The organism is Salinimicrobium xinjiangense DSM 19287 (genome assembly GCF_000423585.1).
Taxonomy (GTDB): domain Bacteria; phylum Bacteroidota; class Bacteroidia; order Flavobacteriales; family Flavobacteriaceae; genus Salinimicrobium; species Salinimicrobium xinjiangense.
On record NZ_KE384055.1, the window covers coordinates 1 to 57671 of the forward strand.

Annotated in this window: 44 protein-coding genes, 1 tRNA gene and 1 pseudogene (1 of these 46 running past the window's edge); 25 read left to right on the forward strand and 21 right to left on the reverse strand. The window is 42.2% G+C overall.

Annotated elements, in window-relative coordinates:
* The 3 genes from G564_RS0114390 to G564_RS0114405 all read right to left on the reverse strand — a co-directional run.
* Nucleotides 1–421 (reverse strand): IS110 family transposase (locus G564_RS0114390; protein WP_037374123.1); only part of this gene is annotated, 421 nt, incomplete at its 3' end.
* A gap of 454 nt (nt 422–875) precedes the next feature.
* Nucleotides 876–1484, reverse strand: coding sequence for a ribosome biogenesis GTP-binding protein YihA/YsxC (gene yihA / locus G564_RS0114400; RefSeq protein ID WP_029038276.1), 609 nt, complete (start codon nt 1482–1484; stop codon nt 876–878).
* Between the two features lie 9 nt (nt 1485–1493).
* Nucleotides 1494–2258, reverse strand: a complete 765-nt coding sequence (locus G564_RS0114405) for an alpha/beta fold hydrolase (RefSeq protein ID WP_029038277.1) — start codon at nt 2256–2258, stop codon at nt 1494–1496.
* Between the two features lie 286 nt (nt 2259–2544).
* On the opposite strand from G564_RS0114405, the gene G564_RS0114410 reads away from it, so the two are divergent.
* The 15 genes from G564_RS0114410 to G564_RS20005 all read left to right on the forward strand — a co-directional run bounded on the left by G564_RS0114410 (nt 2545) and on the right by G564_RS20005 (nt 19271).
* On the forward strand, nt 2545–3015 hold the full coding sequence (locus G564_RS0114410) for a division/cell wall cluster transcriptional repressor MraZ (RefSeq protein WP_029038278.1): 471 nt from the start codon (nt 2545–2547) through the stop codon (nt 3013–3015).
* Nucleotides 3002–3901, forward strand: a complete 900-nt coding sequence (gene rsmH / locus G564_RS0114415) for a 16S rRNA (cytosine(1402)-N(4))-methyltransferase RsmH (protein WP_029038279.1) — start codon at nt 3002–3004, stop codon at nt 3899–3901. Before G564_RS0114410 ends, rsmH begins: the two co-directional genes overlap by 14 nt.
* Nucleotides 3902–4219 (forward strand): FtsL-like putative cell division protein, encoded by a 318-nt coding sequence (locus G564_RS0114420; RefSeq protein WP_029038280.1) that lies wholly within the window; start codon nt 3902–3904, stop codon nt 4217–4219.
* 5 nt (nt 4220–4224) lie between these two features.
* Nucleotides 4225–6231: a penicillin-binding protein gene (locus G564_RS0114425; RefSeq protein WP_029038281.1), complete on the forward strand. Its 2007-nt coding sequence runs from the start codon at nt 4225–4227 to the stop codon at nt 6229–6231.
* Nucleotides 6228–7691: a UDP-N-acetylmuramoyl-L-alanyl-D-glutamate--2,6-diaminopimelate ligase gene (locus G564_RS0114430; RefSeq protein ID WP_029038282.1), complete on the forward strand. Its 1464-nt coding sequence runs from the start codon at nt 6228–6230 to the stop codon at nt 7689–7691. Before G564_RS0114425 ends, G564_RS0114430 begins: the two co-directional genes overlap by 4 nt.
* 26 nt (nt 7692–7717) lie before the next feature.
* Nucleotides 7718–8959, forward strand: a complete 1242-nt coding sequence (mraY, locus tag G564_RS0114435; RefSeq protein WP_029038283.1) for a phospho-N-acetylmuramoyl-pentapeptide-transferase — start codon at nt 7718–7720, stop codon at nt 8957–8959.
* Complete coding sequence (gene murD / locus G564_RS0114440) at nt 8959–10320, forward strand: UDP-N-acetylmuramoyl-L-alanine--D-glutamate ligase (RefSeq protein ID WP_051205507.1); 1362 nt, start codon at nt 8959–8961, stop codon at nt 10318–10320. The genes mraY and murD overlap by 1 nt, the downstream gene beginning before the upstream one ends.
* Before the next feature lie 27 nt (nt 10321–10347).
* On the forward strand, nt 10348–11556 hold the full coding sequence (locus G564_RS0114445) for an FtsW/RodA/SpoVE family cell cycle protein (RefSeq protein WP_029038285.1): 1209 nt from the start codon (nt 10348–10350) through the stop codon (nt 11554–11556).
* Nucleotides 11553–12656, forward strand: coding sequence for an undecaprenyldiphospho-muramoylpentapeptide beta-N-acetylglucosaminyltransferase (murG, locus tag G564_RS0114450; RefSeq protein WP_029038286.1), 1104 nt, complete (start codon nt 11553–11555; stop codon nt 12654–12656). Before G564_RS0114445 ends, murG begins: the two co-directional genes overlap by 4 nt.
* Nucleotide 12657: 1 nt before the next feature.
* Entirely contained in the window at nt 12658–14013 is a 1356-nt protein-coding gene (murC, locus tag G564_RS0114455; RefSeq protein ID WP_029038287.1) for a UDP-N-acetylmuramate--L-alanine ligase, read from the forward strand.
* Nucleotides 14014–14038: 25 nt separating this feature from the next.
* The gene (locus tag G564_RS0114460; protein ID WP_245583699.1) at nt 14039–14719 is read left to right on the forward strand and encodes a cell division protein FtsQ/DivIB; all 681 of its coding nucleotides are present in this window, start codon (nt 14039–14041) and stop codon (nt 14717–14719) included.
* 3 nt (nt 14720–14722) lie between these two features.
* A complete protein-coding gene (gene ftsA, locus G564_RS0114465; RefSeq protein WP_029038289.1) occupies nt 14723–16060 on the forward strand; it encodes a cell division protein FtsA in 1338 nt (445 codons plus the stop codon).
* Nucleotides 16061–16129: 69 nt separating this feature from the next.
* Nucleotides 16130–18103 (forward strand): cell division protein FtsZ, encoded by a 1974-nt coding sequence (gene ftsZ, locus G564_RS0114470; protein WP_029038290.1) that lies wholly within the window; start codon nt 16130–16132, stop codon nt 18101–18103.
* A gap of 124 nt (nt 18104–18227) precedes the next feature.
* On the forward strand, nt 18228–18677 hold the full coding sequence (locus G564_RS0114475) for a GatB/YqeY domain-containing protein (RefSeq protein WP_029038291.1): 450 nt from the start codon (nt 18228–18230) through the stop codon (nt 18675–18677).
* A 171-nt stretch (nt 18678–18848) separates the two neighbouring features.
* The gene (locus G564_RS20005; RefSeq protein WP_156879258.1) at nt 18849–19271 is read left to right on the forward strand and encodes a hypothetical protein; all 423 of its coding nucleotides are present in this window, start codon (nt 18849–18851) and stop codon (nt 19269–19271) included.
* Nucleotides 19272–19347: 76 nt separating this feature from the next.
* Here the strand turns inward: G564_RS20005 and G564_RS20010 are convergent, their stop codons facing one another.
* Nucleotides 19348–21420: a S8 family serine peptidase gene (locus G564_RS20010; RefSeq protein ID WP_051205511.1), complete on the reverse strand. Its 2073-nt coding sequence runs from the start codon at nt 21418–21420 to the stop codon at nt 19348–19350.
* Between the two features lie 250 nt (nt 21421–21670).
* Between G564_RS20010 and G564_RS0114490 the strand changes: the two genes are divergently transcribed.
* From G564_RS0114490 to G564_RS20805, 4 genes and pseudogenes are all read left to right on the forward strand, one after another.
* Nucleotides 21671–22510 (forward strand): helix-turn-helix domain-containing protein, encoded by an 840-nt coding sequence (locus tag G564_RS0114490; protein WP_029038292.1) that lies wholly within the window; start codon nt 21671–21673, stop codon nt 22508–22510.
* Between the two features lie 263 nt (nt 22511–22773).
* Nucleotides 22774–22935 (forward strand): chemotaxis protein CheB, encoded by a 162-nt coding sequence (locus tag G564_RS20800; protein WP_156879259.1) that lies wholly within the window; start codon nt 22774–22776, stop codon nt 22933–22935.
* Nucleotides 22932–23207 (forward strand): chemotaxis protein CheB, encoded by a 276-nt coding sequence (locus G564_RS20905; protein WP_394330247.1) that lies wholly within the window; start codon nt 22932–22934, stop codon nt 23205–23207. Before G564_RS20800 ends, G564_RS20905 begins: the two co-directional genes overlap by 4 nt.
* A pseudogene (locus tag G564_RS20805) lies at nt 23189–23803 on the forward strand (chemotaxis protein CheB); the annotation flags it as partial. The gene G564_RS20905 and the pseudogene G564_RS20805, both read left to right, overlap by 19 nt.
* Before the next feature lie 23 nt (nt 23804–23826).
* On the opposite strand, the gene G564_RS0114505 reads toward G564_RS20805, so the two are convergent.
* The 3 genes from G564_RS0114505 to G564_RS0114520 form a co-directional block, all read right to left on the reverse strand.
* A complete protein-coding gene (locus G564_RS0114505) occupies nt 23827–24216 on the reverse strand; it encodes a response regulator (RefSeq protein WP_029038294.1) in 390 nt (129 codons plus the stop codon).
* A gap of 1 nt (nt 24217) precedes the next feature.
* The gene (locus G564_RS0114510; RefSeq protein ID WP_029038295.1) at nt 24218–28255 is read right to left on the reverse strand and encodes a chemotaxis protein CheB; all 4038 of its coding nucleotides are present in this window, start codon (nt 28253–28255) and stop codon (nt 24218–24220) included.
* Nucleotides 28256–28767: 512 nt separating this feature from the next.
* A complete protein-coding gene (locus G564_RS0114520; protein ID WP_029038297.1) occupies nt 28768–29145 on the reverse strand; it encodes a response regulator in 378 nt (125 codons plus the stop codon).
* A 258-nt stretch (nt 29146–29403) separates the two neighbouring features.
* On the opposite strand from G564_RS0114520, the gene G564_RS19400 reads away from it, so the two are divergent.
* The 3 genes from G564_RS19400 (at nt 29404) to G564_RS20365 (ending at nt 36071) form a co-directional block, all read left to right on the forward strand.
* Nucleotides 29404–35343, forward strand: coding sequence for a HAMP domain-containing protein (locus G564_RS19400; RefSeq protein ID WP_084625653.1), 5940 nt, complete (start codon nt 29404–29406; stop codon nt 35341–35343).
* Between the two features lie 268 nt (nt 35344–35611).
* Nucleotides 35612–35685 (forward strand) — tRNA-Arg (locus G564_RS0114535).
* A gap of 62 nt (nt 35686–35747) precedes the next feature.
* Nucleotides 35748–36071, forward strand: coding sequence for a hypothetical protein (locus G564_RS20365; RefSeq protein WP_156879260.1), 324 nt, complete (start codon nt 35748–35750; stop codon nt 36069–36071).
* A gap of 699 nt (nt 36072–36770) precedes the next feature.
* Here the strand turns inward: G564_RS20365 and G564_RS20810 are convergent.
* Nucleotides 36771–36896 (reverse strand): hypothetical protein, encoded by a 126-nt coding sequence (locus G564_RS20810; RefSeq protein ID WP_262504846.1) that lies wholly within the window; start codon nt 36894–36896, stop codon nt 36771–36773.
* A 185-nt stretch (nt 36897–37081) separates the two neighbouring features.
* Entirely contained in the window at nt 37082–38635 is a 1554-nt protein-coding gene (locus tag G564_RS0114550; protein ID WP_029038300.1) for a protein adenylyltransferase SelO, read from the reverse strand.
* A 212-nt stretch (nt 38636–38847) separates the two neighbouring features.
* On the opposite strand from G564_RS0114550, the gene G564_RS19405 reads away from it, so the two are divergent.
* Together G564_RS19405 and G564_RS0114565 are read left to right on the forward strand one after the other, a co-directional pair.
* Entirely contained in the window at nt 38848–39210 is a 363-nt protein-coding gene (locus G564_RS19405; RefSeq protein ID WP_051205513.1) for a hypothetical protein, read from the forward strand.
* A 108-nt stretch (nt 39211–39318) separates the two neighbouring features.
* Nucleotides 39319–41445 carry a Tex family protein gene (locus G564_RS0114565; protein WP_029038301.1) on the forward strand — a complete coding sequence of 709 codons (2127 nt, stop codon included), beginning with the start codon at nt 39319–39321 and terminating at the stop codon, nt 41443–41445.
* A gap of 396 nt (nt 41446–41841) precedes the next feature.
* Here G564_RS0114565 and G564_RS0114570 read toward each other — a convergent pair whose 3' ends face one another.
* From G564_RS0114570 to tamL, 10 genes are all read right to left on the reverse strand, one after another.
* The gene (locus tag G564_RS0114570; protein WP_029038302.1) at nt 41842–42834 is read right to left on the reverse strand and encodes a YpdA family putative bacillithiol disulfide reductase; all 993 of its coding nucleotides are present in this window, start codon (nt 42832–42834) and stop codon (nt 41842–41844) included.
* On the reverse strand, nt 42821–43483 hold the full coding sequence (rpe, locus tag G564_RS0114575) for a ribulose-phosphate 3-epimerase (RefSeq protein WP_029038303.1): 663 nt from the start codon (nt 43481–43483) through the stop codon (nt 42821–42823). Before rpe ends, G564_RS0114570 begins: the two co-directional genes overlap by 14 nt.
* 392 nt (nt 43484–43875) lie before the next feature.
* Nucleotides 43876–44739, reverse strand: a complete 864-nt coding sequence (locus G564_RS0114585; RefSeq protein ID WP_029035204.1) for a sigma-70 family RNA polymerase sigma factor — start codon at nt 44737–44739, stop codon at nt 43876–43878.
* A gap of 78 nt (nt 44740–44817) precedes the next feature.
* Nucleotides 44818–45888, reverse strand: coding sequence for a PepSY-associated TM helix domain-containing protein (locus tag G564_RS0114590; RefSeq protein WP_029038304.1), 1071 nt, complete (start codon nt 45886–45888; stop codon nt 44818–44820).
* Between the two features lie 47 nt (nt 45889–45935).
* Nucleotides 45936–48278 carry a TonB-dependent receptor gene (locus G564_RS0114595; RefSeq protein WP_029038305.1) on the reverse strand — a complete coding sequence of 781 codons (2343 nt, stop codon included), beginning with the start codon at nt 48276–48278 and terminating at the stop codon, nt 45936–45938.
* 169 nt (nt 48279–48447) lie between these two features.
* Nucleotides 48448–50682 carry a polyribonucleotide nucleotidyltransferase gene (locus tag G564_RS0114600; RefSeq protein WP_029038306.1) on the reverse strand — a complete coding sequence of 745 codons (2235 nt, stop codon included), beginning with the start codon at nt 50680–50682 and terminating at the stop codon, nt 48448–48450.
* A gap of 310 nt (nt 50683–50992) precedes the next feature.
* Entirely contained in the window at nt 50993–51262 is a 270-nt protein-coding gene (gene rpsO, locus G564_RS0114605; RefSeq protein ID WP_029038307.1) for a 30S ribosomal protein S15, read from the reverse strand.
* A 126-nt stretch (nt 51263–51388) separates the two neighbouring features.
* Nucleotides 51389–52246, reverse strand: coding sequence for an acetyl-CoA carboxylase, carboxyltransferase subunit beta (gene accD, locus G564_RS0114610; RefSeq protein ID WP_029038308.1), 858 nt, complete (start codon nt 52244–52246; stop codon nt 51389–51391).
* 65 nt (nt 52247–52311) lie between these two features.
* On the reverse strand, nt 52312–53379 hold the full coding sequence (fbaA, locus tag G564_RS0114615) for a class II fructose-bisphosphate aldolase (RefSeq protein ID WP_029038309.1): 1068 nt from the start codon (nt 53377–53379) through the stop codon (nt 52312–52314).
* Nucleotides 53380–53422: 43 nt separating this feature from the next.
* Nucleotides 53423–55987 (reverse strand): translocation and assembly module lipoprotein TamL, encoded by a 2565-nt coding sequence (tamL, locus tag G564_RS0114620; RefSeq protein WP_029038310.1) that lies wholly within the window; start codon nt 55985–55987, stop codon nt 53423–53425.
* 37 nt (nt 55988–56024) lie between these two features.
* On the opposite strand from tamL, the gene G564_RS0114625 reads away from it, so the two are divergent.
* Nucleotides 56025–56768 carry a TrmH family RNA methyltransferase gene (locus G564_RS0114625; RefSeq protein ID WP_029038311.1) on the forward strand — a complete coding sequence of 248 codons (744 nt, stop codon included), beginning with the start codon at nt 56025–56027 and terminating at the stop codon, nt 56766–56768.
* Here the strand turns inward: G564_RS0114625 and porT are convergent.
* Both porT and ubiE read right to left on the reverse strand, forming a co-directional pair.
* Entirely contained in the window at nt 56755–57462 is a 708-nt protein-coding gene (porT, locus tag G564_RS0114630) for a type IX secretion/gliding motility protein PorT/SprT (protein ID WP_029038312.1), read from the reverse strand. The genes G564_RS0114625 and porT overlap by 14 nt on opposite strands.
* 4 nt (nt 57463–57466) lie before the next feature.
* Nucleotides 57467–57671: the 3' end of a bifunctional demethylmenaquinone methyltransferase/2-methoxy-6-polyprenyl-1,4-benzoquinol methylase UbiE gene (gene ubiE / locus G564_RS0114635; RefSeq protein WP_029038313.1), read on the reverse strand. 524 nt of this gene lie beyond the right edge of the window; the window shows 205 of its 729 coding nt (coding positions 525–729); its start codon lies beyond the right edge, outside the window; it ends in the stop codon at nt 57467–57469.

The window sequence follows — 57671 nt, forward strand, 5'->3', positions numbered from 1 at the left end:
ACAAATCTCTCAAAGTTTTATACATTGGAGACATAGGCTCCCAGTTCTCCAATTCTCTTTCTATTCCAAAACTGGCAATGGTCTTTGCATCTACCTTATCTGTTTTGGTTTTCACATTCAGACTTTTAATGTAGTTTTTTATTTTATTAGCTAACACCACTGACACCTTCTGGTTCTGAGAATGAAGATAGTAAGCAAGGTTTTCGTAATATACTCCTGTTGCTTCCATTACAAATCTTACCGACCACTCATCATCTTTTTTTTGTTTTAAAGACCAGGATAAGAAATTTTCAAATCCCTGATCTGTATTTTCAAAGGAACGAGTTCCTTTTATCTTAATACTGTTATCTTCTGTTCTTACTTTAATACAGGCATAGAAGTCATTCATCGAAATGTCAATACCAATAATTAGTTTACTCATAATATGTTTAAAGTTTAAGGAATATCTTCTTTTATCTTTCCTCGTGTTTATACGGAATACAAACAACATGGCCTGTTTCCTAGATACTATTCAGATTTTAAGAAGAAAAGAAACAAGTGCAAAGTCTCTGGGTCGATATACAAAATTTGTTATCTGGGGCGATGTTGCTATTCCTGTTTCTTCCTATTATTAATTTTGAGGATTCAAGTAACTAAGATTATATATTTTAAAGTATTTATAGTGAACAAAATTCCTATTTTTCAAACATACGAGGGGCGAAATATTGGTAGCCCGGGGTGTAAACCCCGGGTTGTATATACAACCTAAGCATACCGTTCATAGGAGCGACCGAGGTAGTCATATGATAGTGGTGAGAGGACAGTAGTCGGTTGTCAGGTCACGGTGGTTTTTAGAAAACTTTAAACCTTGAATCTTGAACTTTGAATCTTGAATTCTATTTCTGCGGAAGAAGGTTTTCGTTGATGTTTTGGATATAAGCCAATACCTCTTCACTTCCCATTCCATTTGCAGATGAGGTGACGAAATACTGCGGCATTTCGGTCCAGGTTTGCAGCATCTCTGCCTGGTAGTCATTGATATTCCTTTCCAGAGCCTTTGGTTTCATTTTGTCGGCTTTCGTAAAGATGATACAGAAGGGCACCTGATGCTCTCCCAACCAGGTCATGAATTCCATGTCTATAGGTTGAGGTTTATGGCGACTGTCGATAAGGACAAAAGCACAGAGCATCTGCTCCCGTTTTTCAAAATACTGGGTGATGAACTTCTGAAAGGTCTTTTTGGCCGACTTGGAAACGCGCGCATAACCATATCCCGGCAGGTCAACCAGAAACCAGCTTTTATTGATCAAAAAGTGGTTGATCAACTGGGTCTTTCCGGGCCGGCCTGATGTTTTTGCAAGGTCCTTCCGGTTAGTGAGAGCATTAATAAGAGAAGACTTCCCGACATTACTCCGGCCAATAAAAGCATATTCCGGCAATTTTGTATCCGGACATTTGGATACATCAGAATTGCTGATCACAAATTCGGCCGACTTAATTTTCATGGCGTGGTTTTATAACTTCCGGGCGGTCAACCACCTGTAGAGGATCTCATTAAAAGCATCAGGGTGTTCCATCATGGCGGCATGACCACATTTTTCGATCCAGTAAAGGTTGGAATCGGGCAGAAGGCGGTGGAAATCTTCGGCTACCTCGGGAGGGGTAACGTTGTCATTTCTTCCCCAGATTATACAGGTGGGGGTAAACATCTTTGGAAGATCTTTTGACATATTGTGCCTTATTGCACTCTTTGCAATAGCCAAAGTTTTGATGAGTTTGTTTCGGTCATTAACTGTCTCAAAAACGTCGTCAACAATTTCCTTGGTTGCTATGTTTGGATCGTAAAAAACATTTTCTGCCTTTTTTCGAATGTATTCGTAATCCCCTCGCTTAGGATAACTTTCGCCCATTGCACTTTCATATAACCCGGAGCTTCCGGTGATGACCAGAGCCTTTATGCTTTCAGGATAGAGTTTTGTGCACAACAAAGCAATGTGTCCCCCAAGGGAATTCCCCAGGAGTATCGCTTGCTCATATTTTTTATGATCGATAAATTCTTTCAGAAATTTCGCGAAAGTCGCGACACTTGTCTTTAAAAGAGAAAGTTCGTAGAGTGGTAATTTTAATAAAACGACTTTATATCCATTTGCCGGGAAAAAATTCAGTACCCCTTCAAAATTACTTAAACCTCCCATCAACCCGTGCAGGATAATAATAGGTGTTCCTTCACCTTCCTCTACATACTTGAATTTTCCTTCTTCCCTTAAATTATTTTCCATTGATGCCTTTGCTGTTAGCTTCGCAAATATAGTGATTTCCCTACAAGTATATAGATTTTACAGAAGCTGCCATAATTTTTATAGCTGCAATTTTCACATTTCCTGACTTAGGGCCAATGAAAAAGTTTAATTTTTTTTAACAAATTTCTTTCACAACTAAAAGGGCTTCAAGTAGTTGGTTTAAGGGGTGCTTAAAGGGTATGAAGTGGAAAATTTATCAACAATGTGGTAAAAAGTGGTAAAATGTGGTTTAAATTTCAATATATTTGAAACGTAAACTATTAGGGTGGTAAATCTCATTGGCACATATGAATGTAAGGTAGACGCAAAGGGGCGGCTCATGGTTCCTGCGCCTATGAAGAAGCAGTTAGTGCCTATTATCCAGGACGGTTTTGTGCTTAAACGCTCCTTGTTTGGCAACTGTCTGGAGCTTTATCCTATGGTTCGCTGGAATGAAGTCATGCAGGAAGTGGGAAAGCTCAACAGGTTTGTGAAGGAGAACATGGACTTTATAAGAAAATTTACAGCAGGTGTTAAAATTGTGGAGGTGGATGCTAATGGCCGTCTGTTAATTCCTAAAGACCTCATACGGGTTGCTGGTATTAATAAGGAGGTAGTTATCGCTTCTCCTATTGATATCATTGAAATTTGGGATAAAGAAGGATACGAAAAGGCAATAGATACTCCCCCGGAAGAATTTGCCGAACTGGCAGAACGTGTAATGGGTAATAAAAACGGAGCCAATGAGCTATCATAAACCGGTATTACTGGAAGAATCTGTAGATGGGTTGAATATTCAGCCTTCCGGTATCTATGTTGACGTCACCTTTGGTGGTGGCGGGCATTCCCGGGAGATTCTCAGCCGATTGGGGCCGCAAGGAAAGCTGTTCGCTTTTGATCAGGATAAAGATGCTCTTGTAAATAAAATTGACGACGAAAGATTTACTCTCATCAATGAGAACTTCAGGTTCATTAAAAGATTTCTAAGGTTCTATGGAGTAAAAAAAGTTGATGGGATCCTTGGGGACTTTGGAGTCTCTTCTCACCAGTTTGATGTGGCAGAACGCGGATTTTCAACACGATTTGAATCTAAGCTGGATATGAGGATGAATCAGCAAAGCAGCCTAAGTGCTTTTGAGGTGGTGAATAATTATGAGGAGAAGCAGTTGAAAGCAGTGCTTTTTAATTATGGGGAATTGAGAAATGCTCCAAAGATCGCCCGCACCATTGTCACCGCCCGCAAAGAGGGTGAGATTGCTACCAGTGAAAGGTTAAAGGAGATCCTGCAGCCTTTTCTGCCAATGGGAAAGGAGCACAAGATCCTCGCGCAGATCTATCAGGCCATTCGGATCGAGGTGAATCAGGAGATCGAGGCTTTAAAAGAATTTTTGTTGCAGACGGAAGGTCTGCTTAAACCGGGAGGGCGATTAAGCCTTATTTCTTATCATTCCCTTGAAGACCGTTTGGTAAAGAGATATATAAGGAGTGGTCTGTTTGAAGGAGAGCCTGAAAAAGATTTCTACGGAAATATTTCAGTTCCCTTTCAAAAAGTCGGAAAAATGATCGTGCCTTCTTCCGAAGAAATAAAGAGAAATAACCGCGCCCGAAGTGCAAGACTAAGAATAGCCGAGAGGTTAGCCTAAATGAAGGAAAGTTTATACGACATATTAAAAGGTAAGTTTCTAATAAGCAACGACGCTTTTAACAACTGGCGTTTTATCCTGTTTTGCACCTTGCTTGCCATTTTTATGATTGGCAGCTCTCACAGTGCAGAACAAAAGGTACATGAAATAGCAAAGCTCAATGATGAGGTGCTGGAGTTGAGGACGCAGTTCCTTGACGGAAGATCCAATCTCATGAAGCTCAAAATGGAATCGACCATTACCAGAAGGATGGTGACCCGGGGGATCAAACCTTCAGATGTGCCACCAACCAAGATTGTAGTTAAAGAAAAAAAATAAGCCAAATGGCAACCACCGAAAAGCACATATTGTACCGCATCTATTTTGTGGCAGCCTGCATGTTCTTGTTCGCGATTGCGGTGGGTGTGAAGCTGCTTAATATCCAGATCGTGGAGGGGGAAAATTACCGGGAGATCGCCGAGCAGCGTACCTACCGGAATTTTGTTATTCCGGCAAACCGGGGGAATCTTTATGATACCAATGGAAATCTTCTTGCTACTTCCATTCCTAAGTACGACATCAGGTTTGATGCGGTGACCGTATCAGAAAAACACTTTCAGGAAAATGTAGGGCCATTATCAGAAGAGCTTTCGGAGATGTTCGGGAAATCTTCTTCTCACTGGGCTCAAAAACTTAGAACTGCAAGGGCCAATAAACACAGATACCTTCTTATTGCCCGTAATCTTGGCTACTCAGAATATATTAGGGTAAAGAAGTTCCCTATGTTTAAGCTGGGTTCCAATCGCGGCGGAATTATCGTGGAGCAGAGGACGGTACGCGAACATCCCCTCGGTACTATGGCTGAAAGGACCGTAGGCTATGAGCGGCAGGATGACAGTGGATACTTTACCCGTGTAGGCCTGGAAGGAGCTTTTGGACCTTATTTAAGAGGGAAAGAAGGTAAGCGTCTTAAACAGCGGATCGCTAAAGGCCAGTGGAAACCTATTAGTGATAATAATGAAGTCGAACCAAAAGACGGTTACGATCTGATCTCAACGATTGATGTAAAGATCCAGGACATTGCGCATCACGCCTTGCTGCAGCAGCTGGAAAAGTATGAAGCCGATCATGGCTCGGTGGTGGTTATGGAAACCTCCACGGGAGAAATAAAAGCTATTTCAAATCTTGGCCGTACCTCGAAAGGAACTTATTTCGAAAAGCTCAACTATGCAGTGGGCGAAGCTCATGAGCCGGGTTCTACGTTTAAATTAATGGCCATGGTTGTAGCTTTGGAAGACAAGGTGATCGATACCAGCACAGTTGTAGATACAGAAAAAGGGATCATGGTGATACACCGTCGTAGAGTGCGGGATTCCAAGCACGGAGGTTATGGAAAGATCACTGCAGGAAAAGCATTTGAGGTGTCTTCCAACGTCGGAATTGTGAAACTGATCTACGATAATTACAAAGACCAGCCAAAGAAATTCGTTGACGGCCTCAACACAATGCATCTAAACGAAAGCCTCGGTTTGGCTATCAAAGGGGAAGGTACTCCTTATATACCCTATCCGGGGGATAAAACCTGGTCGGGTCTTTCTTTGCCGTGGATGGCTTATGGCTACGGAAGTATCCAGCTCACTCCGCTGCAAACCCTCACTTTTTACAACGCGATTGCCAATGGCGGTGAGATGGTAAAGCCGCGTTTCATAAAAGAAGTCAAGGAATGGGACAAGACCATTGAAAAATTTGAAAAGAAAGTGATCGATCCGCAGATATGCAGTCCCGAAACTGTGGCTAAAGTGACAGACATGCTGAAGAACGTGGTGGAACGTGGAACCGGAAAGAGTTTATATGAGCCTAATTTTTCAATGGCCGGCAAAACGGGAACTGCTCAAACAGAATACTGGAAAGAGGGCTGGGCCCAGAATCCCCAGTACATCTCTTCATTTGTTGGATTTTTCCCTGTTGAAAATCCGAAGTATTCCTGCATCGTGGTGATCCATAAACCAAATAATAAGACAGGATATTATGGGGCCGACGTAAGCGGGCCGGTTTTTAAAAGGATTGCGCAAAAGATCTTTACAGATACACCGGTGCTGGATGAGTTTGAGAGTCTTGAGGCGACCAAACCTGAAATTGAAAAGAATTTTGAAAAATATTTTGCCACAGCGCGAAACCTGAATGAGGTAATGCCCGATCTAACCGGAATGCCCGCTATGGATGCTGTTTCCCTTTTGGAAAACCTGGGAGTGAAATATGAACTTTCCGGAAATGGAGAGGTAAGTCAGCAATCTGTACAGCCGGGAACGAAGATCGGAAAAGACCAGGTAATAAAATTAAAATTAAGTTGATCTATTTAAAAGACATATTATACAGGGTTTCCCTGGAGGCGGTTATTGGAAACACCAACATTGCTGTTAATGATATTCATTTCGATTCCCGAAAAGTCGGGTTCAATGATGTGTTTGTGGCAATAAGAGGTACGCAAACAGATGGTCACACTTATATTGACAAGGCTGTGGAGCAGGGTGCCCTTGCGATTATTTGCGAGGAGATGCCTAAAGCTACTGTGAACGGAATTACTTACGTGAAAGTGAAAAATTCACAGCAGGCATTGGCGTATATAGCCGATAATTTCTACGGAAATCCTTCCGGAAACCTGAAACTTGTTGGTGTTACCGGTACCAACGGCAAAACCACTGTTGCTTCCCTGCTCTACCAACTCTTTACAAAAGCCGGATTTAAAGTGGGATTACTTTCTACCGTTAAAGTGAGGGTAGCAGGGGAAACTTTCCCAGCCACACATACCACACCGGATTCTCTTACCATTAACTCCTACCTCAGGAAGATGAATGAAGCCGGTGTTGAGTATTGTTTCATGGAAGTGAGTTCACACGGGATCGCTCAACACCGCACCACCGGATTAAATTTCGCGGGTGGGATCTTTACCAATCTTACTCACGAGCACCTCGATTATCACAACAGCTTCGCAGAATACAGGGATGTCAAAAAAGCCTTTTTTGACCAGCTTCCTGCTTCAGCTTTCGCTTTGACCAACAGTGATGATAAGAATGGAAAGGTGATGCTTCAGAATACCAGGGCCAAAAAATATAGTTACGGGCTCAAGTCTGTAGCCGATTATAAGGCACAGATCCTGGAAAATGGTTTCGGCGGAATGCTGCTTAAGATCAACGAACAGGAAGTCTGGACCAAATTAATCGGAAATTTCAATGCCTATAACATTCTGGCGATCTATGCCGCTTCAGAATTACTCGGACTAACAACTCTTGAGAGTCTCAAATACATCAGTGAACTTGATGCTGTAAGCGGAAGGTTTCAGTACCATATTTCCGAAGGAAAGATCACTGCAATTGTAGATTATGCCCACACCCCCGATGCACTTCAGAATGTGCTCGAAACCGTCAATAGCATACGCACAAAGAATGAGGAATTGATCACTGTAGTAGGATGCGGCGGAGATCGTGACCGCTCAAAAAGGCCAAAAATGGGGCACATTGCTTCGGCACTTAGTACAAAAGTGATCTTTACCAGCGACAATCCACGAACAGAAGATCCCGATAAGATCATTGAAGAAGTGGAAGCGGGTGTGGAGCCTCAGAATTTTAAGAAAGTAATGTCGGTTACAAACAGGTTACAGGCAATAAAAACTGCCTGCCAGCTGGCAAATCCCAATGATATCATCCTTATCGCCGGGAAAGGCCATGAAACTTATCAGGAGATCAATGGCGTAAGAAAGGATTTTGATGATTTCAAGATCGTAAGTGAAACCTTAAAAGAATTAAACAAATAATTTCTCCCGGAGAAGAACTAAAACATATGTTATACCATCTGTTCGAATATCTTGAAGAAGCCTATACCTTTCCGGGGGAGAGACTATACCAGTATATCTCCTTTAGATCGGCAGTGGCTATTATCCTGTCTTTGGGGATTTCGACCATTTACGGAAAAAGGATCATCAATTTTCTTCAGAAAAAACAGATTGGAGAGAGCGTAAGGGACCTTGGACTTGAAGGCCAGACACAAAAAGCGGGAACTCCTACAATGGGTGGAATCATCATCATCATTGCCACTCTTATTCCCGTATTGCTGCTTGCGAAACTCGATAACATTTATGTGATCCTCTTGATCGTGACCACCCTTTGGATGGGGGCGATTGGATTTCTGGATGATTATATCAAGACCTTCAGAAAAGACAAAGAAGGTTTAAAAGGTATTTTTAAGGTGATAGGCCAGGTAGGGCTTGGGATCATTGTTGGAGCTACAATTTATTTTCACCCGGATATTACCATTAATGAGAATCCGCAGCTGCCGGGAGTGAATCAGCAGGTGGAGCTGATCTCTTCAGCTGAAAATCCCGTACCGACTTCTGCGGAAGAAAAATCGACCAAAACGACAATTCCATTTGTAAAGGACAATGAATTCGACTATGCAAGTCTTATAACCTGGATTAATCCAGCGTATGCTCAATATGCCTGGCTGATCTTTATTCCAATAGTGATCTTTATTGTAACCGCAGTTTCCAACGGCGCTAATCTCACCGACGGCATTGACGGCCTCGCAGCGGGAACTTCGACGATAATTGTGCTTACCCTGGGGATCTTCGCCTGGGTATCGGGTAACATCATATTTTCAGATTACCTGAATGTGATGTACATACCAAGAACGGGGGAGATGACGATCTATATTTCAGCCTTTGCGGGAGCATTGGTTGGATTTCTTTGGTATAACACTTTCCCCGCCCAGGTTTTTATGGGGGATACGGGAAGTCTTACCATTGGGGGAATCATTGCTGTACTTGCACTTGCCACCAGGAAAGAATTATTGATCCCAATTCTCTGCGGCGTGTTTTTAATTGAGAACCTGTCTGTAGTGATGCAGGTAGGCTGGTTCAAATATACCCGGAGAAAATACGGGGAAGGAAGAAGGATCTTCCTGATGTCGCCTTTACACCATCATTTTCAAAAGGCAGGATTTCATGAAAGTAAGATCGTAGTAAGATTTTGGATCATTGGGATCTTCCTGGCCATCGTAACCATAGTAACACTGAAGATTAGATAATGCCAACAGAAACAAAAAATAAAGACCGCAATTTCCTCGTCATTCTTGGCGGAGGGGAGAGCGGTGTGGGTACAGCCATCCTGGGCAAAAAGGAAGGTTTCCGCACATTTGTTTCAGACAAAGGAAAGATAAAAGATCAATTCAAGGCTCGGCTTAATGAACATGAAATAGACTGGGAAGAGGAGCAACATTCCGAAGAAAAGATCTTCAAAGCCGACCTGGTAATGAAAAGTCCGGGGATACCTGACGATGCCCCCCTCGTCAGTCGGCTAAGAGGAAAGGGAATTCCGGTGATCTCAGAGATCGAATTTGCCTACAGCTTTACCAATGCAGTTTTGGTAGGTATTACCGGGAGCAATGGAAAAACGACCACCACCATGCTCACACACCACCTGTTGAAAGACGGCGGACTAAACGTGGGGATGGCCGGCAATGTGGGCCAAAGTTTTGCCAAACAGGTCGCCGAAACCAATGCAGATCATTATGTGCTGGAGCTTAGCAGTTTTCAGCTGGATGGCATAGAGGAATTCCGTCCGCATATTGCAGTATTAACAAACATAACCCCGGACCATCTGGACAGGTACCGGCATGATTTCAACCAGTACATCGCCAGTAAATTCAGAATTGTAAAGAATCAGACAAAAGAAGATTATTTCATTTATGATGCAGATGATCCTGTGATCATGAAATGGCTTAGAGAGAACCCAATACAATCCCAAAAATTGCCTTTTTCACTCCTGGAGGAATTTGAAAAAGGAGCTTTTATAAAAGACCAACAACTTATTATTCGCACAGATAACTCAGAATTGACCATGTCTACATCCAATTTAACCTTAGAAGGAAAACACAACGCCAAAAATGCGATGGCCGCAGCTACTGTTGCACAATTATTACGCATTAGAAAAGAAACGATCAGGCAAAGTATGGAAAGCTTTCAGGGGGTGGAACACCGTCTTGAAAAGGTGCTAAAGATCAACAATGTCCAGTATATCAATGATTCCAAAGCAACAAATGTTAATGCTACTTACTATGCTTTGGAAAGTATGGAGTCTGAAACCGTTTGGATAGTAGGCGGCGTAGATAAAGGCAATGAATATGCAGATCTATTGCCGCTGGTCAATGAAAAGGTCAAGGCAATAGTTTGTCTTGGAGTAAATAATGAACCAATTCTAAGTGCTTTCGGAAAATGTGTCGATGTGATCGTAGAGACCCGCTCGATGGAAGAGGCAGTGCAACAGGCATACAGTCTTGCCGAAAGAGGAGATACGGTATTGCTGTCTCCGGCTTGTGCAAGTTTTGATCTATTCCAAAACTATGAGGACAGGGGAAGGCAATTCAAAGAGGCGGTAAGAAACCTGTAAAACAATAAGTATCAAAAAAGGAAATTAATGACAGGACTTTTTTCAAGGATAAAAGGTGATAAAACTATCTGGGCTTCGGCCGGATTGCTGGCGATATTTTCGTTCCTTCCGGTTTACAGCTCCAGTAGTAACCTGGCGTACCTGTACGGGGACGGAAGTACTTTCCCGTACCTGGTAAACCATTTCATCTACCTCTTCCTTGGCTTTGTGATCATGTTCTTTGTACATAAAGTTCCCTATCATTATTTTGTGGGACTTTCTATCCTGGTACTCCCCATTCTTATACTGCTGCTGGCCTTTACGGTCTCGCAGGGAATGGTCATAGACGGGGCAAATGCCAGCCGCTGGGTCACCATTCCATTTTTAAATAAGACATTCCAGACCTCCACGCTGGCCTCGGTAGTCCTACTAACCTACGTGGCGAGGTATATGGCAAAAATGAAAGATCAAACTTTCACTTTTAAGAAATCTATTTTACCGCTTTGGGTACCGGTTGCATTGGTGTTAGGATTGATCCTGCCGGCCAATTTTTCAACTACAGCCATTTTATTTGCCATGGTACTTCTGGTGGTGTTTATTGGAGGTTATCCTTTGAAATACATAGGAGCCATTCTTGGCGCCGGCATCATTTTCCTGTCAATTTTCATGTTGTCAGCAAAGGCATTTCCGGGATTATTTCCGCATAGGGTGGATACCTGGATTAGCCGGGTCGAGAATTTTACGAATGATGAAGTGACTGAAGCCGATTACCAGATCGAAAAGGCAAAGATCGCCATCGCCAGTGGTGGAATTGCCGGCCAGGGAATAGGAAAAAGTGTGCAGCGGAATTTCCTGCCGCAGTCCTCTTCAGATTTTATTTACGCCATTATAGTTGAGGAAATGGGGCTCATTGGAGGAATAGGAGTGATGTTAGCCTACCTCATGCTGTTTTTTAGAATAATTATTGTGGCTACAAAAGCCAATTCGGTTTTTGGGAAATTACTGGTCATTGGCGTGGGCCTGCCTATAGTTTTTCAGGCGCTGGTGAACATGGCCGTGGCAGTGGAGTTGTTTCCGGTTACGGGGCAGAACCTGCCATTGATCAGTAGCGGGGGATCGTCCATCTGGATGACCTGTCTTGCTCTGGGAATGGTTTTGAGTGTTAGTGCCAAACGCGAGGAAGAACTGCAGCAGGAAAAAGACGAAAGACCGGCAGATGAAGATAATCCATTGGAAATTTTAAGCGAGGCAATATGACAAATCAGTTACGGGTTATAATATCAGGTGGCGGCACGGGAGGACATATCTTTCCGGCAATTTCTATTGCCAATGAATTAAAGTTGCGCTATCCCACCTGCGAGATCCTGTTTGTAGGAGCCGAAGACAGGATGGAAATGCAAAAAGTCCCTGAGGCTGGCTATAAAATAGAAGGATTGTGGATTAGCGGAATTCAGCGCAGGCTTACTGCCAAAAATCTGCTGTTCCCGGTAAAGCTTGTGAAAAGCTTGTGGAAGGCACGAGATATTATAAAGAAATTTCAGCCAGATGTGGTGATTGGTACCGGCGGATTCGCCAGCGGACCTCTATTGCAAATGGCTAACAGGGAGAATATCCCCACTTTGATCCAGGAGCAGAATTCCTATCCCGGGATCACCAATAAATTGCTTGCGAAAGGGGCAAATACTATTTGTGTTGCTTATCCAGATATGCACAGGTTTTTCCCTGCGGAAAAGATCGTACTTACAGGTAACCCGGTAAGACAGGATCTTTTGGATGTGACTTCAAAACGTGAAGAGGCGCAAAAATTCTTCGGAATTGATCCTTCAAAGAAGACAGTACTTGTTCTTGGCGGGAGTCTTGGAGCCAGGAAGATCAATCAATTGATCGAAGACAACCTGAAGGAGTTTGAGAAACACAATTTGCAGGTGCTATGGCAAACCGGAAGTCTTTACTACGATGAATACAGTAAATATGCTGAAAAAGAACATATCCAGACTTTCGCATTTTTGAAGAGGATGGATCTTGCATATTCCGCGGCAGATATTATTATTTCGCGTGCGGGTGCAGGGACAGTCTCAGAATTGTGCATTGTTGGAAAGCCGGTGGTTTTCATTCCGTCGCCTAATGTGGCCGAAGATCACCAGACAAAGAATGCCATGGCCGTGGCCGAAAAGGACGCTGCCGTAATACTTTCAGAAAGTCATTTGGAGCAGGGCTTCAGGTCAATTTTCTTTCCGCTTGTAGAATCGGAAGAGAAAATGAAGAGTCTGGGCAAAAACATCAAAGCTCTGGAGAAGCCTTTTGCTACAGGAAACATTGTGAATGAAGTGGAAAAATTATTGAAGACCAGAAGATAATATGGGATACTACGATAACATAAAGAACATTTATTTCATAGGGATTGGAGGCATAGGCATGAGTGCCCTTGCCCGCTATTTTCATTCCGATGGAAAAAATGTTTCGGGTTATGACCGTGTCCATTCTGAGATTACGCGCGAACTTCAAAAAGAAGGAATACAAGTGATCACGTCAAGCGCAGTCGAAGATCTGCCAGAAGCGATCTTACAAGACCGCGAATCCCTGGTAGTTTACACTCCTGCCATCCCCCAGGATCACCCACAATATGTGCATTTTACAGCCGATAGCTATACCATGGAGAAACGTGCGGGGGTGCTTGGAAATCTTACCGCCGGTCATCTTACGCTTGCAGTCGCGGGAACTCATGGAAAAACCACCACCAGTACTATGCTGGCACATTTGCTCAAGGAAACAGGCAATAAAATAACTGCATTTTTGGGAGGTATATCAGAGAATTACGCATCTAATCTTATACTAGGTGGTGATGAGGCTATGGTGGTCGAAGCAGATGAATTTGATCGTTCCTTTTTAAAGCTTTCACCCAATCTGGCAGCCATTACTTCTATGGACGCCGATCATCTCGACATTTACGGGGATGATATCCAGATCAAAGAATCTTTCAGGGCATTTGCAGCCCTGGTACCGGAGGACGGAAAACTGTTTTTTGCAAACGGGCTTCCGCTTGAGGGGATATCTGTAGGAGTGGACGATGATGCCGACATAGCTGCGGTTAACATAAGTGTCAAAAATGGCAGTTATCACTTCAATTTAAGAACTAAAGAAAAAACATATAAAGGCTTCGAATTGAGCCTTCCGGGAAAACATAATTTACAGAATGCAGTCACAGCTTTGGCAATGGCAATTGAATTCGGTGCCCCCCCCGAAGCACTTGCCAAAGCTTTGGCTTCATTTAAAGGTGTGCAGCGAAGGTTTTCCTATCGCATACAGCAGGAAAATCTGGTATTAATTGACGATTACGCCCATCATCCTGCCGAGATTTCGGCGGTGCATCAGGCGGTTCGGGAAATGCATCCGGGGAAGAAGGTTTTGGCAGTTTTTCAACCGCATCTCTTCAGTCGCACACGGGATTTTGCTGAAGGCTTTGCGGAAAGCCTGGGAATGTTTGATGAGTTATTGCTGCTGGATATTTATCCGGCGCGGGAAAAGCCAATTGAGGGAATTACTTCAGAATGGCTTCTGAAGCTGGTCAAAAATGATAAAAAACAGCTCGTTTCAAAAGAAGAGCTTTCCGAAGCAATAAAATGTAAAAATGCTGAGGTAGTGGTGCTTATGGGCGCCGGGGATATTGGAGAAGAAGTAGAAAAAATAAGAAAGAAACTGGCAGGTGAAAATTAACTGGAATTACATAAAAACCTTCTTGGTGATTGGCGTTGCGTTCTTTTTATTTGCATTCGCCGAAAAGCGCAATCACGCCCGGATTCTTTCCGAAGTAAATCTGCAATTTACCAATGATGAAAACCTGTATCTCACTGAAGAAGCGGTTAATAAATTGTTAATACAAAATGAGATAAGGGTTAAGAGTATAGGTAAAGAAACTTTAGATTTGAATAGGGTGGAAAGCCTTCTGGAATCACATGAGATGGTCGAAAATGCTGAAGTTTTTCTTAGTGTTGACGGAAAGATGGGAGCAAAGATCACCCAGAGAAAACCTTTGGGTAGAGTGATGGCAAGTGCACCTTTTTACCTTGACAGACAGGGCTTTAAAATGCCTCTTTCAGAGTATTATTCGGCAAGAGTGCCTGTGTTGACGGGCGTTAGGGAAGAGCACCTAAAGGAAGTTTTCCCGCTGGTGGACTATATCACAAAGGATGAATTTCTCACCAGGCATGTAACAGAACTACAACGCAGGAGAGATGGGAAGTACGAAATATCACTGAGAAAGCTGGATTTTGTGCTGGTGTTTGGAGAAGTAAAAGACATCGAATTAAAGTTTAAAAATTTTAAAGCTTTTTATCAGAAGGCACTGAAAGATAAAAAGCTTGACGCATATCAAAAAGTGGATCTGCAATTTGGTGACCAGGTTGTATGCACTAAAAAGTAAAGTATGGAACAGAACGACATCGCAGTAGGATTAGATATTGGAACTACTAAGATCGTAGCCATGATCGGCCGTAAGAATGATTACGGAAAAATGGAGATCATTGGAATAGGAAAGGCCAAGAGCCTTGGGGTGCACCGTGGAGTGGTAAACAATATTACCCAGACGATACAGTCCATCCAGCAGGCGATACAGGAGGCAGAGGCCGATAGCGGAATGAAGATCAAAGATGTGGTGGTAGGTATAGCCGGTCAGCACATTCGCAGTTTACAGCACAGTGATTATATCACGCGTCCTAACCCGGATGAGGTTATCGATGCCAGTGACATTGAAACCCTTTGTAACCAGGTACACAAGCTGGTGATGCTTCCGGGAGAGGAGATCATCCATGTTTTACCTCAGGAATTCAAGGTTGACGGGCAGGCTGAAATTAAAGAGCCTATCGGGATGTACGGCGGAAGGCTTGAAGCCAATTTTCATGTGGTAGTTGGACAGGTTTCTTCTATTAGAAATGTTGGAAGATGTGTGAAGAGCTCAGGATTGGAACTTTCGGCAGTCACCTTAGAACCACTGGCATCTGCAAATGCGGTTCTAAGTCAGGAAGAAAAAGAAGCCGGAGTGGCGTTGGTTGATATTGGTGGTGGTACTACAGATCTTGCCATCTTCAAAGATGGGATTATTCGTCACACAGCAGTAATTCCATTTGGTGGCGGTGTGATCACAGAAGATATCAAGGAAGGCTGTTCGATCATTGAAAAGCAGGCAGAGTTGCTAAAAGTGAAATTTGGATCGGCCTGGCCGGGAGAGAACAAGGACAATGAAATTGTTTCAATTCCCGGACTTCGAGGTAGAGAGCCAAAAGAAATAACACTAAAAAATCTGTCCAAGATCATCCACGCCAGAGTTGTGGAGATCATTGAGCAGGTTTACCTCGAGATCAAGAATTACGGTCACGAAGAGCAAAAGAAAAAATTAATTGCCGGTATCGTATTGACCGGAGGTGGTGCACAATTAAAGCACATCAAGCAGCTGGTGGAATATATCACCGGAATGGATACCAGGATTGGATATCCTAATGAACATTTGGCCGGGGACAGTGATTCTGAAACTACGAGCCCGGTATTTGCCACCGCAGTTGGGCTTGTGTTGAACAGCCTTGAGATCAACAGCAAGCATCCTCATAAGGAGGAAGAAGAAGAGACAGTAGCGGCAGGCACTACTCCCACAGCTGTTCCAACAGAGGAAGAGGAGCGGGAAGAGCCAACTACTATTAGTCAGCCACGCAGAACAATATTTGAGAAATGGTTTGAAAAATTCAAAGATTTTTTAGACAACGCCGAGTAGGAAAGTCGGCATAAGAATTACTATGAAAAAGAAAGATAAAAGAAGTACAAAACCAGTAAAACAGAATTTATGAGCAGCACAGAATTCGGAAACATTACATTCGATCTCCCCAAGAATCAATCGAACGTTATAAAAGTTATTGGTGTAGGTGGAGGCGGTAGTAACGCGATCAATCACATGTTCCAGCAAGGGATAAAAGGGGTGGATTTCGTTATTTGCAACACCGATGCACAAGCCCTTGAAAACAGTCCCGTTCCCAATAAAATCCAGCTTGGAGTTAGAGAAACGGAAGGACTGGGTGCAGGCGCCGATCCTGAAGTCGGTCGCAAGGCAGCAGAAGAAAGTTTTGATGAGATACGGGCTCTTTTGGACACCAATACCAAGATGGTATTTATCACTGCCGGAATGGGTGGTGGTACAGGAACAGGAGCTGCGCCAATAATTGCCAAACAAGCTAAGGACATGGGGATACTCACGGTGGGGATCGTGACTATTCCATTTCAGTTTGAAGGGAAAACTAGGTGTGAACAGGCACAACACGGAGTAGAAAACCTGCGTTCGCACGTGGATTCTCTTATTGTGATCAACAATAATAAGCTGCGGGAGGTTTATGGAAATCTTGGTTTCAAAGCCGGATTTTCCAAGGCAGATGAAGTACTTGCCACTGCTTCAAGAGGTATAGCCGAAGTAATTACCCATCACTATACGCAGAACATTGACTTGCGGGACGCCAAGACCGTTCTTAGTAACAGTGGTACCGCTATAATGGGATCTGCACAGGCATCAGGTGGAAACCGTGCGCAGGATGCTATATGCAAGGCTTTGGATTCTCCGCTGCTTAACGATAATAAGATCACAGGTGCCAAAAATGTGTTGCTGCTTATCATTTCCGGTTCCGAAGAAATTACTATTGATGAGATAGGAGAAATAAGTGATCATATCCAGGCAGAAGCCGGGCACAGTGCAAATATTATTATGGGTGTTGGAGAGGATGAAAGCCTTGACGATTCTATTTCGGTAACTATCATCGCTACAGGATTTGACGTAGAACAACAAAATGATATTGTAAATACAGAAGCAAAAAAGATCATCCATACATTAGAGGATGAGCAAAAGGCAGAACATGAACTTTCACCGAAGAAAACCTCTTCGGCTTATGAAGGTCCTTCTGCTACTCCTAAGGCAGCAGAAGAGAAGATCGTTCACACCCTTTCGCTGGAGGACGAGGAGATAGAAGAGGAGCCGGAGAGCAATAAACCTTCGGCAGCCGTCAGAGAAATGGATGTGGAATATGAAGAAGTAAAACCTGTAAAAGAACCAGAATTTGTTATCACAGACAGGGTGAAGGATATTGAAGTACAGGAACCTGAGGTTGTAAATCCTGAACCACAGGAACAGCAGTTTATGTTCACTTTTGATATGCCTCGCAATACTTCCGAAGAGAATCAACCACAACAAATATCTTCTGAAGAAAGACCGGAACCTGCGCGGGAGGAAAAGATCGTCCACAGACTTTCTGAGGATATGGAGGAAAAAACCGAATTGAATAAGAAAGAACTTTCTGCCCAGGCTAAAAATACGCATAATGGAATCACCCGGTACTCTCTGGATGATTACATGCAGGTAGAAGAAATGCTTAAAGGCTCGCAACCAGTTAAGCAACAGAAGCCCGAAATTGAGCCGGAGCTTAAAAAAGCGCCTGCTCCCATACAACCTCCAATAGCGAAATTGCCAAATACCCCGGAGGTGAAGAAAACCCCTGAAGATGATGCGGATCCCTTCAATATCCCTATCAATGAAAGCCTGGTTAAAAGAGCTGCCGAGAGGAAAGCAAAAATGAAGGAGTTCAATTACAAATTCAGAAACAATCTTTCTAAGGTAGATGAGTATGAAAGACAGCCGGCCTATAAAAGACGCGGAATTGATCTCGACACTTCAAAACCCGGAGAGGAAAAACTTTCCAGAACCACACTGGGCACAGGTGATGATGATGAAATACGATTCAGAACGAATAATTCGTTTTTACATGATAATGTAGATTAGATAGTCCCCCAACTATTTTAACCCGAAACCTGCCCCCCGGTTTCGGGTTTTTTATTGACTTTAAAGTTCTTGCGCCACGGATATTTACTGATTATCTTAGCGATGCAAAAATAAATTGATCAAAATGAGTCTACAGGATAAAGTAATGACTGAAATTAAGGCTGCCATGCGGGCCAAAGACAGTAATAAACTGGAAGCTTTACGCGCAGTTAAAAGTGCGATCCTTCTGGCACAAACGGATGCATCAGGAAAAGACGGTTTAAATGAAGAAGAGGAATTAAAGCTGTTGCAGCGCCTGGTAAAGCAGCGAAAGGAAAGTGCGGCCATCTATAAGGAGCAGGGGAGAGAGGACCTGGCCCAACCTGAACTTGATCAGGCTGCAGTGATAGAAGGATTTCTGCCTGAGCAGATGAATGAGCAGGAGATCGAGGCAGAAGTTGACAAAATTATTGCTCAAATCGGTGCCAGTGGAATGCAGGACATGGGAAAAGTAATGGGGGTGGCTTCCAAAGAACTTGCCGGAAGGGCCGACGGAAAGACTATATCAATGGTGGTGAAACGGAAACTGGCTTAACGACTGAATCTACCTTCCTTATCTTAATAAAGGGTTAAATACTGTTTTATAAGGCTTAAAGTTTAACTAAACCTGTTATGAGGTAGACCAGAAGATATAATTTTGTTCTCAAATGAAGTTGCTTCCTTATGAAGTAAGCGCTTCTAATCGTAGAATTAAAAATATATCGAAATGAAAAGATACTTTTTAAACTTGGGACTTGGAGCACTAGCCTTTGCTGCTGTTGTTTCATGTAAAAATGGAGAAGAACGTGAAGTTGATGACGTTGCACCGGTTGGTGAGATCGAAGCGACTTCAGATAATATTTCCGGTCAGCAGGTTTCCGGTCAGGAAACTAAAGAACTTGAGAATACTCAGTTGGTGCCTTCCGGCACTTACACCGGGGAAGCAATTATAGTCGATTCTCAACAGAAGGAGGTTTATGTAAGGCTAAACGACACCACTACAATTGAACTGTATTTCTCGAACGATACTCAAATCATGAGAAACGGTGAGCAGGTTCAGTTTGATGCCCTACAGCAAGGGCAAACTTTGGAGGTTGAGGTTGAAAGAAGCGGAGAATCTCTTAAGCCAAAGAGAGTTTCCATAAAATAAGAGTCTTAGAATTCTTCAAAAAGCAAAATGAAAATCCGCAGTGAGAGCTGCGGATTTTTTTATTGTTTATCCTGTTTTAAAATTGAACAGTCACTTCATTAGAACAGGAGGAGGTTCCCGATCCACATATCTTATATGTAAGAGTACCACTACCTTTCATATCTGTGAAATCCCAGTAATATCCCGAATTAGGTATTTTTTTGTAAAAAGTGCCATTCCGGAAAATATCGATCTCCTGTTCAGGAACAGAAGACCAGGTGAGCAAAGTTCGCCATTTCCCTTTCTCTTTAGATCCTTCGGCCGTGAGTTCATATTCTGCAGTGGGTGGTTCCTGGTCTCCTACAGTTATACTCTTTGTATGACTGCTACTACTTCCTCCATTGTCGGTGACAATTAATTTAACTGAATAACTTCCCGCTTCATTGAAGGAATGAAATGGGTTTTGTTCTGATGAAAAGGTATTATCTCCAAAGTCCCAATCCCAGGCCACTATTGATCCATCCGGATCGCTGCTGGTGTCGGTAAATTGGACATCAAGGACATTAATTGAGTAATTAAATCCTGCAGAAGGTGATGCATTTACGGGCTCGGTACCGCCGTCTCCAAATATTAGCGTTATCTCCTCAGAACAATTGTCATAGCCCACCTCACATATTTGAAGGATATAAGTGGCATTTCTGCCTTTATCCCGAAGTCTTATTTGCTGTTCTCCATCGTTATAATGTTCTGTAAAATGCACTACCCCGTCTTCAATAATCCGAATGCTATGTGCTTCTGTGAGATTCCAGGTGAGATTGGCAACATAGTTTGACCTAACTTTTTCTCCTGTGGCCTGGAACATAAGATCTGGCGGAGTTGGCGGAACAAATTCTACAGGCTCCCATAGACTGTAAAGCAGGTTATTTGGCCCCGAGGGAACATTTGAAATTAAGTTGGGCGTTGTATTTTCGACTATTGCCGAATGTACCTGGGCAGGGGTCGAGGTTGGATTAACTTCCAGGAAGAGAGCAACAACTCCCGCTACGTGGGGAGCTGACATCGAAGTACCATTGTACAATTTATAGGAAACATCATCCTCGTTTGATGCAGAAGAAATAGAAACGCCAGGCGCATACAGGTCGAGGCAGGTTCCATAGCTTGAGAAACTGGCTCTGTTGTTATCGATATCACTAGCACCTACTGTTATAGCTTCTGTTACTCTTGCAGGACTGTTTTTGCATGCGTCATCATTGCTATTTCCAGCCGAGATAGTAAAATTTAAACCTGCGGCTATAGCGTTGCTCACAGCTGCATCTGTTGCAACCTGATTTTCCGGATCATCAGTGAAACCAAGACTCATGTTGACTACTGCAGGATACGCAGCGTTAGCGGTTATCCAATCTATAGCAGCAACATATCTTGAGCGAGGTGTAGCTCCTGTACAGCCAAAAACTCTTACGGAAACTAGATTAACATTTTTTGCGACTCCCACAGTATTACCTCCTACCGTTCCTGCAACGTGTGTACCATGACCCATGCAATCCTCCCCCGGTTCCTGCTCCGGATCAGTATTTTCCGGATCATCTTGAAGGACAAAGTCATATCCCAGACTAGCTCTTCCACCAAATTCATTATGAGAATATCTAATACCCGAGTCGATAATATACGCCGTCACTCCTGTTCCCGATGCCGTAAAGGCATAGGCTCTATTTAACAGACTTTCCCGCTGGTCAATTTTATCAAGACCCCAAACCGGGTATTGTTGAACAGCGACTTCACCAGAAGGATAGATGTATGAATCCGGTTCAATATTTTCCACACGAGGATCTTTTCGCAGTTTTTCAACTTGTTTATCTGTTAGTTTTGCAGCAAACCCGGTAAGAACATGGCTGTACTTTCTGCTAATATTAGCTTCCGGCATCTGTCCCACTTCTTTTGAAAGGGCTTCAAGAGCTGCAAGAGCCTGTGGATTTTCCTTGCCCGGGAGAGTAGAGAGCACTACAATGTAGTGACCTTCTATTATATCATTTTTTTCTGCTTTTGGTGTCGAAAGGTCATATGTTATATCCTCCGCTTCCAACAACGGATCCTTAGAACATGATAGAATAAGGCACAGGCTTAAAACAAATAAAGCTCCAAAACAAAAATGTGAGATCACTGAATCTTTCATAATTATTAATTTAAGTTGTGTTAGGTGTAAAATCGTAGGGAGGAAATTCAGAGAAACCATTATTACCTGCTAACCTGCGAAAAGTGCTTCTCGTCGACTTTTCTTTATAATAAATTAATTATCAGATATTTAGGTTATCTTTAAAAGATAAAACTATACAATTTCTATTTTGTAACATTGGAGATTTCGGACATTCCCTAAAAGTCCTGTAAAGATCTTCAACTCTGTCTGGTTTGCTGAATGTTGACAAATGATTGAACTCTTTTCTGAGGAAATAGACCTGGAGGTACCGGCCAAACTGCGGGGTCTTGTACTGGCGTTTATTCTTGGAGAAACCGGTAAGATTATTCAGGAGAGGATTCCAATGTACCCCACTGGTCTTCCATTGTTGGTAAATCTTTTCGGAAGTATTCCGCTCGTAACAGTTAACGGAAAAAAAATTCAAATCACATCACGTATTCTTCTCACCGGCCAGATCTGTGGTGCCGAGATCCATTCTTACTTCGACGGTTTTTACAAACAGTTGGGAATAGTTCTTTATCCATCTGCTCCTTATTATCTTTTTCATAAAGGCGGTGAGGACTTAATAAACAATTTAACGCCTTTTGGGGAAATTTCTCCCATAAATTCTGCGATGTTAAATAAAAATTTAACCGTGGAAAAATTGTCTAAGACAGAGCGGCTCGGAAAACTTGTAGATCACCTGGAGCTTTTAGAGGAGAATCGTTTGCCTCGCATAGAATGGTTGGAAGAATCCTTATCCCAAATATTCAAAGAGAATGGAAAAATTGATCAGAAAGATCTTCTGGAAAATTCAGGTGTAGGTTCCCGACATTTTAGAAGGATTTTTAAAAAGGTAATTGGAGTGTCACCCAAGTACTTTTGTAAGGTGATACAAATGAACACTGCCTTTGAAGCCATCAACAATTCAGATCCTGTAGAGTTACATCATATTGCACTCGATTGTGGTTATTATGATCAATCCCATTTTATTAATGATTTCCGGAATATGTTTGGATCGAGTCCTGAAAAATTTCTCAACGGTAAACATGCCTATATCAAGAATTTTATGGGAAGAAGGGGAACCTGAATATTCCGGGAGTAGCTATTAAATTCTTTTCTATTCTAACCCGGGGAAAAAACATTAAAAACTGAATTGAATTATAATGTTAAACTAAAATTAATCCATCCTTTTTAATTCACATCTCCTACTGTTACGAAGGTTTTTATTTCCCGTGTTTTTTCCCTGACCGGGACTTATATAAGATTTAGGAAAAATTTATCAACGCCTGAAGCTTTTTTGAAGAGCTATATATTATCTTAAGTAAAGGAGTTTAATGAATTTCGAAAAAAATGGAAAAACTGAACGACCCATTCAGAAATATTATTGTCATTGGTGCATCTGCAGGCGGAATTCCTGCTGTGAATAATCTTCTTTCCGGTTTTACATCCGAAATGGATGTTGCTGTTATAGTTGTAATTCACGTTTCACGAAATCAAACAGTAAGCACATAGCCAGTAGCTTCCAAAGAAATTCTACTCTCACTGCTCAAGTTGCAGAAAAAGGGATGACTATTCAAAAAGGTCATTTATATGTTGCTCCTCCCGAGCATCAGCTAATGGTTAAAAATAATAGAATTCTTCTCACTACCGGGCCGCATGAAAATAAGTACCGTCCCTCCATTGATGTTCTTTTTCGTTCTGCCGCAGTTCATTACCGTAACCGGGCGATCGGCATAATTTTGTCAGATTATTTGAGGATGGTACTTCGGGGATGCATACTATAAAGAAGTGTGGGGGAATCTGTATAATTCAGGATCCGGCGGAGGCCCAGTTTTCAGACATGCCCAGAAGCGTGCTTAATAAGATTGAGGTAGATCACAAGGCTAATCTCGATGAGATGCCTTCAATAATTAAAGAAATATTAGGGCAACCCCTTCCACCGGAAATACCGGTCCCCAGGGAAATTAGCATCGAAGCTGAATTAACAGAAAAAATGATGACAGATATTAATCAAATAAAGAAAATTGCAGATCACACAGATTTTACCTGTCCCGATTGCGGAGGTGGACTGTGGGCTATTAAAAATGATCCTGTACACCGCTATAGATGTCATACGGGACATGTCTATACAGAGAATAAACTACACGACCTGCAGGATGGGAACATTGAGGAGTCTCTTTGGGTGAGTATTCGCATGCTGGAGGAAAAAGAAAATCTTCTTCTTTTGATGGCGAAGCGTGAAGGTGAAGACGAGCAAACGGGAATCTCCTCTTTTCACCAGGAAAGGGTGGATGTTATTAGAAAACACATAGACCGTTTAAGATCTTTGTTGTCTGCTTTAAATGAAGACCTGCACCGAAATTTACCTCCTGCCGGTTGACCTGCTTTTTGTACCAGTATATCTCAGGTACTTTTCCTTGTTTTGTTGTTAAGTGCCTTTTCAAGTGTCCGGAGTAGATCATTTATTTCGAAAGGTTTGGAAATGAAACCATCGGCACCTGCATTTTTGCAGGTTTGGCTCACTCCTGTTAGTGCAGTCATCATAATAATAGGAATATCTGAAATTTCTTTATCATCCTTCAATTCTGCACAAATTTCTGTACCGTCTACTCCTGAAAGCCGCACGTCCAAAAGAATAATATCGGCATTATATTTTTGTATATTCTTTTTTGCCTGCAAAGGTTTATCGGAGACGACAGCCTTATAATCACTAAACTCCAGCAGTGTTTTTAACATTTCACCAATTCCGGGATCGTCATCAATAATTAGAACATTAGCCTTTGCATTTTTCATATCAGTTCTTTATTGCATTTGGTAAGGTAAAAGTGAAGACAGAGCCTTTTCCAAAATTACTTTTCACTAAAATTTTTCCTCCGTGTCGCTCCACGATTTCCTGGGCCAGGAACAACCCTATTCCCAAGCCGGCATAGGTTTCTTCGCTTTTTCCTTCAACACGGTGAAAACGCTTGAAAATTTCCTTTTGATCCTTTTCGCTTATTCCAATTCCCTGATCTGTCACACTCACAGCAGCTACTTTTTCCTCAATCTCAAAGATCTTTACTTTAACGGTTCTGCTTTCCGGAGAATATTTAATGGCATTCGTGACAAGATTAATGATTACCTGGCCAATTCTATCTTTATCTGCCTCCACCCGAAAGTTTGCTTCCTCTTTAATTTCGATTTTATGGACAATTTCTGTTCGGTTAATATCTTGAATAGTTTCCTTCACAAGATCGTTTAAATTCAGGTTTGTCTTCTTAAGGTCCAGTTTATTTTCCTCAATTCTGGAGAGGTCCAGAATTTCAGAAATTAACCGGGTTAATCTACTTACCTGTTCATTGATGCGATAAAGTGAAGGTTCAATGGGGAGTTGATTTAAATCCTGTTGTTTTTGCTGCAGTAAGCTAAGAAGTAGCTGCACGTAACCTTTAATTGAAGTTATAGGAGTTTTGAGTTCATGGCTTACCAATTGCAAAAATCCTTCTTTCCGCTTCTCTTCTTCCTTAAACTTTTCGATCTCTGTAGTTGCCCCAATCCAATTTTTTATTTTTCCTTCTTCATCTTTAATAGCAATTGCACGGGTACTATGCCATCTGTAATCTCCTTTTTTATCCCGGAGCCTCATTTCCATCTCCAGTTCTACACCGGTTTCGGCACTCTTTTTCCATTTTGTTATAGTTTCAGGAAGGTCATCAGGATGGACCAGTTCTAACCAGCCCCTTTCCAGTAATTCTTCATGACTCCAGCCGGTGTAGTCGAGCCAGTTCTTATTATAGTAAGTAACTTCTCCCTCTGCATTCGCATTGGTGACCTTCTCGGGGATAAGCTCTGTAAATTGCCTGAATTGTTCACTGCTCTTTATCAGCGTTTTTTCTGCCTGTTTATGGGTTTCAATATTGGTATTGGTTCCAAACCATTTCATGATCTCTCCATCTGAACCAAACAGCGGGAGCGCTTTTGCCAGAAACCAGTTGTAGTTACCCTCTGCGTCCATTAATCTATACTCTATTGAAAAAGGATCTCCGCTTTTAAGACATTCTTCCCAGTGTTCTTTCACACCTCTTTTATCATCAGAATGGACAAAATCAAGCCACTTATCTATTTCAGAATCAGTATTGGCAGACCCGGTATAGCTTTTCCATCTGGAATTGTAGAATTCGGGTTTTCCCTTAGCATTGGTGATCCAGATCAATTGTGGGATCGTCTCAACCAAAAGTCTGAACCTGAATTCACTTTTTTCAAGAGATTTCTCGGCCATTCTTTTATCGGTGATGTCTCCAAAAACCAGTAAGACCAGTTTTTCTCCGCCTTCTTCTCTTACCACTTCCCTGGCATTGATGAGCATTGTGCGTTCCCCTACAACAGGAAATTCCTGGGTGATCTCGTAGTTTGATATGGGAATTTTTTCCTGGAGGACCTGCTTTAGTAGTTTCTCAAGTTCGGGCAGGTCCCAGTCCCTGTTACCAAGGCTTAAGAGAGATTTATTCTCAACTGCAGCTTCAGATGTTCTAAAGGTCCTGTAGAATACTTTGTTGGCTGATTTGATCCTGAGACTACTATCAAGCACAAGCCATGGTTCTCTTACTGTTTCCAGGATGTCAACTGCAAAATTCTTCGCCGTTGTAAGATTTCTGTTCATGCTTAGCAGCTCCTGATTAAGGCTGGTAAGTTCCTCGTTGGTGCTTTGCAGTTCTTCTTTACTTGTTTCCAGTTCCTCGTTGAGGGTTTGGAGCTCTTCGCTTCCGCTCTGTAGCTCCTCATTGGCACTTTGCAACTCCTCGTTAGTAGCTTCCTGGTCTTCGGTAATGCTGCGCATGTCCTCCCGTGCCTGTGCGAGTTCTCTTTCAAGCTGAAGAATTAGCCGGTCTTTTTCATCTGCACTACTTTCTCCCGAATATGTTTTTCTTTCTATGTGCCTTAACTGCGGCATGTTTGGCTGCGCCTCAGGATCGTGAAATAATACTAAATGGTAAGGCTCTGCAAGGCCTGTCATGGGTATTGCTTCTATAGACAATGAACGCTGCTCTCCTCCTTCCTGTATTGGGATATTCTCACGAATTATAGATTCTCCCTGTTTTTTCGCATGATGGATTATGCTTCTCAGTTCAAAGGCCAGACCGGGTTTGGCCATTTTCATAAGGTTCAAATCAGGTTTCCCTGCCTGTGGTTCAAGATATGAACCTGTACGGCCGCGAAAATGTACAATATCCATAGCCTCATCGACGACTACCCCTGCAGGTGTATAACGGTTTAAGATGATTTCATCTGCTGTACGCTGAAAGTCTGTTCGGGCATTTTCTGCCTTTACCGGCCGGCTATAATTCCGGATACTTTCTTCCCTGCGCTGTCCCGCAACCTGAATAAATTTTCCGGGGCGGTTCTTTGGTGTGAAAATTCTGTGATTTTTTTCTTCCGAATTAAAGAGATCGGGCGCATTTCCGGTTGTCTCAGATTTCCCCAGCAATAAATATCCCCACTTTTGAAGGGCATAATGAAAGGTCGTAAGTGCCTTTTTTTGCAGGTAAGGCTGAAGGTATATGAGCACATTACGGCAGGAAATGATGTCCATTTTTCCGAATGGCGGATCCTTTAGAAAATTATGATATGAAAAGATGCACATCTCGCGCACCTCCTTGTTGATCTGGTAATCATTATCACGTCGACCAAAGAAGCGTTCCAGGCGCAAAGGACCAATGTCTTCAACTTCGGCCTTCCTGTAGATTCCACTACGTGCCTTTTTTATTGCAGGTTCATTAATGTCGGTGCCAAAGATCTGCACGTTGACATCAACATTATTTTCTTCTATGTATTCCAGTAGACATATAGCTATACTATATACTTCCTGACCTGTACTGCAGCCAGCCACCCAAATCCTCACAGAATCTTGCCCGCTTTTGTTTTTAAAGATTTCAGGAAAAATTGAGCTGGAAATCCTGGCAAAAATCTCTTCATCTCTGAAAAAACTCGTGACCGGGATCAAAAGATCCTGCTGTAGAATGTCCTGCTCGAGATGGTTTTCCCGTAGATGTTGCAGGTATTCTGCAGGGTTTTTTTTATTACTGAGGGCCATTCTGCGTAAGATCCTTCGACGAATGGTACTTTGCTTGTAGTATGTAAAGTCTATCCCTCTTCTAATTCGAAGTAATGCCAGGATCTGCTTATAAATATCTGCGTTCTCTGTTTCCAGTTTCTTTTCACCACCGTCTACTCCCAGGAAGCTTTCTGTCACTTCTAAGATTTTTTGGGGAATTTCCCTGGGAGGAAGAATAAAGTCCACCACTCCTTCATCTATGGCCGAATGTGGCATCGAAGCATATTCTGCTGTATCTTCACTTTGAGCAAAGGTGATCCCTCCATTTTCTTTAATTGCCTTAAAGCCCGCTGTACCATCAGCTCCATTCCCGGTAAGAATAACACCAATAGAATGAGCCTGGTAAACTTCTGCAAGCGATTTGAAGAACAGATCTATGGGAAGATTTACTGATCCATCCTTTTTTTCGGGTCGGGGACTGAGTTTAAGTTTGCCGTCATAAGACATCAGCATTCTATTGCTCGGAATAACATAAATATGATTAGCTTCGACCGAAAGATCGTCAGATATTTCAAAAACAGGTATTTCCGAACATTTTTGAAGCAGCTCAGGCAGCAGGCTTTCATGATTGGGATCCAGGTGTTGAACAAGTACATAGGCCATTCCTGAATTATCCGGAATTGCCTGAATGAATTCCTTAAATGCAGCCAGACCTCCCGCCGATGCGCCTACTCCAACCACCGGAAATGGATTGGCAGATTTTTTCAATTCACTTAATAAACTTTCTTTATCTGCAGGCATTATTTAATTCCAAATATTAAGGGCGTGAGGAGAAATCCACGGAAATTTGCAGGGGGAGAAATGCGTGAATTCTTCAGATATGAAATATAGAACTTTAAAGCTTGTTTAGAAATTTTTTTAAAGAATTTTTTATAAAGAACAAGAGTCAGGAAAAAATCTGAACTCAACGGCCGGAACATTCGAGAGATGAGAATGAAATACATCGTGGCCCGGGAAGAATCCCGAGAGTAGGAGATTTTTGTTAAGATTTTTGACAAAATATTCTCCCCCCTCAAGTAGTTTAGAAATGTCTGTGGTCGGCACTAGCAGGCGGGTTAAGCAACTCCTTCTTTTAAATGGAATACAATATTTGAAGAATACTGTTTTTCCAGTTAGTCTTAAGCCGCTGTTCAAAAAAAGTCAGCACCTATCTCTGCCAACCTTAATTTCCGGTACGGAGAAGCCTTGGAATATATGAACCAGAAGAGCTTTCCTGCTTCGTCCTTATATGCATAAAAATCCCTGTTATAGGTTTAGGCTTCAAAATTCTTTGCCTTATTGATGGTATCTTCTATGCTTTGGAGAAAGCTGTCTACTTCAAAGGGTTTGGCAATAAAATTACTTGCTCCGGCAGCAATACAAGTTTCTCTGGCCCCATCAAGTCCCGACATCATTAGTATTGGAGTACTTGAAATTGATTCTGTATTTCTTACTTCACTACAGATTTCTGTTCCGTCGATACCACTTAATAATTTATCCATTATGACAAGGTCAAATTCATCTTCCAAAAGATATTCAACAGTTTGTCTGGGTGATCGTAACAGCTCTACTTTATAACCATGCATTTCCAGCTGATCATTAAGAATGAGGCCTAGATGATAATCGTCCTCAACCAGTAAAATTTTATACATCTTCTTTATTTTAGTATGAATTTTAAATACTGTACCTCTTTAAAATATGCTTTGTTAATTCTCAATTTCTGTTCTCGTGAATTTTTAAAACCTTCTTCAATGGCCAAAAATAGGTTTAGAATCAGAGTTTTTTTTAGTTTTCACATAAATTTCACACAACTTTTAGATATAAAGAGTTTTTTTTACGGGCCATTAAGAAGAGTTATTTCATTCTACAAATAATACAGTTAAGATTATTTAAAAAAAAACGCCACCGAAATGTCAAAAACTGCCACGTCTCCCAGGAAAAATAGTAAGGCTTCTTCAGGGGACGTTAAACCAACAAAGCGCCATATTGTAAAAAAGTCTAAGAGGGTACCAGATAGAGATATGTTTAAGGACAGTGACTATGTTCATGAACAACTGGATAGATTAATATTTGCACTTGAGGCCTTTAGGGAAGGAGATATTTCTGTTCGCCTTTCCAAAGAACGAAATGATAAGTTTGCCGATCTGGCCGAAGCCTACAATACGATGGTTGAGATGATTGGGGGTGTAAGTACAGAGGTATCGCGTATTTCGCGTGTTGGTGGTATTGAAGGTAACCTGGATGCCCGGGCAGAATTCAGAGCTTCCAGCGGGGTATGGAAGGATATGATCGATAACATTAATATTCTTATTGAAGCCATTGCAAAGCCGGTACTTGAAGTAAGCCGAATTCTGAACAGTATCGCTGCCGGGAAACTGGAAGATAAATTTAGCCTGACGGTAACCGGAGATTTCCGGGCGATGGCCGATGTAATTAACCGCACCCTGGGTAGTTTGAATATTTTTGCAGAACAGGTAACCCTTGTGGCCCGGGAGGTGGGTGTCGAAGGAAAACTGGGAGGGCAGGCAAGTGTGCCAAACGTTTCGGGAACCTGGAAGGATCTTACAGACAATGTGAACCACATGGCGAGTAACCTTACCGAACAGGTACGGGAAATAGCCCGGGTTACTACAGCGGTGGCCGATGGAGATCTTTCCAGAAAAATTACTGAAGAAGGTAAAGGAGGGGAAGTTCTTGGCCTCTCCACTACAATTAACCGGATGGTGGACTCGCTAAACATTTTTGCAGCAGAGGTTACCAATGTGGCCCGCGAGGTGGGGGTTGAAGGAAAGCTGGGAGGTCAGGCCGATGTACCCGATGTGGCAGGAACCTGGAAAGATCTTACAGTGAACGTAAACACTATGGCATCCAACCTTACTGCTCAGGTGCGGGAGATCGCAGGGGTAGCAACCTCGGTTGCAAATGGTGACCTTTCTAAAAAGATCTCTATTAATGTAAAAGGAGAAATTGCTGAACTTAAAGACACCATCAACCAGATGGTGGATTCCTTGAATATCTTCTCTGATGAGGTAACCCGTGTGGCACGTGAGGTGGGAACTGAAGGAAAGCTGGGAGGGCAGGCCGAAGTTCCGGATGTAGCCGGTACCTGGAAAGATCTTACAGATAATGTGAATACCATGGCGAGTAATCTTACGAACCAGGTACGGGAGATTGCATCGGTAACCACCGCGGTGGCACAGGGAGATCTTTCACAAAAAATTACCGAAGAAGGAAAAGGAGGAGAGGTACTGGTCCTTTCCAATACTATTAACAGCATGGTCGATTCCCTGACCTTGTTTGCTGCCGAGGTAACCCGTGTGGCACGTGAGGTGGGTACCGATGGGAAACTGGGAGGGCAGGCAACTGTACCAACCGCAGCAGGTACCTGGAAAGATCTTACCGATAATGTAAATATCATGGTAAGTAACGTAACCACACAGGTACGGGAGATCGCCAATGTAGCTACCGCGGTGGCCGATGGAGATCTTTCCCAGAAGATTACTATTGATGTAAAAGGAGAAATTGCTGAACTTAAAGACACCATCAACCAGATGGTGGACTCGTTGAACATTTTCTCCGATGAGGTAACCCGGGTGGCCCGGGAGGTAGGTACAGAAGGTATTCTTGGAGGGCAGGCGAAAGTTCCTGATGTGGCCGGTACCTGGAAAGATCTTACCGATAATGTGAATTACATGGCATCTAACCTTACCACACAGGTACGGGAGATCGCAAATGTGGCAACTGCGGTGGCAAAAGGAGATCTGGCTCAGAAAATTGCTATTGAAGCTAAAGGAGAAATAGCAGAACTTAAAGAAACCATCAACACGATGGTGGACTCGCTGAATATCTTCTCTGATGAGGTAACCCGTGTGGCCCGGGAGGTGGGTACAGAAGGTATTCTGGGTGGACAGGCAGAAGTCCCTAATGTTGGGGGAGCCTGGCTGGAACTAACAGAGAATGTGAATACGATGGCATCCAACCTTACCACCCAGGTACGGGAAATTGCCTCGGTAACCAAGGCGGTGGCAAACGGGGATCTTTCCAAAAAGATTTCTGAAGAAGAAAAAGGAGGAGAGGTACTTGAGCTCTCCACCATTATCAATACGATGGTGGACTCGCTGAACATTCTTTCAAACGAGGTAACCCGTGTGGCCCGTGAGGTGGGAACCGAAGGGATGCTGGGTGGTCAGGCAGAAGTGCCAAACGTGGCCGGTGCATGGCTGGATCTTACCCGAAATGTGAATACAATGGCAAGTAACCTTACCAGCCAGGTACGGGAGATCGCAAATGTGGCAACTGCGGTAGCCGACGGGGATTTGTCTCAAAAGATCTCCATTGATGTAAAAGGAGAAATAGCCGAATTAAAAGATACTATTAACCAGATGGTGGACTCGCTGAACGTATTTGCTGCAGAGGTAACCCGTGTGGCACGTGAGGTGGGAACCGAAGGTAAACTGGGAGGCCAGGCCGAAGTACCAAACGTTGCAGGTACCTGGAAAGGCCTTACAGATAATGTGAACACGATGGCGAGTAACCTTACTACGCAGGTGAGGGAGATCGCATCGGTAACAACGGCGGTAGCACACGGGGATCTTTCGCAAAAGATCTCTGAACAGGGTAAAGGAGGCGAGGTACTTGAACTTTCTACCACGATCAACATCATGGTAGACGCGCTAAACATATTTGCAGATGAAGTAACAAACGTGGCACGTGAGGTGGGTACAGAAGGTATCCTTGGAGGCCAGGCAGAAGTGCCGAACGTGGCAGGTTCCTGGAAAGACCTTACAGAGAATGTGAACCAGATGGCGAGTAATCTTACCTCGCAGGTACGTGATATCGCAGGAGTATCTACGGCACTTGCCCGTGGCGATTTCTCCAGAAAGATCGATGTGGAGGTTAAGGGTGAAGTACAGGAGCTTAAGAATAACATCAATGCGATGGTAGACAGTTTCACGACCATCGTAAAAGCGGCCAATACAATTGCTGAAGGAAATTTTGCCATTGAAATGCCACTTCGTTCTGAAGCCGATCAATTGGGTATCGCCCTGAACACGATGACCGAAAACCTGAAGCGAATATCTGAAGAGAACGAAAATGAAGCATGGATAAAAACAGGACAGGCAGGATTAAATGACAGGATGAGAGGAGAGCAGGATCTTACTACCTTATCAAAGAATATTGTTTCTTATCTGACAAAATATCTGGGAGCTCAGGTTGGGATCATTTATCTGGCAGAAAAACACAATGATAAGAAACGTCTTAGAATGACCGGTTCATATGCCTTTACCCGCAGAAAATCTCTGAAAACGACATTTGATTTCGGAGAAGGTCTTGCAGGACAGGCTGCGCTTGAAAAGGAAGTGATCGTCCTTTCCGGCATACCTACAGATTATATAAGCATTTCATCGGGTCTGGGACATACGAAACCGCAGCACATCCTGGTTCAGCCCTTTATCATAGATGGGGAAGTAACCGGCGTTATTGAAATAGGTTCGTTTAAAGCCTTTAATGACAGTCAGCTGGAATTGATGCGATCTGTGGGAGAAAACATTGCGATCACCACCAACTCATCGTTGGATAGGGAAAAGATGAAAGACCTGCTGGAGGAATCACAGCGCCAGTCTGAAGAGCTTTTGAAACAACAGGAAAAATTAAAGATCCAGAGTAAGGAATTGCAAATGGCCAATGACGATCTTGAATCGAAGACCAAGGATCTGGAAATGCAAAAAGAAGATCTTCAATCCAGCAGGGTGGAAGTGGAACGCAAAGCCGAGGAATTAGAACTTGCCAGCAAGTATAAATCTGAATTCCTGGCTAATATGTCCCACGAATTGAGAACACCTTTAAACAGTCTTCTCATTTTGTCCAAAGATCTTAGCGATAACAGGAAAGGAAACTTATATAAGGACCAGCAAAAAGCGGCCAGTATTATATACGAAGGTGGCTTAAGTCTGCTCAACCTTATTAATGATATTTTGGATCTTTCCAAGGTAGAAGCCGGGAAACTGCAAATACATCCTGAGGAAGTTCTGTTAGAAAATCTTGTAAATAATCTGCAGGATCAATTCGAGCCTCTGGCAAAATCCAAAAAATTAAAATTTACAATTGAAACCAAATTCAATGCACCGGCAAGGATCATTACCGATGGGCAGCGCCTGGAGCAAATAGTCAAGAACCTTATTTCGAACGGGATCAAGTTCACTGAAAAAGGTTCAGTAGATGTTACGATTGGGAAACCCGATGAAAAGATCAAATTCCGGGAAATTACCCTTCCAAGATCTGAAGTTCTGGAAATTTCAGTTAAAGACACCGGAATTGGTATTCCTGAAGCTAAACGCATGATGATCTTTGAAGCTTTTCAGCAGGCAGAAGGAGGGACTAGCAGACAGTATGGGGGTACAGGACTTGGATTGACCATATCCAGAGAACTTTCAAGGTTATTGGGAGGAGAGATCCATATAGAAAGTACAGAAGGTGAGGGTAGTATTTTTACCGTATATGTTCCCTTAGACCTTACAAGTGCACCTATTAAAGAAATAGACGATGCCATTTCTTCTTACAGGGAATCGAATTACGAGACCACTCAGAAAAACAGCCTGCCGGAAGCCAGGAGTACGGTAGTGAATCGTTCCGAAAATTCTGAATTTCAGGATGACCGGGAGAATTTGAAAACTTCAGAATATTCACTGTTGATCATTGATAATAATAAATTTTCTGCACAAACCGTGAAGAAGATCGTCCAGCAATCCGGCTACAAATTTCTTTTTGCCAGAGATGGGAAAGAAGGAATGAAATTGGCGGCCCAATATCAGCCTAACGGTATTTTGCTCGATGAGCAGTTGCCGGACATGAAGGGAATTATTGTGCTGGAACATTTGAAATTCAATCTTAAGACAAGACATATTCCGGTGTATTTAATGGCTAAGGAAGATCACAGGCGGGAGGCTTTGAGTAAGGGAGCAGTAGGTTTTAGCTTGAAACCGGTCTCTTACGAGGATTTCGAAAAGGCCATCCTAAAGATGGAAAAATTTCACGCTTCACCAGTTAAGGAACTTCTGATTATTGAGGACGATGCAGCCACTCTTAAAGCTGTTAAAAAGATGCTGGGAAATAAAGGCATCAATATTTCTGAAGCTACCAACGGAAAGGAAGCTTTAAAACAAATAAGATCCACACGCTTTGATTGTATTATCCTGGACCTTAATTTGCCCGATCTTGATGGCTTTGAAATATTGAAAAAGCTAAAGTCCAAACAGGAATTAAATGATATTCCCGTGGTGATCTATACAGGAAAGGAGCTTAAAAAAACTGAAAAAAAGGAACTGGAAAAATTTGCAGATAGTATCTTGATCAAAGGTGCCTCTTCGCCTGAAGTTTTGCTGGATGAAGTGTCATTATTTCTGCACAGTGACGAAAATAAGCTCTCATCACGGCAAAAGAAGATAATGGCCGATCTACATGATCCAAAGCATGTTCTAAAAGACAAAAAGGTACTTTTAGTGGATGATGATAAAAGAAATTCCTACGCGCTTTCTAAAACCTTGAATGAAGCCGGTATGAAAGTGATCATTGCTGAAAACGGGAAATTAGCTATTGAGAAATTAGAGGAAGAAAAAGATGTAGATATTGTCCTTATGGATGTGATGATGCCGGTTATGGATGGTTATGAAGCTACCGCCAAGATCAGGAAAGATAAGGCATATAATGATCTGCCTATTATTTCCCTAACCGCTAAGGCAATGCCCGAAGATAAAGCCAAATGTCTTGAAGCAGGTGCGAATGATTACCTTACAAAGCCGGTAGATGTTGATAAACTGCTAAACATTGTTCGCCTGTGGTTACATCAGTAAATATTTGACCATTAATTGGTAAAGTGCGAGAGTCCATATGAAAGTATGGACTTTCTGCTTTAAAGGAACTTCAGGAGGATTAACAGTGCCTTTCCTTATTGTATTTTTATTCGAATTGAAAAATAATTATCGGCGTCTTTTGGGGTCTGATCTTTTCAATTTTCCGGTATTTTACCCGATAAAGGAATTAGAAAAATTTGAGAAGAAATTAGCTGAAGAAAGCCTTTCAAGAGTTCAAACTTTTTGCTTAAATTGCGCCATCTTAAAAGGCCCCGTGGCGCAACTGAATAGCGCATCAGATTTCGGCTCTGAGGGTTGGGGGTTTGAATCCCTCCGGGGTCACTTAAAGCAGAAAATCCACAGCGAAAGCTGTGGGTTTTTTTTGTTTTCTGAAGAAGCCGAACTTGTTCGAAGCTTCTGAAGAAAACAAAAAAATCACACCGACTGCAGGAGGTGTGGATTTTGTATTTTCAGGTGGGAACACGAAGGGAAAGGCGCAGCCAATCCAATCAAGGAAATTCCAAAACTCAAGCATCAAATTCCAATCTCTCTTGAAGCCGAACTTGTTCGAAGCTTCTGAAGAAAACAAAAAAATAACACCGACTGCAAGGAGGTGTGGATTTTGTATTTTCAGGTGGGAACACGAAGGGAAAGGCGCAGCCAATCCAAACAAAGAAATTTCAAAAGACAAACCATTGTTGTCCGATGAAAAAAGAAGGAACCTCTGAAAAAGCCCGCTAATGCTGATCAGAGATCTTATCTATCAGTCTGAGGGGGTGGTTTTTAGTTCTTTGAATTTTCAAATATTCTACCAATGAAAAGAATTTTTCACAACATTGAATTTCAGTATCTTATAAAAAAGTCTTGGTTCTAGATTCTAGAAGCGGAGCGGTCTAGATTCTTTTTCCGGACAACAATGAAGACAAACACCAGATTCCAATCTCCCTTAAAGCCGAACTTGTTCGAAGCTTCGGAATAAAACAAAAAAATCACACCGACTGCAAGGAGGTGTGGATTTTGTCTTTTCAGGTGAGAACACGAAGGGAAAGGCGCAGCCTTTTGAAAGTGCTCAGTGATCGGTAATCAGTGTTCAGTACTTCACCCTGCTAATTCGGGGAACTACCACGCCAAATGACTCTATTTAATTTTTTTAAACATAAAGAATAGCATAGACATAATAATGACTAGAAAGGTAGAAGTTAGGCTTTAGGAATATGAATTTTGATTTTCTGTCTTTGCCGGTCCCAGAGGGCGAAAATATTTATAGCGCCGGGTTTTAATCCTGGATTGGTTATACCACTTTATCCAGGCTTTTTTAAAGATGTTCATTGTTCAGTTTCGGGAATGATCTTGCCTCCAGTGCAATAAAATTTTTGCTAGTAAATAGGATTAAGCTTTCAGATCTTTTTTAAGCTGACAAGAAATTATTAACTAACAATTAAGCCCAGCAGTACCAGAAAGATAAAGAAAACTGCCACAACGAAATGATCAGACCAGACTTCAAAGTCTGTTGTTTTGTCCTTTTCTGAATTATCTCTTTTTCCTGTGCTCATCTCCACTTAATTTTAAGGTTTAGAAGCAAAGCTTCATAATCTTTAGTTAGAAGGTCGAATATTTCTCAATTTATAAATTTTTCGTATTCCTACAAAGCTGAGGCTGTTAAATATCTGTTTCTGAAAGAAAAAGCTTTTCCGGGTGAAGAGAACAAGGATGTTTTTCTGCATAAAATTTTTAACACTTATGAACTACAAGATAGCATTGAGCAGCCGGCTTTGGTTTCTGCCCACTGCGGCCTCTTTTGCACCAGATCCTCAAATCCTTCTGAAGCATAGGGAGTTTTCATTGCTTCCTGCAGTCTCAGAAAGAGTTTGTTTTCTCCTTTTTCCAGTTCCTCTATAGCCTGGTGTAAAAGGTAGTTCCTGAGAATGATCCTCGGATTATTCCGGTTCATTAGCCTTTTAATAGCTTCTTCAGAAAGCCTGCTGTTTTTTCGCATTTTTGAGTAATCAGTGAGGAGTGTTGCTAAAACCTCCTGTTCCTTTGGTTTGAGATCATTATAAAAAGCCGGTTCCAGGTGCTTAATTATGACTTCAGGAGTAGCTTCAGAAGGAAGATCGGCTAACAGGCGGTAGAAAAGAGTGATGTCCGGCTGAATTCCGGAGAGAACTTTTTCAAAACGCGAAATCAATTCCTTTTCATCCTTTCCTACTTTCTCAAAACCTAATTTTCTACCCATCATTCCGTAGTAATAATCCCAGAATATCTTTTCATAAGATTCGAGAGCTTTTTCCAACTCTTCGGTGTCTTCAAAAAGCAGGGAAATGGCATTGGCTAACCGACCGAGGTTCCAGTAACCAATAGAAGGCTGATTGCCGAAAGCATAGCGGCGGCCGGGAAGATCTGTAGTGTTTGGGGTAAAACTGTGATCGTAATGGTCCAGGAAAGAGAAAGGCCCATAATCAATAGTGAGACCGAGAATGGACATATTATCTGTGTTCATCACTCCATGAACGAAACCAACACGTTGCCACTCACTCATTAAAAATGCTGTTTTTTGCACTACTTCTTCAAACCATTTTATGATGCGGTCACTTTCTGTGAGATGCGGATAATATCGATCAATGGTCCAGTTGACCAGCTGTTGGAGTTTTTTGGTTTCCCGTTGTGCAGCGAGAAGTTCAAAGTTCCCGAAGCGCAAAAAAGAGGGAGCTACGCGGGTGACGATTGCGCCGGGTTCATATTCGGGATTTCCGTTGTAGAACATATCGCGCAAGACCTTGTCTCCGGTGGAAACCAAAGCAAGTGCCCGGGTGGTGGGAACACCCAGATGATGCATAGCTTCACTCATTAAATACTCCCGAACCGAGGAACGTAAGACCGCACGTCCATCGGCATGTCGGGAATAAGCAGTTGGACCGGCACCTTTTAATTGCAGCTCAAAAATGCCATTTTTGGAACTCCATTCCCCAAGGGTTATGGCACGACCATCACCTAACTGCCCCGCCCAGTTTCCAAATTGATGCCCCGCATAACAGGCAGCATAAGGTTGCATACTGTCTGTCAGTTTATTTCCTGAAAGGATCTCCACCTCTTCCTGAGAAGGAGGATCTATTTCCATTTGGGTGGCCAGTTCTTTGGACCAGGCGAGTAACTCAGGGGATTCAACGGGAGTCGGTGCTGCCCTGCTATAGAGTTTTCCGGGAGTTTGCCGCGGAGTACGATCGCCACTGTCGTCACCTTCAAATGCCTGAATAAAAGCATTTTGGAACTCTTTTTCATTAAGTGCTGCCATGTCAATTTTTTTATTTCAAGTTACAAAACTTCCGAAGCAGGAAAAAGCACCTACAAATGCCTGCAGAAGAAACTGTTTCAGGTAAGAAATTTCTTTAGAAAATTAACTTCAGCTTATAGAATACTAGGAATTTAAGTTAAAGCTAAATTAAAGTGTATTTGAAGCATGAGTAACTGCCTTATTTTTAAACAAAAATTAAAAAAACAAAAGCTATGACCTCATATCAAAGTAGAAGTGAAATCCAGGAGCAGCTAAAAAAGCTGTTACCTTACCAGATCGAAGAATGTAAGACTTGCGATGAGCTGCCAAAAGCTCTTAAGGATTTGATCCAGCACAACTTCCAGGCTAGTTTCGTTTGTTACGATAAAAAAAGCAACACTATTGAAGTTGGTGTGGAAGACCAGAATGAAAAGGATATTTACCCTCAGATCACGGTACACAAATTCAGGCTGGAAGAAGCAGTTTCTAAACTTTCAAGGACCTTTAGGAAGGAAGATGCCGACCTAAAATTCTACGGAAAAATTCTTGCCGGTCACGGAAGCTCTACCAGGATTGACGACGTAGTGCTTGTATAAATAATTGCAAATTACCTTAAAGAGGCCTTCCGAAGTAGTTTCGGAGGGCTTTTTTTATGAGGATAGGTTTAGGCGGCTTATCTTTGGAATTCAATTTCAGCTTCAAAAATGGCAATTTCAGACTATATTATTTCCCGCGCCTCCCTTCCGCAGAAAAGCGTTTTAAATACACTTTCACTTTTAAACCAGGACGCGACTATTCCTTTTATTTCCCGTTACCGGAAAGAAACAACGGGAAACCTGGATGAGGTGCAAATTGGCCTGATCCTCAAGTATAAGGCGGAATACGAAGAGCTGGAAAAGCGAAAAAAAGCCATTCTAAAAAGTATTTCTGAACAGAATGCCTTAACCCCTGAACTGGAATCCAAAATTACTTCGACTCAGGATCTCCTGCAGCTTGAAGATCTGTACCTTCCCTTCAAAAAAAAGAGAAAAACCAAAGCAGACACTGCCCGGGAACAAGGGCTGGAGCCATTGGCGAAAATGCTAATGGCACAAAATTCGCCCAATATTAAAGCTGCTGCGGAAAGGTTTACCGGTAAAGATGTCACCAGTGTTGAGGAAGCTCTGCAGGGAGCAAAAGATATTGCCGCCGAATGGATCAACGAACATGAAGGGGTTAGAAACCGGCTTCGGAAGCAATTTCAGCAAAAAGCCATGATCTCTTCTAATGTGATTAAAAAAAAGGCGGAAGAGGATGATGCACAGAAATTCCGGAACTATTTTGAGTGGGTGGAAAAACTGAAATTTATTCCTTCTCACCGGTTACTTGCAATTCTTCGGGCAGAGAAAGAAGGTTTTGTGAGAGTTAAAGTGGAGGTAGAGCAGGATGAATCTTTTCGTATAGTGGCAGGTTTTATCCTGAAATCACATAAAAATTCCTGTACAGCATATATAGAAGAAGCTATTGACGATGCTCTTAAGCGTTTACTTTTTCCCGCCCTTTCAAATGAAACTTTAGTTTTAGCTAAAGAGAAGGCCGATGAAGAAGCAATACATGTTTTTGCCGATAATTTAAAACAGTTGTTGCTCGCACCACCACTTGGTAATAAGCGTATACTCGCGCTGGACCCTGGTTATAGATCGGGCTGTAAACTGGTTTGCCTGGACGAGAAAGGAGATTTGCAGCACAATGAGACAATTTATCCGCATCCGCCGCAAAAGGAGGTGGCCATGGCTTCAAAAAAAGTGAAATCTTTAGTCAATGCCTACAACATAGAAGCCATTGCTATTGGAAACGGAACCGCTTCCCGGGAAACCGAGTTCTTCATTAAAAACATTCGCTTTGACCGGGATGTGCAGGTTTTCGTGGTAAACGAGGCCGGTGCTTCGGTATACTCAGCTTCAAAAATAGCAAGAGCCGAATTTCCCAATTTTGATGTAACGGTACGGGGTGCAGTTTCCATTGGCCGCCGACTTGCAGATCCGCTGGCTGAATTGGTAAAGATCGATCCCAAAGCTATTGGAGTAGGACAGTACCAGCACGATGTTGACCAGGTAAAATTGAAGAACGAGCTGGACAGGGTAGTGGAGAGCTGTGTTAATTCAATAGGGGTAAACCTTAATACTGCGAGTGCGCCGCTTTTGAGTTATGTTTCGGGCATTGGCCCTGCTTTAGCCGAGAACATTGTCAACTACAGAAGTGAAAACGGAGAATTCTATTCCCGAAAAGAGCTGCTGAAAGTTCCTCGGCTGGGTGCAAAGGCCTTTGAACAGGCCGCCGGATTTCTCAGAGTCCCAACTTCTGAAAATCCGCTGGACAATTCGGCCGTCCATCCCGAAAGTTATTCCATAGTAGAAAGAATGGCCGCCGATCTTAACGTGCCGCTGAAGGAGCTTGTGGGCAACAAAGAACTCATTTCAAAAATTACTCCTGAAAATTACATTTTTGACAGCATAGGATTACCTACTATTAAAGACATTTTGCGGGAGCTGGAAAAACCGGGAGTAGATCCCCGGAAGTCGGCCAAGGTTTTTGAATTTGATCCCAAGGTCAAAACTATAAAAGATCTCCATCCCGGAATGAAACTGCCCGGAATTGTGAATAATATCACCAACTTTGGATGTTTTGTCGACATCGGGATCAAAGAAAGCGGACTCGTACATATCTCAAAGCTGAAAAATGAATTTGTGAGCGATGTGAATTCGGTCGTGAAATTACATCAGCACGTACAGGTGACCGTTATGGAAGTGGATGAAGCGAGAAAGCGGATACAGTTGTCGATGATCGATTAAAGGAAGTTAGATTTTAGAAGGACGAAGTTAGAAGGAGTGGTCAGTGGTAGGTGGTCAGTTAAAGATTAGTGATCAGTGCTCAGTGATCAGTGTTCAGGAAAATAATTCTCTGCGCCCTTTCTATTTCCTCTGGTTGCTGCGTGAAAAAATGTTAGGAGTGAGCCCGGAATAATTCAGAAATTCGTTCTTCAGTCAACAGTCGCACTTATTAGTCGGCAGTTAAAGATTAGTGATTGTTAGTCAATAATCGGGGTTCAGAGTTTCTGAACTGGAAACATGGAAGCAGCAATTTTTTCACCTGCAAAGAGTAAAAGCATCAAATTACAAACCCTTAATTCCAATTTTTTCTCAACTCTCGACGAACAACGGGCAACTTCCCCATCTTAAAAAATTCTCCTAACTCTTTACTTTGTGAACAATATCCTCCACAATCATCTTCGCGTGCACCCTGGAATTCTCGATAAACCATTTATGCGTTTCCACACCGCCACAGATGACTCCGGCGAGGTAAAGGCCGGCGACGTTAGATTCCATGGTCTCCGGATCGTATTCCGGGATCTTTCTTCCATCGTCCGAGAGTTTGATGCCCATACGCTTCAAAAATTCGAAATTGGGTCGGTACCCGGTAAGAAGCAGTACCCAGTCATTCTCCAGTACCTGATCTCCTTCTTTTGAAGTAATAACTACGTCGTTCTCTCTGATCTCTTTTATTTCGGCATTAAAAACGGCTTTAATGCTGCCTTCATCTATGCGGTTATCAATATCTGGCTTTACCCAATATTTGACTCGTTCTCCAATTGCCGGGCCGCGGACTATCATGGTAACATCCCCGCCTTTGCGGTAGATCTCCAGTGCAGCATCTACTGCCGAGTTACTTGCGCCAACAACGATGGTCTTCTGAATAGCGTAAAAATGTGGATCGCCATAGTAGTGAGCCACTTTTGGTAGATCCTCTCCAGGCACATTCAGGTAATTAGGAATATCATAAAATCCGGTGGCAATTATTACATTTTTGGAAGTGTAGGTGGATTTAGTAGTGGTAACCTGGTGTAGATGATCCCCTGCGGACTCCACTTTTTCTACCTTCTCAAAAAGATGAATTTTAAGATGATTTGAAGTGACTATCCGCCTGTAATATTCAAGAGCCTCCTGTTTGTGAGGTTTCGGATTGGTACTGATAAAAGGGATTTCGTCCAGCTCCAGCTTTTCGGAAGTGGAGAAAAAGGTCATGTTGGATGGATAATTGTACAGGGAATTCACCAGGGTACCCTTCTCTAAAATGACATAGTTGAGACCTTTCTTTTTTGCTTCCAGTGCACAGGCAATTCCTATGGGACCACCACCAACAATGATAATATCGTATGTATTGTCTTCTTTAGGAGTTGACAAGTTCTTTTAGTTCTTTAATGGTTTGCGTGGGATTTTCAGCCTTGAAAACAAAACTTCCGGCTACCAGTACGTCGGCACCGGCTTCTATTAGTTGTGCTGCATTTTTATTAGTAACGCCTCCGTCTATTTCAATAAGAGTAGAGGCATTATTTCGTTCGATGATCTGCTTCAGTTTTCTGACTTTTTTATAAGTATTTTCAATGAAGCTTTGTCCGCCAAACCCGGGATTTACGCTCATCATACAAACCAGGTCAATGTCATTTATTACATCTTCCAGAAGTTCCACAGAGGTGTGGGGATTTAAGGCTACTCCGGCTTTCATTCCTTCGGCCTTAATTGCCTGTAAGGTACGATGCAGATGCGTACAGGCTTCATAATGAACAGAAAGATTATTAGCTCCAAGGGCAGCAAACTCTTTGATGTACCTGTCGGGATCCACGATCATAAGATGTACATCTATTGTCTTCTTAGCGTGTCTTTGGATTGCCTCAAGCACCGGCATTCCGTAAGATATATTGGGAACGAAGACTCCGTCCATGATGTCTATATGAAACCAATCGGCTTCACTTTGATTGACCATTTCGACATCCCGCTGGAGATTTCCGAAGTCGGCTGCCAAAATTGAGGGAGCAATAAGTTTGTTTTTCATGTTGTGTTTGTTGCAATGCAAAAGTAACAAGAATTATGCTAAAACAGAGGGAAGGTTGTGGCTCAATCCTGTAGGGAGATTTTTGTATCTTTAAGAGTAAACCACAACCAAAAAAGAAAATTATGGAAGTTGAAGAAAAAAGTAAAAAAAGAAATTACGGTAAAATGGGTTGCTTTGTAGCTATTTTGCTTCTTATTATAATTATAATAGCTATTTATTCGGGACTGATCAATTTCCCCGATTCCTGATATTCTTAATTCGCCCCGGTACCCGGAATTTCCAGGAGGTTTTTTTGAAATGATATAAAATGGTGAACCCCGGTAATCAGCCGGGGTTCTTCATCAATCAATCAAAAAACGAACAGTAATCAACTGTTGCATTGTTACCGGGAATTACCCCAGGTATGTTTTTAAGATCTTGCTTCTGGAGGTATGTTTCAACCTTCTTATAGCTTTTTCTTTAATTTGTCTTACTCTTTCCCTTGTTAGATCAAAAGTCTCGCCAATTTCTTCAAGAGTCATTGGGTGCTGGTCTCCAAGTCCAAAATAAAGACGAATTACATCGGCTTCACGGGGAGTTAGAGTTTCAAGAGCTCTTTCGATCTCTGTGCGCAAAGATTCGTGCAAAAGCTCTCTGTCTGGGTTTGGAGATTCTCCTGAACGTAATACGTCATACAGGTTAGAATCCTCACCTTCTACAAGCGGAGCATCCATGGATACGTGACGACCGGAATTCTTCATCGATTCCTTTACATCATTAATGGTCATATCCAATTCTTTCGCGATCTCTTCGGCACTTGGCGGACGCTCATGCGACTGCTCAAGGAAAGCAAAAGTCTTGTTGATCTTGTTTATGGAACCAATCTTGTTGAGCGGTAAACGCACAATACGTGATTGTTCTGCTAAAGCCTGAAGAATAGACTGGCGAATCCACCAAACGGCATAAGATATGAATTTGAAACCACGGGTTTCATCAAATCGTTTGGCAGCCTTTATTAATCCTAAATTTCCTTCGTTAATAAGGTCGGGAAGGGTCAATCCCTGGTTTTGATATTGTTTCGCTACAGATACTACAAAACGAAGGTTCGCTTTTGTAAGTTTCTCCAAAGCACGGTCATCACCCGCTTTAATTCGTTGTGCCAACTCCACCTCTTCATCTGCGGTGATCAGGTCAACTTTACCAATTTCTTGCAAATACTTATCCAGCGAAGCAGTTTCACGGTTTGTTACCTGCTTCGTAATTTTAAGTTGTCTCATCTAACGTCTCCTTGGATTTTAATTATGAATAACTCTTGTATTAGTTATACGTAAGATGGGTTGGAAATGTTACAAGAATTAAAGATAATGAAATTTTTTTTTCTGTTTCAATTTTTTTGCAGGTTTTCCCTGTCTCCAAACGAGGTAGCCGGTGATTGATAAAAAGGGGCCGGACAAGCCCACTAAGCAATACAAAAGTTTGGTCCAGATGCCGCCGTACTGACCAAAATGTAAGGGGATTAAAGTGCTGGAGAGTTTAGTCTGCAAATCTGCTTCCTGCACTCTTACTACAGCTTCTATTTCACCGGAAGTGTGATTTGCTTGTACGCTGTTGTAAAATTCTGAATAAAAGAATGCATCGTCATCAAACAAGCCATACACTGTAAGGTTGCCTTCAGAATTCAGGGGTAGCCTTATATAAGTAGGAGTGAAGTCGGGATATTGGGATTCAATCCGGTTGAGCAAATTCTCTACAGAGGTACTGATTTCCGGAGTTTGTGGTATAACAGGAGATTTAAGGCCTGCAGCAGCTACAGACCAGGCTAGAAAAACTCCTGTCACTACAAGAACAAGATTGAACAGCAGGGCCCAGGTCCCCACAATGCGATGCAGGGAAGAATAAAAGGTGCGCCTGGTCTTCAGGTTCAAACGGGTGCTGCAGGCAAGGGTTTTAAGAACGCTCTTGCGGTAAAGATATATTCCGGTAATAAGGGAGAAGAAAAAAATAACGCCAATGATAAAAACAAGTATCCTTCCGGCCGAGCCGGCCTGAAAGGAGTAGTGGAACTTCAGCAGCCATCTGGTGAAAGTGGTTAATTCATTGACTTCTTTTATGATTTTACCGGTGGATGGATGTACAAAAACGAACAACCTTTCCGTAGGTTTCCGAAGGTTAAAGATCAAAGCCTCCTGCTCTTTAAAATGTTTGAGCCGGATGTCCCAGCCGGGATACTCTTCCTGGATCTTCCGGATTGCGAGGTCAATATTAAGACCTGAATAATTTTCTACCTCCTTGTATTCCTTCCACTGATAGTCTTCAATGTCATATTGAAAAACCAGTATGGAGCCCGAAATTCCCATGAGCACCAGAAAAACTCCGGCAATAAGGCCGGCAATAGAATGGTATTTAAGTATTTTTCTGTTGTTCATGAATAAAAGAGGCAGCTATGAATATCATAGCTGCCGTTTACATTTTACTAAAGATTTACTTTAAAAGAGAGATTCAGCCTTGCCCCGTTTCCTTTGATATAATTATCTGGTCTTGCATCCCACTGCGAAATAGGCAGGTAGTAATCTTCATTAAGCAGGTTTTGCACTCCCAGACTCAACATAGTATTGGCAGTCATATTATAATTGGCCGAAAGGCTTACCAAATTAAATGCTTCTACAGGACCCTGGCCGTAGACGTAGCTGCCGTTGGGACGGGGATCAAACTTTTTCCTGTTCCCGCTGTAAATATGTGAAAGACGCATGTTGAGTTTATCAAACATATTATAGCTGATATAACTGGCCACCTTTACCGGTGGAATACGATCACCATTCATATAATTTTCAAATTCGCCGTCATCTTCTGCATCAAGTTTTCCTTCAATATAAGAAACGGAGGTCCCAAAAGTAAGATCTTCCAGTAGTCTTGTATCAAGAGCAAGTTCAAAACCGTATACTTTTTCAGGCTGACGGGCGATCTGGAATACGCCGTTTACTTCCCGGTAAGTTGCTCCAAGTTCTGAAGTACTTATGAAATATGCTCCGCTAAGGCTGGTATTTCCGAAGTAACTATTGAATCCTGCTTCGTAATTATTGGCGATCACAGCTTCCGAAGAGATTTGATCAATCGTATTCTCGGTAGCACTTCTTAAGGTGCGGCCAAGGTCGGCAATGGAGAAACTTTGAGAAAAGCTCACAAAAGGTTTAAATACCTCCCAACGGTTATAGCGTAAACCTGCATTAAAGGTAGTAGCGTCATATTTTAATTCACCTCCTTCTACAGGAACATTTCCCTGGGCAGTACCACCATTTGGCATAATATAGATTGTGGTATAATCCGGAATATCAATATTGATATTTTCAAAACGTATCCCGGCCTTTAAAACCAGATCCCGGTAAATCGTCTTTAACTGAGCATAGGGAGCATAGTTCTTCATATCCACTTCCGGTACCCATAGTCTGCCATCAACCAGATATTGAGAAGTTACATCATTTAGAATATCAACCCCATACAGGATGTCTCCGCTAAAACTATCACCAAAAGCATAGGGAGTTTTAAAATTTGCGCGGAGTCCTTTTTTGTCAGATTCTATCATGGATTGTCCGCCTTCGTATCCGGTTTCGCTGTTAAAGAAGAATGGGGAGTATCCGTAAACGGTCTGAAAATCCTGAAAGTAAAGGTTGGCACTAAAATCGGTGTTACCAATCAGGTTATACGAATTGTAGGTTAACTGGCCGTTATGGTTGTACCTGTTTCCCTGGTCAACTCCCAGGTCCTCTCCAATAACTCCTATAGCAGGACGTACTCCGTATACTCCGGGCTGATTAATATATTCTGTATCCTGATTGCTGCTGAAATAATTGTACATGAATTCCAGATTGTTATTATGGTCTATATCATAATTCAGCTTTCCAAAAAGGTTGTACTGGTTTGTTTCACCTAAACCATAGGAGGGAGAAATAACCTCCCCGTTAGCATCTCTGAAGATACCGGTTTGTCCAAAGCTCGCATTTGCAACATAACCCAGGTCACCTGCCTGTCCTGCAAATGTTTGGGATAATTTGGAGCTCAGGGTATGTTCAGTATTTACCAGGGAAATCCCGCTGCTAAGCTCTGTGGTGCTTTCAAACTTTTTATAGGCTTTGGGTTTTTTCGTGATGTAGTTGATGATCCCGCCGTCTGCACCATTACCGTATATGGCTGTTGCGCCCTTAATGATCTCTATACGCTCAATTACATTAGGATCTATGGTATTCACATCTCTGCTCCCGTTTCGCAGGGGAGTGGATTGCGGAATTCCGTCAATGAGGATCAGCATTTTTCGTCCTCTTAAAGTTTGACCTGTACTGCTGGTTTGACTGGTGCTAATAGCAAGGCCGGGAACTTCATTCATAACATCGGCAATAGAATTACTTGTAAGGTTGTGTCTCTCAATATCCCTGGAGTTTAAAACAGAAACGGAAGAGGGTACTTCATCAAGGGTTTCGGTACGTCGGTTGGTTGTAATAACTACTTCGGCAAGGTCCTTTAATTCTTCTTCCAGAACAATATTGAGTATTCTTGATTCTCCCGGTTTTAGCTGAATTCTTCTTGTAGCGGTGTTAAAACCGGGGGAGCTAATCTGGAGATAATATTCTCCCGGAGATAGGCTGGGGAAGTTGTATGATCCATCGGCATCTGCGGTTGTTGAGAGGCCGGTATTTTGGAAACTAAGACTGGCATAAGGAATGGATTCATTCTGAGGTCCGGTTATTTTACCGGATAAGCTTGCATTTTGAGCATTCGCAATAAAACCCGATAGTAATAAAGCGAGAAGGAGGGGAAATCTCATTGTATTTTTATTTGGATTGATTATAAATTGGAGGCAAATGTAGAATCAATCTAAATAAAAACAAAGAAAGAAATAAGGAAAATTTTCAGTGTGATTTATCTGGTTGAAAATGAGCATAAAAAAACGCCCTGCGTAAAGGCAGGGCGTTTAAAAATATTGAAATTAGGTCCTAATTTCTGTCATTTCTATCTCTGTTCCCTCTGGAACGATCGTCACGTCCACGATTATCGCGTCCGTCGCGTCTCCTGTCATCACCACGATTATTATCTCTTGGTGGTCTTGGAGCGTATCCTTCAGGCTTAGGCAAAAGTGCTTTGCGGGAAACTTTCGGTTTTCTTGTTTTAGGATCCATTCCCAGGTATTTCACTTCAAAAATATCCCCCATGTTCACAACATCCGAAACATTTTCTGTGCGTTCCCATGCCAGTTCAGAAACGTGAAGCAGTACCTCATTTCCTTTGGCTTGCGTGTATTCCACAACAGCTCCAAAATCAAGCATTTTCACCACCCGAACTTCGTAGGTTTTACCAACTTCCGGTTTAAAGGTTATTGCTTTTATTCGCTTCTTAACTTCATCGATCATCTCCTGGTTCACACCAAGAATTTCAATGATCCCCACATCCTCGACTTCTTCAATTACAATGGTTGTACCGGTTTCCTTCTGCATTTCCTGGATAACTTTTCCACCAGGTCCTATCACAGCGCCAATGAATTCCTGAGGAATCTCCACTTTTTCCATTTTTGGAGCATGTGCCTTCACATTTGCTTTAGGTTCAGAAATAGTTTCGGCCATTTTATCAAGAATATGCATACGTCCTGCTCTCGCCTGTTTTAAAGCTTTTACAAGAATTTCATAAGGAAGGCCCTTTACTTTGATATCCATCTGGCAGGCTGTGATACCGTCGGCCGTTCCGGTTACTTTAAAGTCCATATCTCCCAAGTGATCTTCATCTCCCAGAATATCTGAAAGTACCGCATAACGTTCTCCCTCAGAGATCAATCCCATGGCAATTCCAGATACCGGTTTTTTCATTTGAATACCTGCATCCATTAGGGCCATAGTTCCCGCACAAACTGTTGCCATAGAAGAAGAACCGTTAGATTCCAATACTTCCGAAACTACTCTTACTGTATATGGACAGTCTTCGGGGATCATATTTTTAAGGCCTCGCTGCGCCAGGTTTCCATGTCCAATTTCCCTACGGGAAGTTCCTCTTAGAGGATAGGCTTCACCGGTACTAAAAGGAGGGAAGTTGTAGTGTAGATAGAAAGTCTCCTCTCCCTGGTGAGTCGGCATGTCGATCATGTTAGCTTCTCTCGAAGTTCCAAGTGTCACCGTTGCCAGCGCCTGAGTTTCTCCACGGGTAAAGATAGCAGAACCATGAACTGAAGGAAGATAGTCGATCTCTGTCCAAATAGGGCGGATCTCATCTGTTTTTCTTCCGTCAAGACGCAGTCCTTCAGCAAGGGTCAATTCCCGCACTGCCTCTTTTTCAGTTTTGTTAAAATACTTTTTGATCAGATCTGTGTTTTCCTCAAGTTCTTCTTCAGAAAACATGGCCAGTACTTCATCTTTCACTGCTGAAAATGCTTCCCCGCGATCTCTTTTACTGTGACCGCCCTTGGCGATATCATATATTTTTTGATAAGCTGCCTCACGCACTTTTGCTTCAATAGCTTCATCTGACTTTGCTTCGGGATATTCCCTTACCGGCTTTCTTCCGAAGGCATCGGCAAGACGATGTTGTGCTGCAATTTGATCTTTTATGGCTTCATGAGCGAATTTGATAGCATCTGCCATTTCTTCTTCGCTTATTTCCTTCATTTCACCTTCTACCATCATCACAGAATCCTCTGAAGCTCCAATGATCATATCGATATCAGATTGCTCCAACTGGCTGCGGCTTGGGTTGATCACGAATTCGCCGTTGATCCTTCCTACACGGGCTTCAGAAATTGCCGTTTCAAAAGGAACGTCTGAAAGTTGGATAGCTGCTGAAGCTGCCAGTCCTGCAAGAGCATCGGGCATTACTTCTTCATCGTGAGACATCAACTGAATCATCACCTGGGTCTCTGTCTTATAATCTGAAGGGAAAAGTGGACGCAGTACGCGGTCAACAATTCTCATTACAAGGACTTCACCATCACTTGGACGGGCTTCTCTTTTGAAGAAACCTCCGGGGTAACGTCCTGCGGCTGCAAATTTTTCGCGATAGTCTACTGTTAAAGGAAAGAAATCCATTGTGCTTTCCTTGTAAGAAGAAACCACTGTACAAAGTAACATGGCGTCTCCCATTTGTACAACAACAGAGCCATGGGCCTGTTTTGCTAACTTACCGGTCTCGATGGAGATAGTTCTACCATCTCCAAGATCGATGACCTCTTTAAATGTCTTTGGAATCATAAATTTTAAATTCTACTCCTGCTCATTTGCAGGTTTGTTAAACAATGGTCTCCCGTTATGTCTGAACGGGACAGGTTGTGTTGTTGTTGTTGTGGGTTGTGAAGACCAATGAAAAACTGCCTTTTGTTTTCTCACCTGTAAGGTCAGAAAAACTACAGGTGTCAAAAATGAGCTTTTATTACTGAATTATTTCAGGTTAAAAATTACGGAGATTTTTCAAAGAAAAAGAAAAATCTGTACTTAATTTTTTCAAAAAGCTGATTTTTAAAAGGAATGATATAAAAAAAGGGGCCATAATAGCCCCTTTTAATTATTTTCTTAATCCTAATTCTTTAATGATCGCACGATATCTCAAAATATCCTTCTTCATCAAATAATCCAGTAAGCTTCTTCTCTTACCTACCAGCATTACAAGTGACCGCTCGGTATTATAATCTTTACGGTTTTTCTTTAGGTGCTGAGACAAGTGTTCGATACGGTGAGTAAATAAAGCGATTTGACCTTCGGCAGATCCTGTGTCGTTCTTACCCTTACCGTGTTTTGCAAAAAGTTCTTCTTTTGCTTCCTTAGTTAAATACATTCCAATATTAATTTTAATGATTTTTATGTATTGGCAGTTTTTCTACCAGGGCGCAAATATAATATAATATAAAATATGAGCGATGTAATTTTTTACTTTTCTGGAAATCAGGATAAAAATGCTGTTTTAAGCTCTTATTGGCTGATTTAGAATAAGATCAAGATATTGATTTACCCTGTTCTTAAGTTCAGATCTTTTAGTGATAAAATCCAGAAATCCATGTTCCAGAAGGAATTCTGATGTTTGGAAATCATCCGGCAGGTCTTTTCCTGTGGTGTCTTTTACTACGCGCGGTCCTGCAAAACCTATTAAGGCTCCGGGTTCGGCAATATTAATATCTCCCAGCATGGCAAAAGAAGCAGTGGTGCCACCTGTAGTAGGATCTGTACATAGAGAGATATATGGAATTTTAGCATCTGCAAGCTGGGCCAGTTTTGCTGAAGTTTTAGCCAGCTGCATCAAAGAGTAGGCTGCTTCCATCATTCTTGCCCCACCAGATTTCGAGATCACCATCAACGGAATTTTATTTTCCAGGGCATAGTCTGCCGCACGGGAAATCTTTTCACCTACCACAGAACCCATTGATCCTCCAATAAAAGCGAAATCCATACAAGCTACAACAAGATCTTTTCCCTTTGATTTACCCACAGCTGTACGTACTGCATCTTTTAATCCCGTTTTTTTCTGTGCTTCCTCAAGCCTGTCTGTATACTTCTTGGTGTCTTCAAATTCCAGTGGATCCCGGGAAGAAAGGTTTTTGTCTAGCTCAGTATACTTGTTATCGTCAAAAAGAATCTTAAAGTATTCATTGCTTCCAATTCTTACATGGTACCCATCTTCGGGACTTACGTAAAAATTCTTCTCGAGCTGTTCTGCATCAACGATCTTTCCCGTTGGAGATTTGTACCACAAACCTTTTGGTACATCCTTCTTATCTTCTGTAGCAGTTTGTATTCCTTTTTGTGTTCTTCTAAACCAGGCCATATTGTAAGGGATTAAATAAGACAGGCTGCAAAAATAGCTTTTTTGCAGCCTGTTCTATATAGGTTCTAAAGTGTATCGATATTATTCAGGTCTTCAAAAGCTTTTTTCAAGCGAGCTTTGAAAGTTAATTCTCCTTCCCGTACCCATTTTCTTGGGTCGTAGTGTTTTTTATTTGGAGAATCTGCGCCATCGGGATTACCTATTTGGGACTTCAGATAATCTGCCTTTTCACCCATGTAATCACGAATACCTTCCATGTAAGCATATTGAAGGTCGGTGTCAATGTTCATTTTGATCACACCATATCCAATCGCTTCTCTGATTTCTTCCACGGTAGAACCGCTTCCGCCGTGAAAAACGAAATCTATCGTATTCTTTCCAACTCCGTACTTTTCAGAAATAAAATCCTGGGAATTTTTCAGGATCACAGGGGTAAGCTTTACGTTTCCGGGCTTATAAACACCATGAACATTTCCAAAGGCTGCGGCAATAGTGAATTGATCACTCACCTTACTTAATTCTTCGTATGCATATGCAACCTCGTCTGGCTGGGTGTATAATTTAGAAGAATCGATATCTGTATTGTCTACTCCATCTTCTTCCCCGCCTGTCACTCCAAGTTCGATCTCAAGGGTCATACCCATTTTGCTCATTCTCTCCAGGTACTTTTTACAGGTTTGGATGTTCTCTTCAAGAGGCTCTTCAGATAGATCAAGCATATGAGAGCTGTAAAGGGGTTTTCCAAACTGTTCGAAATGTTTTTCGCTGGCGTCAAGCATTCCATCTACCCATCCGGTCAATTTCTTTGCACAATGGTCAGTATGAAGAATAACGGTAGCGCCGTATGCTTCTGCAAGTTCATGTACGTGTTTTGCGCCGGCAATAGCTCCTGCTATTGCTGCTTTTTCATCTTTATTGGAAAGACCTTTACCTGCATTGAACTGGGCTCCTCCATTGGAGAATTGTATAATAACGGGGGAATTTAATTCGGCGGCGGTCTCAAGTACAGCATTAATTGTACTTGAACCTATTACGTTAACCGCAGGAAGGGCGAAATTCTTTTTTTTCGCATATTTGAAGATTTCCTGTACCTCTTTGCCTGTGGCTACGCCGGGTTTTATATTATGGCTCATAAAAATTGTATTTAGGGTAACAAAAATAAGAAAAATAGTCGGGTTAGAAAGGATAATTGATACCTACATTGAATACTGCTTTGTTCAATTTATATCCCCTAAACCATCGCTCTCCTTCTGGAAGTGAAGGGTCATATGTTTTAAAGCCGATATCAAATCTGAGGACGAAGAAATCAAAGTCATAGCGCAATCCCACACCTGTTCCCACAGCTAATTCTCCCAGGTCTGAAAAACTTGTAAAGGTGGAAGCTTCTTCTTCGACTATGTCAAAGACATTCCAGATATTTCCGGCATCTGCAAACAGGGCGCTGTTGAGGTCGCCAAAAAGATTAAACCGGTATTCCGCACTAAGGGCAATCTTCATGTTCGCCTCGTTAAACTCGTTTCTTCCACCACTGCTTCCGGGGCCGAGGGAATACGGCTGCCATGCCCTGTTGTCATTTGGTCCTCCGGCAAAGAACGACCTTATGAATGGAATGCTGTTCGAATTTCCGTAGGGAATTGCGATACCGCCAAAAGTGCGGACGGCAATGACATTTTCGCGTCCCAGGTCCCAATGTTTTATATAATCAATTTCAGTCTTAACATACTGGGAAAAATTGACGCCAAAAAGATCATATTTATCCTCCTCATTCTTTTGAATACCTCCAAGCTTAGCGACAGCCGAAAGAAGATTACCTGCAGTTTCCAGTTTTACCCGGAGACGAGAAAAATCCTCATCATAAATATTCTCCTTCTTGTTTAAGATGTAAGAGAAATTGCTGGCAAAAATAAGATTGTCTTCAGAGAGCCTGTTCTTCCTTTCCCTTAGATCATTCAGTATTTGAGTTTGAGTTGCCGTGAGATCTCCAATCTCTCCCAGACGGGCAGATCTTAAGAAGGCATTTGCACCTTCCGGGATTTGAAGAAAACGATTCCCATTGTCATTGAAAACAAAATATTCATCGGGAGCATTCACATTTTCAGATGTTGCCACCCGGTTAAGTTCAATGTAGGAGTTACGATAGACATTGAAGTAGTTGTCTGTATTTAAATTCCGTATATATTGAATGTTTACAAGGTCCATGAGGTGGGTGAGATTGTCATTAGGTAGCCACCTGTAATTCATTACCGCGGTAAAACTTTGCTTGTCAAGACCAATGTTTGTCTGCGTACTTGCACCAATTCCTAGAGTAGTGAAGGGGTACATGTATTTGGGTATGAATCTTTCTGTGGAGAAGGGGAAGAGAATGCGCGGAAGGGTAAGATCTACATCAACTCCAATCTCGGTTATATCAAAGAACCTGTCGGCATCATTGGCTGCGTCCTTGGAGGAGCCTATACTTCCACGCCCGGATACCTCGAGGATCTCTGCTCCTTTAAAAACATTTCTTATCAACAGGGAGCCCCCGAATCCAATACCAAACTTTTGAATATTACTTTGAGAAAGGTCAAATTCAAAGCCCAGGGAATACTTTTGACGGGGAGTGAGAAATACATTTGCAATGAGATCTGTCCCTGTAGTATCTGCAGGGTCTTCCATATACTGAATATTCGGATATCTAAAGATCCTGAGCTGGTTGAGGCGGTTATAGGTAAGAGTGCGATCTGCGTCTGAATAAATACTTTCGGGCGTTATAAAAATAGCATCGGTCAACGCGCGGGGACGAAATTGTAATTCGTCAAAACTATAAAGATCATAGCCTTCATTTGAAGCCGTATCAGTAACAGGAGCATTCCGGTTTTCGTACCGGTAATCCGGGAATATATTGACCTTACTTATTTTGTGTACTTTATATGGAATGCGGGTTTGCACCCCGTTTACGGTTGCTTCTCTGTTTTGGATTATTACTGCGGTATTTACCTTATTACCTGTGTTTATGGTATCGGCCTCAAAGCTAATATATTCCTGTTCGAAGTGATACAATCCGTTGTTGCGGAATAGCTGGGTAAGCCGCTCTCTTTCGGCTCCAAAATCCTGAGTGCGGTACTGCACCCCCGGAACAATTTTAGAATCTGCACGGTGGACGCTGTAAATAGAATCTGCAACAATTGAGGCAATCCTGGTGGTGATGGAATCCAGGAAATATGGATCTTTAGGGGTAACATAATAATTGACTTCAGCCCTTTTCCTTTTTCCGGGAATGATCTCATAATCTGTTTCTGCATTGAACCAGCCATTGTTCCAGTACCAGGCTTTTAGCCTTTCGGCCGAACGCTGACTTTGTCCTTCTCCCACTATGGCGGGAGGCTCCCCGCTCTCCTTCATCCATTCGTTGATGTTGACGTAAATATTTCCCAGTCGCACGACCTGTTTCTCTGATAGAATCTTTATAAGCCGTTCTTCTCTCCCCGGTTTCTTGTGAAGCCAGTTCAAAAAGGTGGTATCGGGATCGGGCTTTGCCTGATTATACAGGTATAACTGTAGCGGGAGACCAAGAAAACGAGTGTTTGGTTCCTGGTAAAGTTGATTGTAAATTTTTCTTTGTGAGATCTCCTCCCCGTCAACGTAAATTGTATTATCGGTTAACAGTCTTTGATCATCTTCAACTCTTTTTACGGCGTTACACGAAGAAAGAAAGCAAGCAGTTAAGAGAATTAATGATATTTTTGCCCAAATATGTTTCAAGTAGCCTTTTTAATGTGCTCAAAAATACAACTTTGGTATGTTTAGCAAAAGCCAAATCAAACTTATAAAAAGCCTCTCTCTAAAAAAGTTCAGAGTAAAAGAGGGCTTATTTATAATCGAGGGCAAAAAAGGCATTTTCGAGCTTCTGGATTCACCGCTGATCTTACATTCCCTTTTTACTACGGAAGATATTTTTTCGGCAGAAAAAAGTCTGACTTTTCTCATTTCTGAAGCTGAATTAAAAAGGATCAGCAATTTAAATACTCCACAAACGGCTGTAGCCATTTTTCACATTCCGCAACCATCAAAGCCTGAAGCTACCGGACTACAGGTGGTTCTGGATGAGATCCAGGATCCCGGAAATTTGGGAACTATAATAAGGATGTGCGACTGGTTTGGAATTAAAAACCTCATTTGTTCCCGTGGAACGGTAGATTGCTTCAACCCAAAGGTTGTACAAGCTACTATGGGATCAATTGCCAGGGTAAATATCAATTATGTGGATCTTCCGCAATTTCTGAAAAAGGCAGAAGACGAACTTCCGGTTTACGGGGCATTCCTGGAGGGAGAAAATGTTTATACGCAGTCGCTGCCTTCAGAAGGATTCATAATAATGGGGAATGAAGCAAACGGAATTTCTTCAGAAGTTGAAAAACTGGTGACAAAGAAGCTATCTATTCCTCAATTTGGGCAGTCTGCCGAAACAGAAAGCCTGAATGTTGCAACTGCAACTGCTATTTTTCTGAGTGAATTCCGCCGAAGAAGTCTTACTGGAAAGTGAAATTGAGAAATACACCCCGGGAAGACATTTTATCTACATTCCCTGAATAAAAATTATTGGGGTTGTCATCTCTTACAAATTCATCATTAATGGCAAATATTCCGCGGACCGAAGGGGTGAATTTGAAATAGTAGAGATACAAGTCAATTCCAAAACCAATCTCGTAATAATAGTTGTTGGTAGTCATCCGGAATTGCCCATCGTCATTATCGTCGGGATTATTCTCGTTACTTGAGAGGTTCAAAGATGTAGAAACCCCTCCAACTACGAATGGCTTGTAATTGTTGATTCGGGTGGTTGAGAACTTTAGCAATAAAGGGATATGAACAAAAGTTGAATTGATCTCCCTGAAGGTTTTACTATCTGCTTTGGTGAATTGAAAATTGATCCTGTTAAAAGCCACTCCGGGTTCAAGCCTTAGATCCAGGTGATCACTTAGCCGCATATTTCCAATAAGTCCCACATTAAACCCAATGGTTCTGTCTACAGAAAAATCCTTACCTGTTGCAGGACTGGCCACATAATTCTTATAGTCGATATCAAAGTCATAGGTGTTAAACCCAAGGAAGTATCCCCAGGAGAACCTTTGCATATCAAAGTTAGGGTTGTTAACTACGCCTTCTTTGCCAAAGAGTTGGGCGTGTCCCGGTAAGGCGTAGAAGAGGATTAGTGCCAGGATAAGGTACTTCTTCATAATTTTATTTTGATGCAGCATAAATAGTCGCCACTCCCATGGTTTGAGGTTTATGTCTTACATCTATAAACCCGGATTTTCTTAAAATATTGTTGAGCTCTTCCCCATATGGAAAAGCGGCGGCACTTTCACTCAAATAGCTATAGGCTACCTTATCTTTTGAGAACAGCTTACCAATAAGGGGTAAAAGGTTTTTTGAATAGAAATGA

Coding starts and splice junctions, on each gene's coding strand:
- G564_RS0114590 (WP_029038304.1), bottom strand. CDS start 45,888: ATGAACAACAGAAAAATACTTAAATACCATTCTATTGCCGGCCTTATT.
- G564_RS20010 (WP_051205511.1), bottom strand. CDS start 21,420: ATGAAAGATTCAGTGATCTCACATTTTTGTTTTGGAGCTTTATTTGTT.
- rsmH (WP_029038279.1), top strand. CDS start 3,002: ATGAGCTATCATAAACCGGTATTACTGGAAGAATCTGTAGATGGGTTG.
- porT (WP_029038312.1), bottom strand. CDS start 57,462: ATGAAGAAGTACCTTATCCTGGCACTAATCCTCTTCTACGCCTTACCG.
- mraY (WP_029038283.1), top strand. CDS start 7,718: ATGTTATACCATCTGTTCGAATATCTTGAAGAAGCCTATACCTTTCCG.
- G564_RS0114445 (WP_029038285.1), top strand. CDS start 10,348: ATGACAGGACTTTTTTCAAGGATAAAAGGTGATAAAACTATCTGGGCT.
- G564_RS0114585 (WP_029035204.1), bottom strand. CDS start 44,739: ATGAGACAACTTAAAATTACGAAGCAGGTAACAAACCGTGAAACTGCT.
- G564_RS0114520 (WP_029038297.1), bottom strand. CDS start 29,145: ATGTATAAAATTTTACTGGTTGAGGACGATTATCATCTAGGCCTCATT.
- murD (WP_051205507.1), top strand. CDS start 8,959: ATGCCAACAGAAACAAAAAATAAAGACCGCAATTTCCTCGTCATTCTT.
- G564_RS0114475 (WP_029038291.1), top strand. CDS start 18,228: ATGAGTCTACAGGATAAAGTAATGACTGAAATTAAGGCTGCCATGCGG.
- G564_RS0114420 (WP_029038280.1), top strand. CDS start 3,902: ATGAAGGAAAGTTTATACGACATATTAAAAGGTAAGTTTCTAATAAGC.
- G564_RS0114565 (WP_029038301.1), top strand. CDS start 39,319: ATGGCAATTTCAGACTATATTATTTCCCGCGCCTCCCTTCCGCAGAAA.
- ftsZ (WP_029038290.1), top strand. CDS start 16,130: ATGAGCAGCACAGAATTCGGAAACATTACATTCGATCTCCCCAAGAAT.
- G564_RS0114600 (WP_029038306.1), bottom strand. CDS start 50,682: ATGATTCCAAAGACATTTAAAGAGGTCATCGATCTTGGAGATGGTAGA.
- G564_RS20800 (WP_156879259.1), top strand. CDS start 22,774: ATGGAAAAACTGAACGACCCATTCAGAAATATTATTGTCATTGGTGCA.
- murC (WP_029038287.1), top strand. CDS start 12,658: ATGGGATACTACGATAACATAAAGAACATTTATTTCATAGGGATTGGA.
- G564_RS0114490 (WP_029038292.1), top strand. CDS start 21,671: ATGATTGAACTCTTTTCTGAGGAAATAGACCTGGAGGTACCGGCCAAA.
- G564_RS19400 (WP_084625653.1), top strand. CDS start 29,404: ATGTCAAAAACTGCCACGTCTCCCAGGAAAAATAGTAAGGCTTCTTCA.
- rpsO (WP_029038307.1), bottom strand. CDS start 51,262: ATGTATTTAACTAAGGAAGCAAAAGAAGAACTTTTTGCAAAACACGGT.
- G564_RS0114595 (WP_029038305.1), bottom strand. CDS start 48,278: ATGAGATTTCCCCTCCTTCTCGCTTTATTACTATCGGGTTTTATTGCG.
- G564_RS0114625 (WP_029038311.1), top strand. CDS start 56,025: ATGTTTAGCAAAAGCCAAATCAAACTTATAAAAAGCCTCTCTCTAAAA.
- ftsA (WP_029038289.1), top strand. CDS start 14,723: ATGGAACAGAACGACATCGCAGTAGGATTAGATATTGGAACTACTAAG.
- murG (WP_029038286.1), top strand. CDS start 11,553: ATGACAAATCAGTTACGGGTTATAATATCAGGTGGCGGCACGGGAGGA.
- G564_RS0114550 (WP_029038300.1), bottom strand. CDS start 38,635: ATGGCAGCACTTAATGAAAAAGAGTTCCAAAATGCTTTTATTCAGGCA.
- G564_RS0114405 (WP_029038277.1), bottom strand. CDS start 2,258: ATGGAAAATAATTTAAGGGAAGAAGGAAAATTCAAGTATGTAGAGGAA.
- G564_RS19405 (WP_051205513.1), top strand. CDS start 38,848: ATGACCTCATATCAAAGTAGAAGTGAAATCCAGGAGCAGCTAAAAAAG.
- G564_RS0114510 (WP_029038295.1), bottom strand. CDS start 28,255: ATGCCTGCAGATAAAGAAAGTTTATTAAGTGAATTGAAAAAATCTGCC.
- G564_RS20810 (WP_262504846.1), bottom strand. CDS start 36,896: ATGAGCACAGGAAAAAGAGATAATTCAGAAAAGGACAAAACAACAGAC.
- accD (WP_029038308.1), bottom strand. CDS start 52,246: ATGGCCTGGTTTAGAAGAACACAAAAAGGAATACAAACTGCTACAGAA.
- G564_RS0114425 (WP_029038281.1), top strand. CDS start 4,225: ATGGCAACCACCGAAAAGCACATATTGTACCGCATCTATTTTGTGGCA.
- rpe (WP_029038303.1), bottom strand. CDS start 43,483: ATGAAAAACAAACTTATTGCTCCCTCAATTTTGGCAGCCGACTTCGGA.
- G564_RS20005 (WP_156879258.1), top strand. CDS start 18,849: ATGAAAAGATACTTTTTAAACTTGGGACTTGGAGCACTAGCCTTTGCT.
- fbaA (WP_029038309.1), bottom strand. CDS start 53,379: ATGAGCCATAATATAAAACCCGGCGTAGCCACAGGCAAAGAGGTACAG.
- G564_RS0114505 (WP_029038294.1), bottom strand. CDS start 24,216: ATGAAAAATGCAAAGGCTAATGTTCTAATTATTGATGACGATCCCGGA.
- yihA (WP_029038276.1), bottom strand. CDS start 1,484: ATGAAAATTAAGTCGGCCGAATTTGTGATCAGCAATTCTGATGTATCC.